Source organism: Candidatus Palauibacter sp. (assembly GCF_965213655.1).
GTDB lineage: Bacteria > Gemmatimonadota > Gemmatimonadetes > Palauibacterales > Palauibacteraceae > Palauibacter.
In genome coordinates, this window is the sequence record NZ_CBDBZT010000003.1 from 170,544 (window position 1) to 228,214 (window position 57,671).

The 57,671-nt window shown below is 68.0% G+C and carries 50 protein-coding genes and 1 pseudogene; 27 read left to right on the top strand and 24 right to left on the bottom strand.

Going from position 1 to position 57,671, the window contains the following annotated elements; translation table 11 throughout:
* Window positions 1–148 precede the first annotated feature (148 nt).
* The 9 genes from ACOOGH_RS02995 to truA all read right to left on the bottom strand — a co-directional run bounded on the left by ACOOGH_RS02995 (window position 149) and on the right by truA (window position 11,542).
* Window positions 149–1,624, bottom strand: a complete 1,476-nt coding sequence (locus ACOOGH_RS02995) for a bifunctional metallophosphatase/5'-nucleotidase (RefSeq protein WP_420447501.1) — start codon at window positions 1,622–1,624, stop codon at window positions 149–151.
* 92 nt (window positions 1,625–1,716) lie between these two features.
* Window positions 1,717–3,162: an amidophosphoribosyltransferase gene (gene purF, locus ACOOGH_RS03000; protein WP_420447502.1), complete on the bottom strand. Its 1,446-nt coding sequence runs from the start codon at window positions 3,160–3,162 to the stop codon at window positions 1,717–1,719.
* Window positions 3,159–5,465, bottom strand: a complete 2,307-nt coding sequence (gene purL / locus ACOOGH_RS03005) for a phosphoribosylformylglycinamidine synthase subunit PurL (protein ID WP_420447503.1) — start codon at window positions 5,463–5,465, stop codon at window positions 3,159–3,161. The genes purF and purL overlap by 4 nt, the downstream gene beginning before the upstream one ends.
* On the bottom strand, window positions 5,462–6,238 hold the full coding sequence (purQ, locus tag ACOOGH_RS03010; protein WP_420450051.1) for a phosphoribosylformylglycinamidine synthase subunit PurQ: 777 nt from the start codon (window positions 6,236–6,238) through the stop codon (window positions 5,462–5,464). Before purQ ends, purL begins: the two co-directional genes overlap by 4 nt.
* A 16-nt stretch (window positions 6,239–6,254) precedes the next feature.
* Complete coding sequence (purS, locus tag ACOOGH_RS03015; RefSeq protein WP_420447504.1) at window positions 6,255–6,512, bottom strand: phosphoribosylformylglycinamidine synthase subunit PurS; 258 nt, start codon at window positions 6,510–6,512, stop codon at window positions 6,255–6,257.
* Window positions 6,509–7,462, bottom strand: coding sequence for a phosphoribosylaminoimidazolesuccinocarboxamide synthase (locus ACOOGH_RS03020; protein WP_420447505.1), 954 nt, complete (start codon window positions 7,460–7,462; stop codon window positions 6,509–6,511). Before ACOOGH_RS03020 ends, purS begins: the two co-directional genes overlap by 4 nt.
* A 58-nt stretch (window positions 7,463–7,520) precedes the next feature.
* Window positions 7,521–8,951: an adenylosuccinate lyase gene (gene purB / locus ACOOGH_RS03025; RefSeq protein WP_420447506.1), complete on the bottom strand. Its 1,431-nt coding sequence runs from the start codon at window positions 8,949–8,951 to the stop codon at window positions 7,521–7,523.
* Between the two features lie 101 nt (window positions 8,952–9,052).
* Window positions 9,053–10,564: a trypsin-like peptidase domain-containing protein gene (locus tag ACOOGH_RS03030; protein ID WP_420447507.1), complete on the bottom strand. Its 1,512-nt coding sequence runs from the start codon at window positions 10,562–10,564 to the stop codon at window positions 9,053–9,055.
* A 153-nt stretch (window positions 10,565–10,717) separates the two neighbouring features.
* Window positions 10,718–11,542: a tRNA pseudouridine(38-40) synthase TruA gene (gene truA / locus ACOOGH_RS03035; RefSeq protein WP_420447508.1), complete on the bottom strand. Its 825-nt coding sequence runs from the start codon at window positions 11,540–11,542 to the stop codon at window positions 10,718–10,720.
* A gap of 64 nt (window positions 11,543–11,606) precedes the next feature.
* On the opposite strand from truA, the gene trpD reads away from it, so the two are divergent.
* From trpD to ACOOGH_RS03050, 3 genes are all read left to right on the top strand, one after another.
* A complete protein-coding gene (gene trpD, locus ACOOGH_RS03040; RefSeq protein ID WP_420447509.1) occupies window positions 11,607–12,620 on the top strand; it encodes an anthranilate phosphoribosyltransferase in 1,014 nt (337 codons plus the stop codon).
* A gap of 106 nt (window positions 12,621–12,726) precedes the next feature.
* Complete coding sequence (locus ACOOGH_RS03045) at window positions 12,727–13,482, top strand: hypothetical protein (RefSeq protein ID WP_420447510.1); 756 nt, start codon at window positions 12,727–12,729, stop codon at window positions 13,480–13,482.
* Window positions 13,483–13,692: 210 nt separating this feature from the next.
* A complete protein-coding gene (locus ACOOGH_RS03050; RefSeq protein ID WP_420447511.1) occupies window positions 13,693–14,073 on the top strand; it encodes a hypothetical protein in 381 nt (126 codons plus the stop codon).
* 61 nt (window positions 14,074–14,134) lie between these two features.
* Here the strand turns inward: ACOOGH_RS03050 and ACOOGH_RS03055 are convergent, their stop codons facing one another.
* The 4 genes from ACOOGH_RS03055 to ACOOGH_RS03070 all read right to left on the bottom strand — a co-directional run bounded on the left by ACOOGH_RS03055 (window position 14,135) and on the right by ACOOGH_RS03070 (window position 17,766).
* Window positions 14,135–15,295: a tyrosine-type recombinase/integrase gene (locus ACOOGH_RS03055; protein ID WP_420447512.1), complete on the bottom strand. Its 1,161-nt coding sequence runs from the start codon at window positions 15,293–15,295 to the stop codon at window positions 14,135–14,137.
* Window positions 15,296–15,619: 324 nt separating this feature from the next.
* Window positions 15,620–15,871, bottom strand: coding sequence for a hypothetical protein (locus ACOOGH_RS03060; protein ID WP_420447513.1), 252 nt, complete (start codon window positions 15,869–15,871; stop codon window positions 15,620–15,622).
* Window positions 15,868–16,266 (bottom strand): hypothetical protein, encoded by a 399-nt coding sequence (locus ACOOGH_RS03065; protein ID WP_420447514.1) that lies wholly within the window; start codon window positions 16,264–16,266, stop codon window positions 15,868–15,870. Before ACOOGH_RS03065 ends, ACOOGH_RS03060 begins: the two co-directional genes overlap by 4 nt.
* A 537-nt stretch (window positions 16,267–16,803) precedes the next feature.
* Entirely contained in the window at window positions 16,804–17,766 is a 963-nt protein-coding gene (locus ACOOGH_RS03070; protein WP_420447515.1) for a hypothetical protein, read from the bottom strand.
* 315 nt (window positions 17,767–18,081) lie between these two features.
* Here ACOOGH_RS03070 and ACOOGH_RS03075 point away from each other — a divergent pair, with 315 nt between their 5' ends.
* The 4 genes from ACOOGH_RS03075 (at window position 18,082) to ACOOGH_RS03090 (ending at window position 25,201) form a co-directional block, all read left to right on the top strand.
* On the top strand, window positions 18,082–18,897 hold the full coding sequence (locus tag ACOOGH_RS03075) for a choice-of-anchor B family protein (RefSeq protein ID WP_420450052.1): 816 nt from the start codon (window positions 18,082–18,084) through the stop codon (window positions 18,895–18,897).
* Between the two features lie 109 nt (window positions 18,898–19,006).
* Window positions 19,007–21,406, top strand: coding sequence for a fatty acid desaturase (locus ACOOGH_RS03080; RefSeq protein WP_420447516.1), 2,400 nt, complete (start codon window positions 19,007–19,009; stop codon window positions 21,404–21,406).
* A 210-nt stretch (window positions 21,407–21,616) separates the two neighbouring features.
* A complete protein-coding gene (locus ACOOGH_RS03085) occupies window positions 21,617–22,441 on the top strand; it encodes a polyprenyl synthetase family protein (RefSeq protein ID WP_420447517.1) in 825 nt (274 codons plus the stop codon).
* Between the two features lie 81 nt (window positions 22,442–22,522).
* A complete protein-coding gene (locus tag ACOOGH_RS03090) occupies window positions 22,523–25,201 on the top strand; it encodes an efflux RND transporter permease subunit (RefSeq protein ID WP_420447518.1) in 2,679 nt (892 codons plus the stop codon).
* A 311-nt stretch (window positions 25,202–25,512) separates the two neighbouring features.
* On the opposite strand, the gene ACOOGH_RS03095 is transcribed toward ACOOGH_RS03090, so the two are convergent.
* The gene (locus ACOOGH_RS03095) at window positions 25,513–25,950 is read right to left on the bottom strand and encodes a hypothetical protein (RefSeq protein ID WP_420447519.1); all 438 of its coding nucleotides are present in this window, start codon (window positions 25,948–25,950) and stop codon (window positions 25,513–25,515) included.
* A 114-nt stretch (window positions 25,951–26,064) separates the two neighbouring features.
* Here ACOOGH_RS03095 and ACOOGH_RS03100 point away from each other — a divergent pair.
* From ACOOGH_RS03100 to ACOOGH_RS03110, 3 genes and pseudogenes are all read left to right on the top strand, one after another.
* A pseudogene (locus tag ACOOGH_RS03100) lies at window positions 26,065–27,244 on the top strand (IS3 family transposase).
* Window positions 27,245–27,968: 724 nt separating this feature from the next.
* The gene (locus ACOOGH_RS03105; RefSeq protein WP_420447520.1) at window positions 27,969–28,130 is read left to right on the top strand and encodes a DUF2188 domain-containing protein; all 162 of its coding nucleotides are present in this window, start codon (window positions 27,969–27,971) and stop codon (window positions 28,128–28,130) included.
* Between the two features lie 132 nt (window positions 28,131–28,262).
* Complete coding sequence (locus tag ACOOGH_RS03110; RefSeq protein ID WP_420447521.1) at window positions 28,263–29,021, top strand: DUF2442 domain-containing protein; 759 nt, start codon at window positions 28,263–28,265, stop codon at window positions 29,019–29,021.
* A 37-nt stretch (window positions 29,022–29,058) separates the two neighbouring features.
* Here ACOOGH_RS03110 and ACOOGH_RS03115 read toward each other — a convergent pair whose 3' ends face one another.
* Entirely contained in the window at window positions 29,059–29,979 is a 921-nt protein-coding gene (locus ACOOGH_RS03115) for a hypothetical protein (RefSeq protein WP_420447522.1), read from the bottom strand.
* 125 nt (window positions 29,980–30,104) lie between these two features.
* Between ACOOGH_RS03115 and ACOOGH_RS03120 the strand changes: the two genes are divergently transcribed.
* The 5 genes from ACOOGH_RS03120 (at window position 30,105) to ACOOGH_RS03140 (ending at window position 35,774) form a co-directional block, all read left to right on the top strand.
* On the top strand, window positions 30,105–31,337 hold the full coding sequence (locus ACOOGH_RS03120; RefSeq protein WP_420438216.1) for an IS256 family transposase: 1,233 nt from the start codon (window positions 30,105–30,107) through the stop codon (window positions 31,335–31,337).
* A gap of 81 nt (window positions 31,338–31,418) precedes the next feature.
* Window positions 31,419–31,913: a hypothetical protein gene (locus ACOOGH_RS03125; protein WP_420447523.1), complete on the top strand. Its 495-nt coding sequence runs from the start codon at window positions 31,419–31,421 to the stop codon at window positions 31,911–31,913.
* A complete protein-coding gene (locus ACOOGH_RS03130; RefSeq protein ID WP_420447524.1) occupies window positions 31,816–32,946 on the top strand; it encodes an amidase in 1,131 nt (376 codons plus the stop codon). Before ACOOGH_RS03125 ends, ACOOGH_RS03130 begins: the two co-directional genes overlap by 98 nt.
* Window positions 32,947–33,000: 54 nt before the next feature.
* The gene (locus tag ACOOGH_RS03135) at window positions 33,001–34,740 is read left to right on the top strand and encodes an amidase family protein (RefSeq protein ID WP_420447525.1); all 1,740 of its coding nucleotides are present in this window, start codon (window positions 33,001–33,003) and stop codon (window positions 34,738–34,740) included.
* On the top strand, window positions 34,737–35,774 hold the full coding sequence (locus ACOOGH_RS03140; protein ID WP_420447526.1) for a threonine aldolase family protein: 1,038 nt from the start codon (window positions 34,737–34,739) through the stop codon (window positions 35,772–35,774). Before ACOOGH_RS03135 ends, ACOOGH_RS03140 begins: the two co-directional genes overlap by 4 nt.
* Before the next feature lie 52 nt (window positions 35,775–35,826).
* Here the strand turns inward: ACOOGH_RS03140 and ACOOGH_RS03145 are convergent, their stop codons facing one another.
* Window positions 35,827–36,942: an AI-2E family transporter gene (locus ACOOGH_RS03145; RefSeq protein WP_420447527.1), complete on the bottom strand. Its 1,116-nt coding sequence runs from the start codon at window positions 36,940–36,942 to the stop codon at window positions 35,827–35,829.
* Window positions 36,943–37,111: 169 nt separating this feature from the next.
* Here ACOOGH_RS03145 and ACOOGH_RS03150 point away from each other — a divergent pair, with 169 nt between their 5' ends.
* From ACOOGH_RS03150 to ACOOGH_RS03185, 8 genes are read left to right on the top strand one after another with little or no spacing between them, the layout of a single operon-like run.
* A complete protein-coding gene (locus ACOOGH_RS03150) occupies window positions 37,112–37,537 on the top strand; it encodes a cobalamin B12-binding domain-containing protein (RefSeq protein ID WP_420450053.1) in 426 nt (141 codons plus the stop codon).
* Between the two features lie 9 nt (window positions 37,538–37,546).
* A complete protein-coding gene (locus tag ACOOGH_RS03155) occupies window positions 37,547–39,166 on the top strand; it encodes an acyl-CoA carboxylase subunit beta (protein WP_420447528.1) in 1,620 nt (539 codons plus the stop codon).
* On the top strand, window positions 39,163–40,689 hold the full coding sequence (locus tag ACOOGH_RS03160) for an acyclic terpene utilization AtuA family protein (protein ID WP_420447529.1): 1,527 nt from the start codon (window positions 39,163–39,165) through the stop codon (window positions 40,687–40,689). The genes ACOOGH_RS03155 and ACOOGH_RS03160 overlap by 4 nt, the downstream gene beginning before the upstream one ends.
* A gap of 11 nt (window positions 40,690–40,700) precedes the next feature.
* Window positions 40,701–41,042 carry an AtuA-related protein gene (locus ACOOGH_RS03165; RefSeq protein ID WP_420447530.1) on the top strand — a complete coding sequence of 114 codons (342 nt, stop codon included), beginning with the start codon at window positions 40,701–40,703 and terminating at the stop codon, window positions 41,040–41,042.
* Between the two features lie 27 nt (window positions 41,043–41,069).
* A complete protein-coding gene (locus ACOOGH_RS03170) occupies window positions 41,070–41,849 on the top strand; it encodes an enoyl-CoA hydratase/isomerase family protein (RefSeq protein ID WP_420447531.1) in 780 nt (259 codons plus the stop codon).
* A 54-nt stretch (window positions 41,850–41,903) separates the two neighbouring features.
* A complete protein-coding gene (locus tag ACOOGH_RS03175; protein WP_420447532.1) occupies window positions 41,904–42,575 on the top strand; it encodes a hypothetical protein in 672 nt (223 codons plus the stop codon).
* Between the two features lie 6 nt (window positions 42,576–42,581).
* Window positions 42,582–42,767 (top strand): hypothetical protein, encoded by a 186-nt coding sequence (locus ACOOGH_RS03180; protein ID WP_420447533.1) that lies wholly within the window; start codon window positions 42,582–42,584, stop codon window positions 42,765–42,767.
* Between the two features lie 32 nt (window positions 42,768–42,799).
* Entirely contained in the window at window positions 42,800–44,158 is a 1,359-nt protein-coding gene (locus ACOOGH_RS03185) for a RecQ family ATP-dependent DNA helicase (protein ID WP_420447534.1), read from the top strand.
* Here the strand turns inward: ACOOGH_RS03185 and ACOOGH_RS03190 are convergent.
* From ACOOGH_RS03190 to ACOOGH_RS03200, 3 genes are all read right to left on the bottom strand, one after another.
* Window positions 44,109–46,262: a carboxypeptidase regulatory-like domain-containing protein gene (locus tag ACOOGH_RS03190; RefSeq protein WP_420447535.1), complete on the bottom strand. Its 2,154-nt coding sequence runs from the start codon at window positions 46,260–46,262 to the stop codon at window positions 44,109–44,111. The two genes, ACOOGH_RS03185 and ACOOGH_RS03190, sit on opposite strands and share 50 nt — an antisense overlap.
* A gap of 263 nt (window positions 46,263–46,525) precedes the next feature.
* Window positions 46,526–47,299, bottom strand: a complete 774-nt coding sequence (locus tag ACOOGH_RS03195) for an anti-sigma factor family protein (RefSeq protein WP_420447536.1) — start codon at window positions 47,297–47,299, stop codon at window positions 46,526–46,528.
* 68 nt (window positions 47,300–47,367) lie between these two features.
* Window positions 47,368–47,883, bottom strand: a complete 516-nt coding sequence (locus ACOOGH_RS03200) for a sigma-70 family RNA polymerase sigma factor (RefSeq protein WP_420447537.1) — start codon at window positions 47,881–47,883, stop codon at window positions 47,368–47,370.
* Window positions 47,884–48,078: 195 nt separating this feature from the next.
* Here ACOOGH_RS03200 and ACOOGH_RS03205 point away from each other — a divergent pair, with 195 nt between their 5' ends.
* The 4 genes from ACOOGH_RS03205 to rpmA all read left to right on the top strand — a co-directional run bounded on the left by ACOOGH_RS03205 (window position 48,079) and on the right by rpmA (window position 51,942).
* Window positions 48,079–49,305, top strand: a complete 1,227-nt coding sequence (locus ACOOGH_RS03205) for an acyl-CoA dehydrogenase family protein (protein ID WP_420447538.1) — start codon at window positions 48,079–48,081, stop codon at window positions 49,303–49,305.
* Window positions 49,306–49,488: 183 nt separating this feature from the next.
* Window positions 49,489–51,030 carry an Rne/Rng family ribonuclease gene (locus ACOOGH_RS03210; RefSeq protein WP_420447539.1) on the top strand — a complete coding sequence of 514 codons (1,542 nt, stop codon included), beginning with the start codon at window positions 49,489–49,491 and terminating at the stop codon, window positions 51,028–51,030.
* 115 nt (window positions 51,031–51,145) lie between these two features.
* Entirely contained in the window at window positions 51,146–51,685 is a 540-nt protein-coding gene (gene rplU, locus ACOOGH_RS03215; protein WP_420447540.1) for a 50S ribosomal protein L21, read from the top strand.
* Entirely contained in the window at window positions 51,685–51,942 is a 258-nt protein-coding gene (rpmA, locus tag ACOOGH_RS03220) for a 50S ribosomal protein L27 (protein WP_420447541.1), read from the top strand. The genes rplU and rpmA overlap by 1 nt, the downstream gene beginning before the upstream one ends.
* Before the next feature lie 84 nt (window positions 51,943–52,026).
* On the opposite strand, the gene ACOOGH_RS03225 is transcribed toward rpmA, so the two are convergent.
* The 5 genes from ACOOGH_RS03225 to ACOOGH_RS03245 all read right to left on the bottom strand — a co-directional run bounded on the left by ACOOGH_RS03225 (window position 52,027) and on the right by ACOOGH_RS03245 (window position 57,550).
* The gene (locus ACOOGH_RS03225; protein WP_420447542.1) at window positions 52,027–52,806 is read right to left on the bottom strand and encodes an enoyl-CoA hydratase/isomerase family protein; all 780 of its coding nucleotides are present in this window, start codon (window positions 52,804–52,806) and stop codon (window positions 52,027–52,029) included.
* 45 nt (window positions 52,807–52,851) lie between these two features.
* A complete protein-coding gene (locus ACOOGH_RS03230) occupies window positions 52,852–54,555 on the bottom strand; it encodes an amidohydrolase (RefSeq protein WP_420447543.1) in 1,704 nt (567 codons plus the stop codon).
* A 74-nt stretch (window positions 54,556–54,629) separates the two neighbouring features.
* On the bottom strand, window positions 54,630–56,348 hold the full coding sequence (locus ACOOGH_RS03235; RefSeq protein WP_420447544.1) for an amidohydrolase: 1,719 nt from the start codon (window positions 56,346–56,348) through the stop codon (window positions 54,630–54,632).
* Between the two features lie 49 nt (window positions 56,349–56,397).
* Window positions 56,398–56,925 carry a cupin domain-containing protein gene (locus tag ACOOGH_RS03240; RefSeq protein ID WP_420447545.1) on the bottom strand — a complete coding sequence of 176 codons (528 nt, stop codon included), beginning with the start codon at window positions 56,923–56,925 and terminating at the stop codon, window positions 56,398–56,400.
* Window positions 56,926–57,247: 322 nt separating this feature from the next.
* Window positions 57,248–57,550, bottom strand: a complete 303-nt coding sequence (locus ACOOGH_RS03245; protein WP_420447546.1) for a hypothetical protein — start codon at window positions 57,548–57,550, stop codon at window positions 57,248–57,250.
* Between the last annotated feature and the right edge of the window lie 121 nt (window positions 57,551–57,671).

A 57,671-nucleotide genomic window follows, 5' to 3' on the forward strand; every position in this document is an offset into this window, starting at 1 on the left:
GCACTCCGAAAAATCACTGATAAATGTAACGGCGTCCGGCGGTTCGCGTAACGGGCATGGAACGCCGAACGGGCATTCTATTCGTACCTCAGCGTTTGGTTCCGTCCGCCGCCGCCCCTCCAGACAGGATCGGCGGACTGCTCCCGACTCAGTACGTGCGAAATTCGATCCAGCGGGAGTCGCGAGGGATGCGGAGGGGTTGAGGCTGTGCCTCCAGGAAGGCGATGAGCGCCGCCAGATCGGCGACCTCCATGGGCTCAACCGACTCGGCTTCGGCGAACATCGTGTAGCCGCCTCCACCGCCCGAAATAAAGTCGTTGACCGCGACCTCGTACCGCCCCTCCGGCTGCAGCGGAGATCCATCGTCGAACGTCACTTCCAGAATCCGCTCGCCGTACGAAGCGTCGGGATCGTAGCGGACCGTGATGCCGCTCGCGTGCAGGTCGACGTCCCCGTCGCGCACGGAGTGTTCGAGCGCCCGCAGCAGGAGCGCCCCCGACATCGTGTGGCGGACCAGCATGTTGTTGAAGGGCTGGAGCTCGAAGAGGTCGGTGTAGCTGACGGGCCCCGCCGGCAGGGAGCGGCGGATGCCTCCGTTGTTCATGAGGGCGACCTGGGCGCCGCTCGCCTGTCGCTGCGCGTCCGCCACGATCCGCCCCAGCGGAAAATCGCCGTCCCGGGGGGCGGGGAGCGGCTCGGGGAGGTTCACGACGATGCGGTCGACGATGTCCGCGATCTCGGCGCGGTAGGACGCGACGAGCCGCTCGACAGCCGGATCCGGCGCGATCTCGTCGGCCCACGCCTGTCGAATTCCGAGGCGCCGCGCACTGACGACGCCAGCCGCGCTCCGGTCGATGCGCCCGAGCCCGTATGCGGTCGTGTTGGCGAACGACTGGATGACGGGCACGCCGCGGACCTCGGTCTCCAGGCGCGAGTGCGTATGTCCCGTGACCGCGTAGTCGAAGCGTTCCGTCGTCGCGGCCAGCGCCTCCAGGGCCGGGCCCCGGCACGCGCCGGCCGCCGCATCCTCCCCCGCACCGACGTCGCAGAAGGCGCCTTCGTGCATGACCGCGACGACGAAGTCCGTGCCGGCCGCACGCACGACCGGGATGTAGCGGTCGAGCGCCTCGGCAATCGGCCGGAAGTCGAAGTCGGCGACAAGCGAGGGGCGGGCGACAATCGGCGTGGAGGGCGTCGTCATGCCGATGAATCCGACGCGGACGCCGTCTCTCTCGACGATCGTCCACGGCTCGACCCACTCGGGGTGCCGGTCGGTGCCCTTCAGGTAGATATTCGCGCCGAGCATGGCGAAGTCGGCGTCGGCCACGCGCTCGATGAGGATGTCGACGCCCCAGTCGAACTCGTGGTTTCCGATCGAGACGGCGTCGTAGCCGATCCCGTTCATGGCCTCGATGGTCGACTGTCCGTCGGTGAGGTTCGAAATCGGCGTCCCTTGCATGATGTCGCCGCCGGAGGCGACGAAGAGCGGACAGTCGGGGTGCGCGGCCCTCTCCTGCGCCACGTAGGCGGCCAGCGCCGCCGATCCGCCGACGGGACGCCCCTCGGACCAGCTCTGCACCGCCGGGAGCAGGCGCCCGTGCGTGTCGTTGGTTGAGAAGATCACGGCGCAGACGTCGGTGCGCGGGGCGCTGGAGGCGCAACTCCAGAGTGCAGCCGCCGAGACGGCCAAGAGAAGAGCGGTCGGACGGCGCGCCATCAGGTGGCCCGGACGGCCTGCAGACGCTCCATGTCCACGAGTGGCGCGGCGTAGTTCCCCGTCCAGCAGGCGTCGCAGAAGGGGCCGTGCTCCGCGACGGCGTCGCGCATTCCCTCCATGCTGAGGTAGCCGAGCGAGTCGACCCCCAGGTGCTGCCGTATCTCCTCGACCGTGTGGCTCGAGCCGATGAGTTCCTCGCGCGTGGGCATGTCGATCCCGTAGTAGCAGGGGGACTTCACCGGCGGCGAGGCGACCCGGAAATGCACCTCCCGCGCGCCGGCGTCCTGCAGGAGCCGGACCAGGCCCCGGCTCGTCGTGCCGCGCACCAGCGAGTCGTCCACCACCGCGATGCGTTTCCCGTCCACGAGTTCCTTCACCGGGTTGTACTTCACGCGCACCTTGAAGTCGCGTCCCGTCTGGGTGGGATGGATGAAGGTGCGGCCCACGTAATGGTTGCGGATGAGGGCGAGTTCGAACGGCAGGCCGCTCACCTCCGAGTATCCCAGCGCGGCGGAGTTGGACGAGTCCGGCACCGCGAACACGCAGTCGGCCTCCGCCGGGTGCTCGTGCGCGAGTTGGCGACCGAAGGCCCGCCGCGCCTCGTCCACGCTGCACCCCCACACGCGCGAGTCCGGCCGCGCAAAATACACGAGTTCGAAAAGGCAGGCGCTCGGCTCCTCGGGAGGCAGGGGACGAAGCGATTCCACATGGCCGTCCCGGACCTTCAGCACTTCGCCCGGGCGGACGTCGCGGACGTAGGCGGCTCCGATGATGTCGAGCGCGCACGTCTCCGACGCGAAGACGACGGCTTCCCCGAGGCGTCCCATCACCATCGGCCGGAAGCCCCGCGCATCCCGCGTCGCGTACACGGTGTCGCCGATGCAGAGGAGGATGGAGAAGGCGCCGACCACCTGTGAGAGGGCGTCGTCGATCTTTCCGTCAAGATCGCGGCGTCGCGAACGGGCGATGAGATGGACGATGACCTCGGAGTCGGAGTCCGTCTGGAAGATCGATCCATCGCGGGCCAGAGACCTCTTGAGCTGGCCCGCGTTCGTGATGTTGCCGTTGTGCGCGAGCGCGAAGGGCTGGTCCTCGTACTGGACGAGGAGCGGTTGCGCGTTACGCAGGCTGGAGCCTCCCGCCGTGGAATAGCGCACGTGCCCGATCGAGAGCGATCCGTCGAGCCCGCCGAGCACGTTGTCATCGAAGACATCCGCCACGAGCCCCATCCCCTTGTGGACCCGTGACTTGCCGGAGCTGTCGACCGTGACGATGCCGGCGGATTCCTGGCCGCGGTGTTGAAGCGCGTACAGGGACAGGAAGGCGAGTTCGGCGGCGGCCCCAGAGCCGCTGACCGCCACGATGCCGCACTCCTCCCGAGGCTTGTCCAGCTCGAACGCTCCTGAGGCCGCGTCCGGGGGGCCGTTTGTGGGGAGCTTCCTCATGACGTAAGCCCTGCCTCCTCGCTCATGCGGCGCGGGATCGCCTCCTCGTAGATGCGCGCCAGCTCCGTGACTGCCGGAGCGAGCGCGTGGCCGGCGCCGGTCATGTGGCACGGGCTATCGGGCCCGTTCACGGAGCCGATACGCGCCACGGGCACGCCGTGGCGCCGCCCGTGCGCGGTGAGCCGCTCGCCTTCGCCGGGCCGGCACGTCAGCACGACGCGCGAGTGCGACTCGCCGAACCAGCGCGCCGCCTCCGACACGTCGGACCCGGCGGGCGCCCGGTCGAGATCGGCCGTGTAGCCGAGCGGCCCGCCCGCCGCCCGCACCGCGCACTCCGCAAGCGCGACCGCAAGCCCGCCGTCGGAGCAGTCGTGCGCCGATACGAATGCCCCGTCCGCCGCCGCCTCGACGAGGAAATCGATCAGGGCCGACGCTTCCTCCAGGTCCACGGCCGGCGGCAATCCCGCGACGAGGCCGTGACAGGCCGCCAGATACTCGGACCCTCCGACCTCGTCGCGGGTCTCGCCGGCCACCCAAATCTCGTCACCGTCGCGCCGGAAAGCCGAGGGGACACGCCGCTCGAGGTCCTCGATGACGCCCAGCATCCCGATGACCGGTGTGGGATAGACGGGCTGGCCGCCCGTCTCATTGTAGAGCGACACGTTGCCGCCCGTCACCGGTGTCCCGAGCGCGCGGCACGCCTCGCCCATCCCGCCGACGGCCCCCGCGAGCTGAAAGTACACCTCCGGCCGCAGCGGACTCCCGAAGTTGAGGCAGTTCGTCACCGCGAGCGGGCGCGCCCCCGAGCAGGCCACGTTTCGCGCCGCCTCCGCGACCGCGGCCCGCCCGCCCGTCCGCGGATCGAGCCAGGTGTGCCGTCCGTTCCCGTCCGTAGACGCGGCCAGCGCCCGCCCCTCCGCGGGCAGCCGCAGCACGGCCGCGTCGGAGCCCGGCCCCTCGAGGGTGTTCGTCTGCACTGTCGTGTCGTACTGCTCATGGATCCAGCGCCGCGATGCGATCGAAGGCGAGTCGAGCAGCGTCCGCAGCGCCTCCTCCACCTCCGCGCCGGAGTCGAAGGAAGCGTAAGGGCCGAGGTCGACCCTCCGAGCTTCGGCCGTGGCCGGACTCATGACGCCCTCGCGCACGTACGTAGGACAATCGTCCACCAGCGGCTTCACCGGGATCTCGACGCGCACGACGCCGTCTTCGCGCACACGGAACATCCCGTCGTCCGTCACCCGTCCGATCGTCGCCGCCTGCAGGTCCCAGCGCTCGAGCACCTCGCGCACTGCCTCCTCGTGCTCGGGCTTCGCGACGAGGAGCATCCGCTCCTGCGACTCCGAGAGCAGCATCTCGTACGGCGTCATCCCCTTCTCGCGGACAGGGAGGTACGCCACGTCGATGTCGATGCCCGAGCCCGAGCGGGCCGCCATCTCCGTCCCGCTCGACGTCAATCCGGCCGCCCCCATGTCCTGGATGCCGACCAGGAGGTCGCGCTCGATGAGTTCGAGGCTCGCCTCGAGGAGGAGTTTCTCGGTGAACGGGTCCCCCACCTGCACCTGCGGCCGGCTGTCGATCGCCTCCTCGTCGAGTTCCTCCGACGCAAACGTCGCCCCGTGGATCCCGTCCCGCCCCGTGCGGGCGCCGACCGCCATCACCGGATTCCCGACGCCCTCCGCCTCCCCCCGGATGAGGCGCTCGAGCGGCAGGACGCCGATGCACATCACGTTGATGAGCGGGTTTCTCTCGTACGCCGGGTCGAAGATCGCCTCGCCTCCCACCGTGGGGACGCCGACGCAGTTCCCGTAGTCGCCGACCCCGCGCACGACCCCGTCGAAGAGGTAGCGCGACTGCGGCGAGTCGAGCGACCCGAAGTGGAGGCTGTCGAAGATGGCGATCGGCCGCGCGCCCATCGTGAACACGTCCCGCAGGATCCCGCCCGATCCCGTCGCCGCGCCCTGGTAGGGTTCGACGGCCGATGGGTGATTGTGGGACTCGATCTTGAACGCGACGCCCCAGCCGCCGCCCACGTCGATGACCCCGGCGTTCTCTCCCGGGCCCTGAACGACGGCGGCGCTCTCGGTCGGCAGTGTGCGGAGCAGGGGCCGCGAGTTCTTGTACCCGCAGTGCTCTGACCACATGGCGCTGAACACGCCGAGTTCCGTGAAGGTCGGTTCCCGCCCCATGAAACCGAGGATCTGTTCCCACTCCTCGGGACTCAGCCCGTGCTCAGCCACGAGCGCGGCGCTCATGACGGGGTCGCCCGGACGGGCTTCCACGCGTTCGAGCGAGGTCCGGGTCATGACGACACCCCGGCCCCCGCCACCGCGCCGGCCGCGAATTTCCGGGTCTCCGGCGGCGCATCGTCCTTTCGCCGGCCGCTCCCCCGGGAGACGGCCGCGAGCAGCGACTGGAACACGCCGAGTCCGTCGGTGTTGCCGAGGACCGAGAGTGAATGTCGCTCCGGGTGCGGCATGAGCCCCAGGATGTTCCCCGCAGCGTTCGTGATCCCCGCGATGTTGCGCGCCGAGCCGTTGGGGTTCGCGGCGTCCGTCGCGTCCCCGCGCCGGTCGACATAGCGGAACACCACCAGCTTCTCCGCCTCGAGTTCATCGAGCGTCGGGGCTTCCGCGACGAACTGGCCTTCGCCGTGCGCGATCGGGATGTGAAGCAGGTCGCCCTCGGAATAAGCCGATGTGAACGGCGTCGCTGCGTTCTCCACGCGGAGCCCGACGTCATGGCAGCGAAAGCGCAGGTTCCGGTTCCGGACCAAAGCCCCCGGCAGGAGATGCGCCTCGCACAGCACCTGGAATCCATTGCAGATCCCGAGCGTGAGCCCTCCGGCGCGCGCGAAGTCGATCACCTCGCGCATGATCGGGCTGAAGCGGGCGATCGCCCCCGCCCTGAGGTAGTCCCCGTAGGAGAAGCCGCCCGGCAGCACCACGACGTCGACGCCCTCGAGGTCCGTCGACTTGTGCCACAGATAGGTGGCGCGCTCTCCCAGCCCCTCCGTCACCGCCCGGTACACGTCCGCATCGCAGTTCGAGCCTGGGAACCGCACGATCCCCACCTTCATCCCCGCCTCCATCGGTTCACCCCTCCCGTACGCGCACGACGTAGTTTTCGATGATCGGGTTTGCGATCAGTTGTTCGCACATTTTCTCGGTGGAGGCCTTGGCGGCATCCGGCCCGTCGGCTTCGACCTCGAGACGGATCAGTCTCCCTGCACGCACCGAGTGGACCCCCTCGTACCCGAGGTTCCCGAGCGCCCGGCGGATCGTCTCCCCCGCCGGGTCGAGGATCCCCTCGCGCGGCGTGACCCGGACATCCACCGACCAGACCCGGCTCATGAGGGCGCCCCGTAGAGTTCGTGGCCGGCGATGCGCCGGAAGGCCTCGAGATAGCGCTCCGAGGTCGTGCGGATGACCTCCTCTGGAAGCGCCGGCGCCGGCGGCGTCTTGTCCCATTCCCCGGCTCCGACGATCTCCTGCAGGTGGTCGCGAACCGGCTGCTTGTCGAGCGAAGGCTGGCCGCCTCCGATCCGGTATGAGTCGGCTGGCCAGAAGCGGGACGAGTCGGGCGTCATCACCTCGTCGATGAGGATGATTCGCCCGTCCGCGCCGCGGCCGAACTCGTATTTCGTGTCGGCGAGGATGATGCCGCGCTCGCGGAGCGTGTCGCGACCCGCGGCGTAGAGCGCGAGGCTGATGTCGCGCAGTTCCGTCGCGAGCTCCGTCCCCACGATGTCGCACATCTGGTCGAAGGTGATGTTCTCGTCGTGGAGTCCCTCTTCCGCCTTCGTGGAGGGCGAGAAGATCGGCTCCGGGTATTCCTCCGACTCCCGCAAACCCTCCGGGAGAGGTTCGCCCGCGAGCGTCCCGTGGCGGCTGTACTCCTTCCACGCGGAGCCGGAGATGAAGCCGCGTACGATGCACTCGACGGGCAGGGGCTGCGCCTTCTCGACCAGCATGGCGCGATGTCCCAGGCTGTCCGCGATGCCGGCGAGTTCGGGCGCCGCCTCGGCGATGGCCGTGGGGGCGCTGGCGACGCGGTGGTTGCTCACGATGTCCGTCGTTCGGTCGAACCAGAACGCGGAGAGCTGGGTGAGCACGGCCCCCTTGTGGGGGATCGGATTCGGAATCACGCAGTCGAAGGCGCTGATGCGGTCGCTGGCGACCATCAGGATCCGGTCGTCCAGATCGTACATCGAGCGCACCTTCCCCTTGCGGAGAAGCGGCAGCGGCAAGTCGATCTCATGGAGCGCGGCCGGCGGGTTCCCGCCGAGCGTGGTCTGTGTCATGACGTCCTTTCGAGTGTCGCTGGTTCGGGTCCGGCCGCGTTCCCGCGGGAACGCCGCATCATACGCGGACCTCCTCGGCGGGCCGCGGCGCGTCCGCGGCCTCGAACAACGGGTCGACCCTGGTGTCCAGGAAGCGCTCCACCTGGTGGGCGCAGCGGCCGACGAGCCGGTGCGGGTCGGCCAGGGCGTGGAGTTCCTCCATGCCGAGCCCGAAGGCTGCGTCGGCGGCGATGCGCGCGAAGAAGTCGTTGTCCTCCGCGCCGTCGTCGAGCCGTTCGCGCGCGGCCAGCGCGTGTCCCCGCACCCGTTCGTGCAGGTCCTGCCGGTCGCCGCCTCCCCGCACGCCCGCGATAAGGATCTCCTCGGTGACCATGAAGGGCAGGGCCCGGCCCAACCGGCGCGCCACGACGGCCGGGTGTACGACGAGTCCCGCGCTCACGTTACGCGCGAGGATGAGGAGCGCATCAGCCGACAGATAGCCCTCGGGTAGCGAGATGCGCCGGTTCGCCGAATCGTCGAGCGTGCGCTCGAACCACTGCACGGAAGCGGTCCACGAGGCGTCGAGTTCCAGCGTGCAGAGATGGCGCGCCAGCGCGCAGATCCGCTCGCTGCGCATCGGGTTGCGCTTGTAGGGCATCGCCGACGAACCGATCTGGTGCTTACCGAACGGCTCTTCGATCTCCCCGAAGGCCTGCAGGATCCGGATGTCGTGGCCGAAGCGCGCCGTGGAAGCGCCAATCCCGGCGAGCGCCGCGAGCGCCCGGTGGTCGACCTTCCGCGGGTACGTCTGGCCGATCACGTCGTACGTGCCGGCGAAGCCGAAGCGCTCGGCGAGGCGCTCGTTGAGGCGATCCACCTTCGTCCCGTCCCCGTCGAACAGTTCGAGGAACGTCGCCTCCGTCCCTGTCGTCCCCCGCGCGCCCCGGAAGCGGAGTTCCGCCCGCACCGCTTCGATCTGCTCGAGGTCGAAGAGGAGGTCCTGGAGCCAGAGGCAGGCCCGCTTCCCGATCGTCACGGGCTGGGCCGGCTGCAGGTGCGTGTAGCCGAGCGTGGGCTCGGCGGCCTGCTCACGGGCGAATGCCGCGAGGTCTTCGATCGTCCCCAGCAGCCGGTCGCGCACGATGTCGAGCCCCTGACGGTGCTGGATGAGTCCGTGGTTGTCGCCCACGAAAGCGCTCGTCGCGCCGAGGTGGATGTACTTTCGGGCCTCCGGCGCGACCTCGCCGAAGTGATGTACGTGCGCCATCACATCGTGCCGGAGGTCGCGCTCGATGATGGCGATCCGGTCGAGGTCGATCTGCTCTCGCGCCGCGTGCATCGCCACGATGGCATCGTTGGGAATCTCGACGCCGAGCGCGCGTTCCTCCTCGGCGAGCGCAATCCACAGGTCGCGCCAGACGAGCGCCTGCATGCGAGGGGAGAAGATCGCCGCCATCTCGCTCGAGGCGTAGCGGTCGATGAGAGGATGTGGGTAGTGACGTTCCGGCATCAGGGGCGTAGTCCGGATCCAGCGGCCCACCCGGGGCGACCTCGGTCGCCGTAAGGTCGCAGTCTAGCCTCTCGGCGTTCCCCGCAAAAGTCCCGGACGCGTCAGCGGACGCGGAAGGGCTGGAGGTAGCCGATCTCCGTTCCGCGCGCGATGTAGAGTTGCACCGAGCCGTCGCGGGACCGCGCGTAGTACTCGAAGAGTTCACCTGCGTCCTCGGCGGAGCGCACCTCGTTGCGGTTGATGCTGAGGATGACGTCGCCCTCGCGGAGCCTCGTCCCGCGGGCCTCTTCGCCGACCGAGGCGATAAGCGCGCCGGCGTCGACCCGCAGGTTGAGTTCCTGCTGGATCTGCGGGGTGACGGTGATCAGGCGAAGGCCCGCGAGCACCTCGATCCGTTCCGCCCGCCCCGTGGGAACTTCGTCGAGCCGGAACCGGGTTCGGAGTTCGCGCCCGTCGCGCCGGAAGGTCACGTCCACGGTCGAGCCGACGCCGGAGTCCACGAGCCCAACCTGCCAGTCGAGGTCGTGATTGATGACGCGCCCGTTCAGGGTCACGATCTCATCCCCGGCCCGGAGACCGGCTCCGGCCGCAGGTGTGTCCTCGAGCACCTCCACCACCAGCGGGCGGCCGAAGACGGATTCCGGATCCTGCCGGTCCGTGAGCACCTGCATGCCGGCCCACGGCCGCCGCACCCGCCCGAACTCGAGGAGTTCCGCCGCGACGACGAGCGCCCGGTCGATGGGGATCGCGAAGCCCAGCCCCTCCGACCCACCGGAGCGCGAGAAGATCGAACTGTTCACGCCGATGACTTGGCCGTCCGCGTTGGCCAGCGGCCCGCCCGAGTTCCCGGGATTGATCGAGGCGTCCGTCTGGATCATGTCGGCGTACAGGACCTCCTGTCCGGTGGAGGACTGAATGTCCCGGCCGACGCCGCTCACGACGCCTGATGTTACGGTCGCTTCCGTGTTGCGCAGGGCGTAACCCGACGGGTTTCCGAGCGCGACCGCGGGTTCTCCGATGAGGAGACTCGAGGAGGCGCCGAGCGGAGCGGCTGGTACCCGACCCGCAGGAATCCGGACCACCGCGAGGTCGGTGAGTTCGTCGGAGCCGATGAGTTCGGCCTCGAAGCGCTGTCCGTCGCGGTCCACGACCTCGATGCGATCCGCCCCGCTTACGACGTGCGCGTTCGTGACGATCGTTCCCGCGTCATCGATGGCGAAGCCCGATCCCAGGCCGGACTCGATCCGGGAGCGGCCGCCCCGGTTGAAGAAGCGATTGAACATGTCCTGCGTCTGTACTGTCCGCTCCGTCCGGAGGCTCACGACGGAGGGAAGCACCCGGGCCGCGGCGATGACCGTGGGTGTCCGCCTGGCTCCGGAAACGTCGGCCAGCGACTGCGCCGCAGTCGAGGTCGGAGTACTCGGCCCCCCGGCCAGCGACGTCCGCGCGAACGGATTGGGCGCCGGCCGGCTCTCCTCGACGGTCGGGGTCCCATCTCCAAGCGTGGTTACCAGCGCCCCGACGCCGAGACCGGCGAAGATGAGCACGGTCGCCGCGACAAGCACCCGCCCCAGTGCGGCAATGACCATCCTGATCTGATTCCCTGACCTCATCGCCTCAAATGCCTTGCCAAGTCGTTCGCCTCGGTTGCCTCGACCTGCTCGCGGGTTACGCCTCCGGTCGGAGGTTGCCGTATACGCCACCCACGGAGTCAGGCACACTCGCTGCTACACACGATAGTGATACGGTCGAGAACACCGAAGGGTTCACTGGCGCTCCCTGGGTGCAGAGTCGGGAAGCCACGGGATCCCCGGGCCGGCGTTCCAGCGCTTCTCGTAGCGGACGCCCGTCAGGTACAGGCCCTCGGGCGGGGCGGGGAAGACCGCCCGCGTGCCCGCCTCGCCCGCAAGCAGGCGCTCGAAGTCCGCCCGCGGTCTGCGCCCTGCGGCGATCTCCACCGATGTCCCCACCAGATAACGCACCATGTGGTGCAGAAACCGGTCGGCCACGATCTCGAAGAAAAGAAAGGGAGGGGAGTCGAAGAGCCACGCGGCGCGGTGCACCCGGCAGCGAGTCCCGCGCTCGGGCTGTCCCGAACGGGCGAACCGTTCGAACGGCCGTTCTCCCGGGATCACAGCGGCGAGCCCGGCAAGCGCGTCGAGATCGAGCGGCCAGCGCGGACGCCAGCATCGATGACGCAGTAACGGCCGACTGCGCCCCCCTTCCACGACCGCGTACCGGTAGCGCCGCGCCTCGGCGTCGAAGCGTGGATGAAAATCAGGCCCCGCGGCCTGCACGTTGCGGACGGCAATATCGTCCGGAAAGGTAGCTCCCAGAGCGCGGGCCGCTTCCTCCGGGCTCCAGGCGCGGGGTGCCCCGAACGCGATCTCCTGGGCCGTCGCGTGAACCCCCGCGTCCGTGCGTCCCGCGAGGTCGATTCGGACAGGCCGATCGAAGAGGTTCCCGAGCGCCTCCTCCACCTCGCGCTGGACGGTGCGCACGCCGGGCTGTAGTTGGGATCCATGGAACGAGGTCCCATCGTACTCGATCGTGGCCCGGAAACGGGTGAGCGAAGCCGTGGAGTCTGACATCCGCGAAGACTAGCGACTTCCGGCCGACAAGGGGAAACCAGGCAGAAGCCAGGGGGCAATCCAGGTGAACGATACCATCCGGCGCGTACTCTCCGGAGAGACGCTCGATGCGGCTGCCGCCGAGGCCGCCTTCGATCGCTTCATGAGCGGCGACGCTACGCCGGCCGAGATGGCCGCACTCCTCACGGCGCTCAGGATGCGCGGGGAGACGCCCGCCGAAGTCGCCGGAGGGGTCCGCGCGCTGCGCAAGGCGATGATTCCGCTGTCCCTCGACGACGACCGCATCATCGACACCTGCGGAACGGGCGGAGGGACGCTGACCACGTTCAACATCTCGACGGCGGCCGCCATCGTCGCCGCGGCCGGCGGCGTTCGCATCGCCAAACACGGCAACCGGTCGTTCACCTCCAAGTGCGGCAGCGCCGATGTGCTCGAGACCCTCGGCGTGCCCATTCAGCTCTCGCCCGAGGACGAGAAGCGGATGTTCGAGGAGACGGGGTTCGTGTTCATGTTCGCGCCGGACCACCATCCCGCCATGCGGCATGTGGGGCCTGTGCGGTCGGCGCTCGGCGTCACCACGATCATGAATCTGCTCGGTCCGCTGGCGAACCCGGCGGGCGTGCGGCGCCAGGTGGTCGGCGTGGCGCACCCGGACCTGCAGCGCCTCGTCGCCGATACCCTCCTCGAACTCGGCCACGAACGCGCGCTGGTCGTCCACGGCGAGCCGGGCATGGACGAGTTGAGTCCGCTTGGGCCAACCCGCGTGTTCCAGGTGGAGGCCGGGACTCTCTCCGAGTTTGAGGTCGCGCCCTCCGACTTCGACTGGCCGGACTACGCCGCGCGCGATCTCGCGGGGCACGAGCCGGCCAGGAACGCCGAACGCGTGCGCCGGGTACTCTCCGGTATGGAAGGCGGCGCCGGCCGCGCCGCCGTCGCGCTCAACGCAGCGGCGGCTTTCTGGGTGGCCGGCATCGTCGACTCGTTGGCCGGCGGTGTCGCCGCCGCGGAGCAGTCGATTGACTCCGGGGCAGCGAAGGGCCGACTGGAGGTCCTGCAATCGTTTCGGGCGACGGCGTGAATTGAGCGCACGGTCGATCCGGGGCGACGCCAAGGGTCGCTGTTCGACCAATAGAGGAGGATCGGCCAGGTGATTTCCCCGCGCCTCCTGGAAAAGACATATAGACATGATCCGGATCCTCGCGGATACATCCCGGGATGCGGAGCGCATAAATCAGGCGATCGGCGGCGGCGGTCACGTGGTGGAGGTCCCGAGCGAATTCACCACGGTTGACTCGGATCTTGCCTGCCTGATCGTCGGTTGCCGCAAACGGCTCCTTGGAGACCGTCTCGACCTCCTCGGGGAGGTCGAACGAAAGCTGCCATGGGTTCCCGTCATTCTGGTGACGGAACGCGATGTCGGTATCGCCCGTTTGCTGATCAGCGTACGCGTCTCCGCGCTTGTCTGGTTCGCCGACGTACGGACGCAACTCCGGTCGCGAATTCAGACCACCTCCAATACGGGTCCACTCCTGCACCTGGCGGAGACCGTCCGGCAGTCCGTGTTGCCGCCGGCCTTCCGCCGGGCATTGGCCCACAGCTTGCGCCGGGCCGCAAGAGACCCCGTCCGTAACGTGAGCGAGTTGGCCGATGCGGTCGGGTGCTCACCGGTCACGCTGTTCCAGGAGTTTCGTAGGAGATCCAGAGGACGCACGACGTTCAACCGGTTCCTCGGTGCTCTGGTGATCCTGCGGGCCCATCAGCTCCGAGACTCCGGTTTGAACTGGAAAACGATCAGCGCGCTGCTCGGCTTTGATCGCGGTACGCTGAACCGGAAGTCGAAGACCTGGCCGGGCCGCACGCTCAGCGAACTCGAGCGGATGACTGCCGACGAGCTTTTCCCGGCGTTCGTGGCGGAACAACTCGCGCCCCTGCTGCGATAATCGATTACGCCCCCAAGTGACCTGAGTTGCTACGGATTCACCCGTTTGCGTGCTTCCGCGCCAGCGAGTGCCGTCCGAGCTTTATCTGCGATACGGAGGGCGTCCGACCCGGGCGTTCGACGGTGGCCGGGCACGCAGCGGCGGGGAGCGATGTCCCTGCGGCGAGGAGGGATGAATGGGGTCTGGGCAGCCCGGAAAGCATGCAGTGCGATGATCCGGATTCTTGCGGATACACCCGGGGACTCGGAGCGGATAAATCAGGCCATCGGCGGTACCGGCCAGGTGCTGGATACGGCGAGGGGCCTCACGGCGGGCGATCACGACACCGACTGCCTGATCGTCGCCTGCCGCAGACCGTTCCTGCCGGAGCGGATCGACCTCCTGGCGGAAATCGAACTGACGCTGCCGTGGGTTCCCGTCATCCTCGTGACGGACCGCGATGCCGGCGTCGCTCGTCTCCTGAGCAACGTGCGGGTCTCTGCCCTCGTCTGGTTCGCCGACGTGGAGACCCAACTCGAGTCGCGGATCGAAGCCGCGTGCGCGACGACGATGCTGGCCCAGCATGTGTTATCCCGTGCGGATCTGTTGTAGTCATTGAAGTTGCGGGATTCCGGGGGCGAATTCCTGCTGTTTGATTCCCGCCGACTGGATTTCAGCCCTGTGGCCTGCGGCGGCTCCGGATGGCCTGCCTGAGTTGCGCCTCGTCCGGCTGCTGGTAACAGCGGAGCACGGTCTTGGCCGCCTTCCAGCCTCCGAGTTCGCAGAGCACCTTGAGCGGCAGGTCCATGAGGTCGCTGGCAAACTTCCGCCTCAGTGAGTGCCAGCCCCTGCCGCGCTTGGGCTCAAGCCCGGCGAGCCGCTCCGCCCGCTGCCACCAGTTGCGGGCTTGCGGGAAGCTCAGGCATTCCGAGGGATTCTTGGTCGCGGGCAAGACCGGCGCGTCCCCGCTCGCTGGGTTGCGCCTTCGCGCCTCCTCGAAGACTGCGGTGGCTTCGGGCGTCAAGGGCGTCCGGTGCTCGTAGCCCGTCTTCTCGTGCTTGGCGCGCCACCGCACCGTTTCGCCGTCGAGGTCGATGTCAGCCCACCTGAGGTTGCGAATCGCGCCGATCCGGTGCCCGGTTTCGTGCGCTAGCACGAGGGCGACGTGGAAGCGCCAATCGACCCGCCGCGACACTTGCAGAAGTGCTTGGTACTCCTCCTCCGTGAGAACGACCCGTGTGGGGTTCTTCTCGACGGGCTTCCTGAGACCCTTGAGCGGGTTCCCGTCGAGGAGCAGGCGGCCCTGCTCGTCCCTCGACCGCGACGCCCAGTTCAGGACCGCCATGAGGAACGTCAGGTCCCATTCGATCATCCGGTTGCCCACGGGCTTGCCACTGGGACCGACCGTGCCCGCCCGGCGCTCCCGGATGAACCTGTCCCAGTCTCGCTGGGATAGGGTATCGGGCCTTCGGTCTCTGCCGAAGAACTTGAGGAACATCGCCATCGCGCCTCTGTCGGATCGCTGGGACGGCGGCCTCTTGGTGGGCGTCACCTCCTCACCGTAGATGTCAAAAAGCCGTTCCAAGGTGAGCGGCTCCGGCTCGGCTTCCGCCTTGCCGTTGGGCGCGTCGATGAACCCGGCGGCGAACTGATCCGCCTGCTTCTTCGCGCGCGCCCAGTCTCGGTGCTTGAGGGACCGGGTGCGCCTGCGCCCGTTCTCTCGCCACTCGATCTGGAAGATGCCGGTCTTCGGGTCAGGGAAGATCCTGACCCGGTTGCGGCCCCATTCTCCGGCGCCGTAGGAGCGCCGACTTCGTTTCGTGCGTGCCATCATTCGATTCCTCCGATGATGGACCGCACGATCTGCGTGTTTGAAACCTCGCCTCGCGCGGGCGCGTCGTCCAGAGTTGGCGGCCCGGACCGCTTTCGCGGCGGGCGCGCCACGGGGCCGTTGGTTTCTGCGGGTTACCGTGGAGCCATCCCCCGGTCCCCCAAACGACATTCCGTGCGCCTTCATGGACGCCGGCCTCGCCCGACATGGTCCGTCCCCGGACCGCCCCAAGGCCGGACGCTGGAGCTGCGCGATCCGTGTGGGCGTCACGGCCGCACCCTCGCGGTCCTCGAAGCCGATGTCCGGCTGCCGAGGTTCGCGGACGACTCAGCCCTGTGCCGCCTCCATGATCTCGGCCACATAGTCATCCAGCCGGGCCATGACCTCGATCGTGTCCGCCTGGCTCTCCGCGTTCGCGAGCTCCTTGGCCAGATCGAGCAGTAGGCGGCGAACCGCAACCGGGTCGCCCGCCTCCATCAGCGGCGCATCCGCAGCGTTGGGCTCCTCAGCCGTTGGGACCTCCGGTTCCGGTGGCGTCTCGGGCTTGGGCGCGGCGGCCCTTGCCAGCCGCGCCTTCACCTGGAGGGGGTACTTTGCGTGGAACTGTCGGGCCGAGAGTTCCGCGACGGGGGGTCGATCTCGCGGGCACCGGCGAACAGGTCCGCGTTCGAGACATCGGGGTCCACTTCGAGCGTCCGCTCCACGAACTCCATGACGGCGGCACCATCGCCGGGTGCCGCGGGCGCGGGGTCGGGCTCGGGGTTCGCGTTCGGTTGCCGTGCGGGCCGCTCTTGCGGCGCGATCCGCCGGGTCGCCGGCAGCCGATACTTGGCGTGAAACTGTTGCAGCGTGAGTTCCTCTACCGACTCGTCGATCTCGCGGGCACCAGCGAACAGGGCGGCGTTCTTCACGCCGGAGTCCGCCCTCAGTTCGCGTTCCACGTGCTGCATGACGGCATCATGCAAGCTGCCCATGTCCGTTACCCTTTCCTGTGGCAAGTCCGCGCCCGACGGAGGCGGACGAGCCGTGAGTCGCAATTGTGCTCAGTTTGAGAATACTCGACGCGTGGTCGGGCAGGGTCAATGTTCGCTGGCGTTTGCGAGGTGCTCCGCCCGCCACCTGAATACCGCTGGTGATCGACTACGTACACCTGCCCGCCGTCCGGGGTTTGCCGACTTCAGCCCCGAAGAGCGCCGCACGCGCCGGAGGCACGGCGGCGCTCATGTCAGCCTTCCCGCAGGGATAATTCCGAGGGTAGCGACCCCAGAAGGGGGCGGGGGCGGGGGTGCGCAAGCAAACCCCGCCCCGCGCCCGAACCGGGCACCTGTGCCCCTGGGGTCGCTACCCTCCACGCCCCAAGCGGCTCCTTCGGCACGGCCGACCGCGCGGCGAAGCTGCAAGACCTTGCCGCGCCATCGGATATGCAGGCCGGTCGGTGCGCATCACGGGAGCGCCAAAATGTGCATCGACCCCCATTGTCTCTTGCACACCTCCGGTACGGCCCAAAGACATCATCTCTCCCAGTAGAATCGAGCCCCCGCCAGCCGATCCGTCATCCATGTGTCGACACGCTCCGTCAGCCCTCGGCCCGCACGCCCGCGTGCCCGATTCTCAAGGGCGATGGCGCGCTTCAAGGCGGCCTGCAAGCCGCCGTATTCGTCGAGGACCCGGACATCCCCCCCGAGGATTGCCTGCTCGATACGGGCGAGGTCGCGCCGGGTCTCCTCGTCGATTTCGGACGGGCGCGGATACCGCGACCAGTTGGTCAGCACCCTGCTCGTCCTACCATACTCCTTCCATCTCCGGGCGACCGCCACCACTTCGATCTTGAGGCCCAGGTCCCAAAGCGCCTTCCAGAGATCGCCATGCTTCGCGCCCCACGAACGGAGCGCCGTCGCGGTCTCGTGGCCCGGCTCGGCGTAGACGAAGACGGCGCGCTCCGCGTCCAGCGCGATGGGAAGCCCGAGCGGGAAGAAGCGCCGGAGGCCCCCGAGCGCGCCCCGGTAGACGCGTTGGGGAAGAAGCCCCCGCTCGATCCCGAGCGCTTCGAAGGCGGCGACCCTCTCGGCCTCGGTCGGCAGCCAGGGCACGCCGGGATGTTCGAGCACGTAGTCGAGCGCGAGCAAGCGGCGCATCATCACTTCCGGCGACGTGATCCGGCGGCGGCGGTGGTCCCCGGCACCAAGCGCCTTGTAGATCCTGCGTCCGTGGATCCGGCAGATCCGACCGATGCCGTTGATGCCGGGTGGCTTCTCCTCGACGGCCACGCCCTGGGCGACGAGCTTGCGGACGGCGCGACCGACCTTTTCGTGGTGGCACCCGAGGAAGCTCGTCCACTGAGCCCGCGTGAACACGCCGCCGTGGAAGCAGGCCAAGCCGATCCACTCGGCGCGGCGGCCGGCCCAGCCAAAAGGCTCCAGCGCCTTCGCACGTTCGCTCAGACCGCTCCGCTCGCTACCGGATTGAACTGCCACTTCGGCCTCTCCATGCCAGAAACCGTGTGCAAACGTTCGCTGGCAAGTCAACCCGAAGGAAGCGTTACAATGCCTCGCGAAGTCTCCGGATGTCTCGGAATGTATCCGGGCCATCGGTCACGGCCCCCAGCGGCTGTTCCAATGCCGCCTGCTGGTCCTCCCCCGGGTGCCCACGGCCTCAGGAGAAGGACCCACGCACCGACCGCAGGACCTCCTCCATCTTCTCGATCCCGAGGAGGCGTTCGGGTCATCAGTAATGTGCGAGGTGATGGCTGCCGGCACGACTGGCTGTCAGGGCCGTAGAGTCACGGCCGCATTCAACGGCGGCACGAGTTCGAGGAGACGGCCGTGTACGACGGCGTGTTCAGCTCGCACAACATCGTGATCAACGAGGAGACCGGCTTCGCGCACGCCGTCGGCAGCAGCGGCGGCGGCGAGGCGTGCGGCGGCGGTCTGCACATGATCGACATCCGCGATCCGGCGAACCCCCGCTTCGCCGGCTGCTTCGCGGACCCCGACATCGGCGGCTTCCTCGGCGGCGGCTACACGCACGACGCCCAGTGCGTGATCTACGACGGACCCGACGAGGACTACGTCGGCCGGGAGATCTGCTTCCACGCGTCGATCGATGCGCTCGGGATCTCCGACATCACCGACAAGGAGAATCCCGTCGCGCTCGCGAGCGCCGGCTACCCCGGCGCCGTCGCCGCCCACCAGGGATGGCTCACCGAGGACCACCGCTACTTTTTCCTCGGCGACGAACTCGACGAGGAGGGGGGTACCGTCTCCAATACGCGGACGCTCGTGTGGGACGTGGTGGAACTCGACGACCCGGTGCTGGCGACCGAGTATTTCGCCGAGACGCGCTCGATCGACCACAACCAGTACGTGCGGGGCGACTTCCTCTACCAGTCGAACCTTCTGGGCGGCTTGAGGATCCTCGACATCCGGGACCCTGAAAACCCTGTCGAGGTGGCCTTCTTCGACACCGTCCCCACGGACGACGACGCGACGGCCTTCGGCGGCACGTGGAGCAACTATCCGTACTTCGAGAGCGGCGTGATCGCGATCTCGAGCTGGAACGAGGGCCTCTTCCTGCTCAGAAAGCGCGAACGCGTCCTCGTTCCGTAATGATGCCGTTACGTGGGCTGCGGTTTGACCGGCGGAGGAGCGCCGAATAGGTGTAGACTGGAAGCGGGCGTCTACCGGCAGCGAATCACCACGTCGGAGGATATCCAGGATGGAAGCACACAGTTCCGACGCGACCATCGCCATGGGCAGTCGCGTCGTCGAGCCTTCGGTCTCGAACGCGCTGCCGCACTTCGCTCCCCTCGCGATCTTCCCGCTCGTCGTCTGCGCCGCCGTGTACGGCGGCTGGTGGCTTGCGGGTCCGCTGGTCTTCTTCACGCTTGCGGACCGCTTCGACAGGTTGTTCGGCCTGGAAGAGCGGAACATGGATCCGGCCACGACCCACGAAAGCCAGCTGTTCCTGTACAAGCTCTCGCTCTGGCTGTGGGGCGTGTTCTGGCCGGTGACGTTCGTATTCTCGCTCTGGCAGGTGTTGGTCTCCGGTCATCTGGCCCTGTGGGAAGTCGGGTGCATGGCCGCCATTCTCACGCTCGTGGGCCAGACGGTCTTCATCGTGGGCCACGAACTGGTCCACCGGCGCGTTCTCTGGGAGCGTCGGCTCGGCGAGTTCCTGCTGGCTTCCTCGTCCTACCCGCACTACGCGACCGAACACGTCTACATCCATCATCCCCGCGTGTGTACGCCCTTGGACCCCGGGTCCGCGCCGAAGGGCGTTGGCTTCTGGCAGTACCTGCTCCCGGAGATCCGGAACAACCTCCTGGGCGCCTGGCGGTTCGAACTGCGCCGACTGAGGCGCCGCCATCTGCCGCCGTGGCACCACACGAATGCGTTCTGGCGCTACACCGTGCAAATCGTCTTCTGGTACGGCCTTCTCGTCTGGTGGGGCGGCCCCTGGGCCCTGCTGATCTACCTCATCCTGTGCGGCAGCGTCGTCTTCTCGATGAAGGTCAGCAACTACGTGCAGCACTATGGACTAAGACGCATCCGCATGCCCACGGGCAGGTACGAGCCGGTGAAACCGAGGCACGCCTGGAGCGCCGCATACAAGTTCACCAACTGGCTGTACTACAACATGCAGCGGCACGCGGACCATCACACGTCCAACCGGCGCTATCCGCTCCTGCAGCATCATGGCGAGGAAGTCTCGCCGCAGCTGCCGGGCAGCTACATCCAGATGAACTCTCTCGCCATGTTCCCGAAGCGGTGGTTCGAGACCATCCATCCGCTGCTCGATCGACAGCGCGCGCAGTTCTATCCCGAGATCGACGACTGGAGCGCCTACGACAGCCGGGCGTTCGCGGAGCGCCCGGACGCGTTCGATGCCATCACGGAGATCCATGCCTCCGCCCCGCGGCTGGCCGAGTGGATCAACCGCTCCCCGGCCCTGCTGGACAGGTTGCGGGATCGGGAATTCACGGATCTGGAGCTGCCGGACGGAATCGGGCCGGATCCCGAGTTCGAGGCCATCGCGCGCTGCGGGCTGGCGCGCCTTTACTGGACGCACGAACTGGACCTCCCCGAGATGAAGGCCCAGCTCGACGACATCCACGTGCAGGACGCCGGCGAGGCGGTCGAGGCGGCGCTGGAGTGGTCGAACGGAAAGGTCTTCCAGATCGCCGTGCACGTGATGCGTGGCAGCCTGTCGATCGCCGAGGCGGGCACGACGCTGTCTCGCGTCGCCCAAGCCTCCATCGCCACGGTGCTGGCCGCGGTGGAGGAGGACTTCGCCGACCGGGGTCGGCCGCGCGCCAGCGGCGGAGTGGCGGTCGTTGTTCCGGGGCTCCTGACGAACGGCGAGGCGATGCCGGGGGAGGTGCTCGATGTCCGGTTCGTGTACGAAGGCGGACCGGCCAAGTACCACGAGGCGCTGTGCCGCCGCTTCCGGAAGGCGCTCCGTGCGCTGTCGCGCAACAACCTGCTGCTCGCCCCCCTCCCGCGCGGCGCGCTGGACGAGTTCCATTCCTTCGACGCGTTCGCGGAAAACCTCCGGAACCCCGGTTCAGGCGCCGAGCTTCTGGCCCTCGCCCGGGCGCGCTGCGCGTTCGTGTCCGGCGACGCGGCGGTCGGGGAACGCGTCGAGCAGGCGCTGCGGGATGCGTTGGGCCAGGAAGCCGCCCGCGAGCTGTTGCTGGCCGAGTTGCGCGACGCCGGAGAGCGCGGCGTCGAACCGGATCTCACGTCGATTGCCGGGATGCGCGGCGGTCTTGGAGACATCGAGCGCGCCGCCCTATACCTACATGTGACTCCCAACGGTCATGCGCCGGAGCTGCCGGAATACGACGCGGGCGCCGCTTTCCGGGCGGCAAGCAGGCGCGGGTTGATCGCCGAGGGTGACGCCGAGCGGCTGGCGGCGGCGGCAGGACTGTGGCGGAATCTCGATGGCTCGCTACGGCTTATCGCCGCAGATGAGTTCGCGCCCGACACGGCGACTTCCACCGTGAAGGCCGCGATTGCCGAAGCCTGCGGGCTGGACGATTTCGATACGCTGCCCGCGACGATTCGCGATACAGCGTCCCGCACTGCCGCCCACATCGACGCGCTTTGCACATGAACCAAGCCGCCCTGAAGCAACGCGTAGCTGAGGATCGACGGATCTCGACGTTCCGCGACGCCCCGCGCACATGGCCCGGCTCGTCAGGCTGGCCCGGCAGGCTGGCCCGGCAGGAGTCGACAGGCGTTGCATAGCCAGGGACCTCATGCCCCAACCGGCGTGCTCGCGAGCGCGGACGAACGAGAGGGGGAGGCGGGCGGCCCGTTCGCGTTGGACGGGTTCCTGGCGGCGAGCCGGAAGCGCGTCGATTCCAGCCTCGACGCCGTGCTGCCAGCGGCGACGCAGCACCCCGCAGACCTTCACCGGGCCATGCGTCACGCCGTGTTCCCGGGAGGTAAGCGCCTGCGTCCGGCGCTGACACTCGGCGCTGCCGTAGCGGCGGGAGTGGATCCCGAAGAGGCCATGCCCGTTGCGAGCGCGGTGGAACTGGTTCACGCCTGCTCGCTCGCGCTCGATGACCTGCCGTCCCAGGACGACAACGCCGTGCGCCGGGGACAGCCGGCGGTGCACGTCGCCTTCGACCCCGCTACGGCCGTGCTGGCCGCCAGCGCCCTCCTGGCCGAGGCGTTTGCGCAATGCACGCGGCTGTCCGACCCATCGGCAAGTGTCGCTGTAGGGGCGTGTCTGACTCGCACCATCGGACCCCAGGGTGTGATCGGCGGACAAATCGATGACCTTGCATTCACCCCCGCCGAGACAAGCCTGGAGCACATCGAGTTCATCCATTTGCGCAAGACCGCCGCGCTCTTCCGCTTTTCGGTCTGGGGCGGCGGTGTCGCCGGGGGACTTGTGGGCGAGCAGCTTGGCCGCCTGGACCCTTTTGGACGCGCCTACGGCCTTGCCTTCCAGGTGGTGGACGACATGCTTGATGAGGATCTGGGTGAGTGCTCGATCCTGCATGTGCTTTCGCGGAAACAGGCGCGTGGTCGCATCCACCAGTTGCTGGACGAGGCGGTACGCCAAATCGAGCCGTTCGGGCCGGACGGCTGGGTCCTGGCGGGTCTGGTGCGTCGCCTGTACGGGTTGCTGCCATAACCGTCACGAAGGCCCGGGACTACCTGACCTTCCGCTCGTCGGCCCCGCGAGCCTCCTTCCTGAAATCCACGGGTAGCTAGCGTGCGCCGCGGCGCCGGACGCGGCCCGGTCGCCTGGATGGCGGCGAACGACACGGCGGCCACCGCCGTGATGCTGTTTCTGCTGTTCGGCGGCCTGTACGCAGCCTTCGGGCTCGTGCAGGAGGTGATCCCCGACTCCTCGCTGGATCGCGTTCAGGTCATCGTGCCCTACCCGGGCGCCACCGCGGAGGAAGTCGAGGAGTCCATTCTGCGTCCGATCGAGGAACAGATCCGGAGCGTGGACGGATTGGACCGCGTGGCGGCGACCGCCTCCGCCGGGCTCGGCCTGGTGATGGCCGAATTCAAGGTGGGGACAGACATAAGCCGCGCGGTCAACAACGTGAGGGCCGCGGTGGACCGCATCCCGTTCCCCGCCGCCGTGGAGCGGCCCGAAGTGCGGGAGCTGACCAGCCGTCAGAGCGTGATGCGCCTGATCGTGCACGGCGACGTCCCGGAGCGCGCGCTCAAGGAGATGGCGACCGAGGTCGAAGAGGGAATCTCGGCCCTTCCCGAGGTGTCGCTCGCCGGCACGAGCGGGATTCGTCCATACGAAGTATCGATCGAGCTTCCCCAGTCGACCCTTCGCTCGCTGGGCCTTACCCTCGAGGACATCGCGGGGACGGTGCAGCAGGGGTCGCTGGAGTTCTCGGCCGGCCGGATATCCAGTCCGGAGGAGGAGTTCTCCGTCCGAACCGTGGGACGGAACTACGACCAGGTCGACTTCGAGGACATCGTCGTGCTGAGCCGCACGGACGGGACGCTGGTGCGGCTAGGCGACATCGCCACGGTGCGCGACGGCTTTGCGGACACAGATCTCTCCATTCGCTACAACGGACGCCCCGCGGCCCGCGTCGAAGTGTACCGCACGTCCGACGAACACTTGCTCGACATCGGCGAGGCGGTGCGGGCCTGGGTGGCCGAGGTCCGGCCAGATCTGCCCGCCGGCGTGGACCTCGAAATCTGGAGCGACGACTCCTCCCTGGTGGGCGGTCGGCTGCGGCTGATGGTGAAGAACGGGCTGTTCGGGCTCCTGCTGGTCTTCCTCGCCCTGGCACTGTTTCTGGAGATCCGGCTTGCGCTATGGGTTTCCGTGGGTCTGGCCGTCTCGTTCACGGGGACGTTCCTCGTGATGGGCTTCGCGGGCATGTCGATCAACATGTTCTCCATGATGGGCCTCATCCTCGCCATGGGGATCGTCGTGGATGATGCGATCGTCGTGGGGGAAAGCGTCTACTCGGAGCGGGAGAAGGGCACCGGCGGGCTGACGGCGGCGATACGGGGCACAAAGCAGGTCAGCGGCCCCGTCATCTTCTCGGTCCTCACGACGATCGTTGCGTTCTCGACCCTCCTGACGGTCCCGGGCGCCCAGGGAAAACTGGTCCGCGTCGTCCCCATCGTCGTCATCTGCGTCCTGTTTATTTCGCTCCTCGAGTCGCTACTGGTCCTTCCGAACCATCTCGCCCATCTCCCCGCCCCCGGCCAGCCGGCTCGCCACCGAACCGCTGAACTCCTGAGCGGGATCCGGGGACGCGTGGACCGCCTGCTGAAGCGTATCGCCGACGGACCCTTCGACCGCGGCTTGCGTCTGGCCACGGAGCAGCCGCTCGTCGTGCTCGCCTCGGCCGCAGGTCTGCTCGCCATCGCGTCGACCCTCGTCGTCTCCGGCATCGTCCCGAACCGATTCAACGTCCCCCTGGAAGGCGACATCGTCTCCACGGATCTGGAGCTGCCCACGGGGGCGCCGACAGAGCTGACGGGCGGGGTGGCGGACCGCGTGGAAGCGGCTGGTCATCGGGCCGTGGCCCGCATTGCCGCGGAGCGGGGAACCGCATCGAGCGCTCTCCCGCTCGAGGTCAATGTTGCCGTCACGCTAGGGCAGCGGGCCGAACTCTTCGATCCACTGTCCGGCGACGCGTTTCGTCCCCCTCGCAGTCACGTCGCCACGGTCCAGTTCAAGCTCATCGACTGGGAACGCCACGACATCGCGGCGTCCGCGTTCCAGCGCGCATGGCGGGAGGAGATGGGCACGATCCCCGAGGCGAAGGCGGTGTCGATGACGAGCAGCATCGCCGGTGGCGACCTCCCCGTCCACTACGATCTCTCCCATCCCGATCCGGATCGGCTACGTGCGATCGCCGAGGAGGTGGCCGCGGAAGTCGGCGCCGTCGATGGCGTCTTCGACGTTCGGAGCAATTTGGATGAAGGATCCGACGAGTTGCGGCTGCAACTCGAGCCGATGGGCCGATCGCTCCAGTTGACGGTCGCCGACTTCGCCGGCCAGGTACGAGCCGCGTTCTTCGGCGTCGAAGCGGTCAGGGTCCCCCGGGGTCGCGAGGACGTGCGGGTCTACGTGCGGCTCCCGGAAGAGGAGCGGAATTCCGCCGTAGATGTCGAGAGGTATATGGTGCGGACGCCGGGGGGCGGCGATGTGGCACTGGGCCAGATCGCCTCGGCTTACGTCGCGCGGCCCGCATCCGCCATCCACCGGCTGGACGGACGCCGGGCCGTTACAGTCACGGCGGACGTCGACGCGGTGACCACGACCGGCCGTCAGGTGGATGACCGCCTCGAGCGTGACCTCCTCGCGCCGCTTGAAGCGCGGGATACGGACTTCACCTACGCATTCGGCGGAGAGCGCAAACAGCAGGACACCGTCAATGCCGCGCTGGCGGATTGCTAACGGCCAACATCACGGCAGGAGATCACGTAAGTCGAACCAGGACTGCACGATCTGCAACTCCTGCTGTCGGCCTAAATCAGATACTACCGTGTCGAGATAGCAGGAAAAACGGGGTCCGATGGCGGGAATCTGGACTTCTCCGTTAGCCCCGTTGCGTGGCATCCCACATGGGGGCTCCCCAGTTGGTCCATGTCCGGCGAACTCTGGCAGGCCTCCTCTCTCGATCCTCTGGTCAAACCCTTGCGGCTCGCCGCAAAGTGCGCATGTTTCTGAGAGGCCATCGCAACCGTGGCAACTACGGGGAAGCGCCTTCAGAGCGCGAGTTGCGAGAGGCCTTGGATGGCTAGCCGAAGAAGAGTCTTGACCAATTCAGCCAACCGGCGCACGCATTCGTCGATCCCGTGCGTGACGATTCCTTGTGCATCCCTGTTTGCTAAGCCCTTGACCGTGGCAACTAACCGGTTAAGGAGCGCCCGAAGTCCATCCTTGCGGGCGCTGACGCCATGAGTCCAGTTGAGGTGCGACATGACCGCGGCTGGGGCACCGGCAGCCTTGGCCTTGGCCTCCGCCAGCGTGGGGTACTCGTCAGCTCGAACGTACACGCCGGCATTCCCGGCCACTCCAGAGTCGTCCTTGAGCCACAAGACATATGTCTTCAACGCTTCATCAAAGCCGATACACCCCAACTCCTCTTCGTGGCCGCCCAAGTGCTGAATTAGGCGGTCTCCCGACCAGAGTATGGCACTCATTTTCAACACCTCCCCCAACTTCGTGACCTCAGGCCACGCTGGCGCTCACCGACGACTGGAGTTGCCCCGCTTTGACGGACACCTATCCATTGGGGTCAAGCAAGGAGGTGTCCTATGGCGGGCCGGCAGGGGCGGTATCCGTCCGAGTACAGGGAGCGGCTGGTGGAACTGGCGAGGAGCGGGCGTAGCGCCGCGTCACTCGCCCGGGAGTTCGATCCGTCGGAGCAGACGATCCGGAACTGGGTCCGGCGGGCGGACGTGGACGAGGGGTTCCGTAGCGACGGGCTGACGACGGAGGCGCGCAACGAACTGCGGCGCCTGGAGCGTGAGAACAAGCGGCTCAGGATGGAGCGGGACATCCTAAAAAAAGCCGCGGCCTGACCACCGCTGCGCGGCGGTGCCCCGCGCAGGAGAGCGGATCGATCCCCGGCGGGGGTACGCGTTCATGAAGGCGCACCGGGCCGAGTTTCCGCTTCGGGCCATGTGCCGGGTGCTGGGTCTCTCCCCCAGCGGCTACTACGACTGGCTCAAGCGTCCTGCCTCGGACCGCGCGCGGCGGGACGCGCAACTCGAGGCGCGGATCGGGGCGATCTGGACCGGGAGCGGCGAGACGTACGGCCGTCCGCGGATCCACGCGACGCTCAGGGCCGAGGGCGAGCGGGTGGGCCAGAAGCGCGTGGGGCGGCTGATGAGGGGCTTGGGGATCGAGGGCGCGACCAGGCGGCGCTTCAAGACGGCGACGACGAAGAGGGACACCGAGGCCCGGCCCGCGCCGGACCTGGTGAGGCGGGACTTCTCGGCCTCCGGGCCCGACGAGCTGTGGGTGGCCGACATCACGTATGTGCCCACTTGGGCGGGCTGGCTGTACCTGGCCGTTGTGCTCGACGTCTGGAGCCGTCGCGTCGTCGGCTGGGCCATGGCGACGCACATGCGGACCGAACTCGTCGAGGCCGCGCTGTCGATGGCCCTCGCGCGCCGTCGTCCCCGGGGGCGCATCGTCCATCACTCCGACAGGGGCTCGCAGTACACCTCGCTCGCCTTCGGGGAGCGCTGTCGCGAGTCGGGCATCGCCCAGTCCATGGGCTCGGCGGGCGATGCGTACGACAACGCCATGTGCGAGTCGTTCTTCGCGACGCTCGAGTGCGAGCTGATCTGGAAGCGCTCCTTCCGCACGGCGGACGAGGCGCGACGGGAGGTCTTCGGCTTCATCGAGGGCTTCTACAACACCCGGCGGCTGCACTCCGCACTCGGCTACGAGTCGCCGGCAGACTACGAGAGGAACCATGCGGCCTGAGGCGCACCGGCGGCGCGCACGGACGTCCTCTCCCGAGCGCCTGAGAGAGGCCGAAAGGAGAAGAGCCCGAGACGATCAACCACAGAAACTAACCGTCCGTGAAAGCGGGACAGCTCCAGTTCTGGTATTTGATGAACTTGGCCCAAAGCTGGTGAGTTGAGGGTTGCGTTAAGCGTGAAAGCGCAAGAAAAACAAGGAGTTGTGAGAACTGAAATTTATTTGACGGGTACTTGATGGAATGCAGGAATAAACCAGGATTCGGCGATTCGGTAAACGACCCAGGTGCCTTGGTTGTAGGAGCTGGGGAAGACTTGGTTTGGGATCCTTCGTTGGTGGAACAAACCTCGCGGCCCATCCACGAAGGTACGGTAATCACCCGACACCCGGCCTCGCCGAGATCAGCGGTGCAAGCTGCGGTCTTCACCTCCTTCTTGGCTGACTTCTTCCGGCTCCGGGGCTTCCGGCTCCCCTTCTTGAAGAGCTGATACGGCGTCCGTCCCTTCATCGCTGCCGCGCACCTGCCCAGCCCGAGGTGCACCCGAGTCAAACGAGCGAGCCAGCACGTCGGCGTGGCGACCCTTGGCGTACCTGCCGGCTCCGGAGTTCTTCCGGCTCCGTGTCGCCTGGATCGAATCGCCCCAAGACAGCAGTGCCTTTACCGGACACATATGGCTAATTACACTAGCGATATGTCCGGTCATCCCGGGTGAAGGAAGTGCAAACCATGGCGAGGAAGCGTAACCAGCACGTTGTCCCTGCGAAGGATGGATGGGCAGTCAAGCCCGCGGGTAGCCCGAAGGCAGCTAAGGTGTTCGAGACGCAACGGGATGGACACATATGGCCGGGACTTCCTACCCACCGACGGGATGAGGCTGTCGCCGGATGAGTGACGCGAGACCGTTCAGCCACATCGCTTTCTATCGGGACGGTGGAGGACTGCTTGCCGGACGACGAGTTTCGCGCCTTGGCGAGACAGCGGTCCGCCGCCGGTCGCGCTGGACCGTCTCCGAGCCTGGTCGTGGCTCTGGCGAGTGAGCTGCTGGGCCAGGACCGGCTACGGCTTCCGAACTGGGTGGATACGGACACACGCTACCTGGTGGTGCTGGATGTGCCGGAGCAGGCGGTGCTTCGTCTCGCCTCGACGCTTCGGCTCCACAAGCCGGATCGGCGGCTGCAGGTGTGTCGGGATCCTTCCGTCGTGAAGCGTCTGGTCATCGCGCTCAAGCGACCGGCCGCGTGGGAGGGCATCCTTGACGCGTATGTCCTCGAGGACTCTCTGGTGGTGGTCCTAGGGGACATGAGCGTGTGGCAGTTCCCGGTCGGAAGGCTTCCCAAGGTCAGGCGGTTCGAGCCGGCCGTCGTCCGCCGGTTCGAGATCGATTCAGCCGGTTCCTTCCTGCATTGGCCCGATCGGGATGTGCACATGGGTCCATCTCAGATGTTGCAGGCTGTGGATCCCGTGCATCTCGCCGAGGTGGAGATCCGTCGGTATGAGATGGAGAACGTGTCGCAGGCCCTCCGTGAAATGAGGCATGACCGGCAGTTGAAGCAGACGGAGATCCCGGGGCTGTCGGAGAGGCACGTTCGGCGGTTGGAGAAGGAGGAGATACGCCTCACGGTCGAGGCGGCGGGAGAGTTCGCGCGTGCGTTGGGACTGACGTTGTCCGAGTTCATGGACGAACTGAGTGGGCGGATAACGGGTCTACGAGAGACTGTGGGGTCGAATCGGCCGCGCGATCATGTGGTCGAGCGGAGGAGTGCCGCTCAGCACTCTTGATCCAGGGCACGGTGCGACACGGTGTGTCGCCCATGGATCACAGGGCAGAGGTGAGTGCGCGCAGCTCCGCTGACACGTCGATGTGATGTCTAGGTTCGACGGGGTCGCCAAGCGTGGAAACCGCGAAGCGGTATTCGGATTGGCTCGCGAGAGATGTCCTCTTGGTGAACCACGCACGTGGGCCGCCGTGGAGGTCGAGCCAGTCGTCTTGGGAAGCGATGTAGCCCGAATTGTCCTCGTAGTGAACCGGACCGTGGCAGACGTGCACAATGGTGTCAATCTGGCCCGAGGAGTCCGGCCATCGGGTCGGATTGTAACTGCTATGTCCATAGCAAAACTCATCGAACTTCCCGAGCGTCACGTCGGTCGCCTTGTCAAGGTTCAGCGCGAAATCGATGCCGAGCCACATGGCGAAGGCCTCGGGATCACGAATCTTGGTTGCCGCTGTGTAGCCGTACTTCTCGGCGAAGTGATCCTTCAAGCGGTGCACTTCACGGTCCCGTTGGTAGTGAGACGCGCAATAGATCCAAGGTTCGCGTGACGCTGCGAAAGAAATGCTCGCGTTTGTCACCGCCCCAGTCGACAAAACCGTTTCGGCCCACTGGATGCTGTCCTTAGTGAGAGTCCCGTCGTGGGCGTCGCCGATACCGGGTGCCAAGTCTGTCTGCTCACGGTAGTAGGCAGGCGTCGCCAGTTGGAGCCTCGCCGTCCGAAACGGCGTATAGGCGGGCTCCGAGAAAACCGCGACGTTTCCGACGGTCGACGCACCCTGCGGGCGGTAGTCGAGGCGGCGAACGAGAATCAGGTGCAGCGCCTTGGCTGCCCGGTCCTGCACGCTTGCTGCGTCAGTGAAGAGTGGAGTCGGCGAGGCTGCGCGGCTCGCAGTCACTCGTTGGCGAAAGGCAGCCTCCATCGTCTGATTGGCGGCTTGGATGGCATCGGATCCGACGCGGCACACAACGAGTCGACTGCCTCGGTGGGTCGAAACGGATGGGCTGTGAGACTCCATCGCTGACCTCAAAGGGAGTGTGCTGATTTCTGTGTAAATGGCCATGGAGTAGACTCTGGAAGCGGGAGGAGACCATGGCGAGGAAGAAGGATGCGACGGAGCGGGAGGTAGACGAGCTTCTCGACAGCCTGCTGGAGGGCCGCAGCCCGGAAGAGATCATGGGCGGAGGCGGTCTTCTGGAGGCGCTGACGAAGCGGGTGGTGGAGCGGGCGCTGGAGGGAGAGCTCACCGACCACCTGGGCTACGAGAAGCACGCGAGAGAGGGCCGCAACGGCGGCAACTCGCGCAACGGCCGTACGCGGAAGCGAGTGAAGACGGACACGTCGGAGTTCGAGATCGAGGTGCCTCGGGACCGTGATTCGACGTTCGACCCGAAGTTCGTCAGGAAGGGCCAGCGTCGGCTGGGCGGGTTCGACGAGAAGGTGATCGCGCTGTACGCGCGGGGCATGACGACGCGGGAGATCCAGGGTCACCTGAAGGAGCTGTACAAGGTGGAGGTCTCACCGTCGCTGATCTCGGCGGTGACCGACGCGGTCCTGGAGGACGTGAAGGCGTGGCAGGGCCGGCCGTTGGATACGGTGTACCCGATCGTGTATCTGGACGCGATCCACGTGAAGGTGCGTTCCCGGGGCCACGTCCGGACGCACGCGGTCTACCTTGCCCTGGCCCTGACGCTCGAGGGCAACAAGGAGCTGTTGGGGCTGTGGGTGGGCGAAGCGGAGGGGGCGAAGTTCTGGCTCTCGGTCCTCACCGAACTCAAGAACCGGGGGGTCGAGGACATCCTGATCGCAGCGATCGACGGCCTCAAGGGCTTTCCCGAGGCGATCGAGTCGGTGTTCCCGAAGACGCAGGTCCAGCTCTGCATCGTGCATCTGGTGCGCGGCTCGCTCCGGTTCGTCGCCTGGAAGGAGCGCAAGGCGGTCGCCAGGGACTTGCGGGCCATCTACAGGGCTCCGAGCCTGGAGGCGGCCGAGACGGCGCTGGAGGCCTTTTCTCAGCGCTGGGACGAGCGCTTCCCCATGATCAGCCGGAAGTGGCGGGCGAACTGGGCGAACCTGACCCCGTTCTTCGATTATCCGCCCGAGATCCGCAAGGTCATGTACACGACGAACGCGATCGAGGCCCTGAACGCGCAGCTCACGAAGGTGACGAGGAAGCGCGGCGCGTTCCCAACCCCGGAGGCGGTCAGGAAAGTGCTGTACCTTGCGATCGAGAGGGCGTCACAGCGCTGGACCCGGCCCGTTCAGGACTGGACCGGCGCCCTGAACCACCTGTCGATCGTGTTCGAGGGCCGAGTGCCCGTATGAGTGCGAGGGCCATTTACACAGAAAATCTGACAGTCCCTCCGCGTCGCCGGACTCGACTTCTCCGAGGACGAAATCGACCTCATGGTCGAGGAAGTGAACGGGATGCGGGAGCGGTACGCGCAACTCCGCACGATGGGTATGCCGAACTCGGTCGTCCCCGCGCTCCACTTCGAACCCGTGCTCCCCGGGACCTCGTACCCGGCGCCCTCGGCTTCGACCGTCTTCCGCTACACGCGGCCCCGGGGTCTCGAGCGGCCCGCGAACCTCGAGGAGCTTGCCTTCCGGCCCGTGACCGACCTGGCCGAACTCGTCCGCACGCGGCAGGTGACGTCGACCGAACTCACGGAGATGTACCTGAGCCGGCTGCGAGCGCACGGCGACACGCTGCTGGCCGTGATCGCCCTCACCGAGGACCTCGCCATGCGGCAGGCGGCGCGCGCCGACGCGGAGATCGCGCGCGGCTACTACCGGGGCCCGCTTGCACGGCATTCCCTGGGGAGCCAAGGACCTCCTCTCGGAGGACGAGGCGCGCACGACGTGGGGCGCGAAGCCCTACGAGGACCAGTACATCCCTGAGGACTCCACCGTGGGGCGCAAGCTCGAGGAAGCGGGGGCCGTGCTCGTGGCGAAGCTCACGCTGGGGGCGCTGGCGAGGGGAGACGTCTGGTACGGCGGACTGACGCGCAACCCGTGGAACCTCGAGCAGGGATCGAGCGGCTCCTCCGCCGGATCCACCGCTGCGGTCGTCGCCGGCCTCGTCCCCTTCGCGATCGGGAGCGAGACTCTGGGATCGATCGTCTCCCCCTCCACCCGCTGCGGCGCCTCCGGGCTCCGGCCCACCTTCGGGCGTGTGAGCCGGGCGGGGGCGATGGCCCTCTCGTGGTCGATGGACAAGCTGGGGCCGATCTGCCGCAGCGTGGAGGACTGCGCGATCGTACTCGATGCGATCCAGGGGTCGGACGACCAGGATCCGACGGCGCGAGACGTGGCCTTCGACTGGGATCCGGGCCGCCCGCTCTCCGACCTGCGCGTGGCCTACGTCCCTTCAGCCTTCGAGGAGGAGCGCGAGGACGCGGAGTGGAAAGCGTTCGACGAGGCGTCGCTCGAGGCCGTGCGGGGGCTCGGGATCGATCCGGTGCCGCTGGAACTCCCCGATGACCTCCCCTACGACGCGATGCGGATCATCCTCAGCGCGGAGCAGGGGGCGGCCTTCGACGACCTCATCCTGAGCGGGCGGGAAGACGAACTCGTACTGCAGGGGGCGAACGCGCGCCCCAACATCATGCGCATCGGGCGCATGATCCCGGCGGCCGAATACATCCAGGCCAACCGGCTGCGCACGATCGCCATGCACCGCTTCGCCCAGGTGATGGAGGGGATCGATGTCGTCGTCACCCCAAGCTTCGGCGGGTCGATGCTCCTGCTCACGAACCTCACGGGACACCCTCAGGCGGTGATCCCGAACGGGTTTCGGACGACGGATGGGACGCCGACGAGCATCTCCTTCGTCGGGAAGCTGTTCGGCGACGCTGAAACGCTGCGGTTTGCGAAGGCGGTACAGGACGCGACCGACCACCACCTGCGGTATCCGCCGGCATTCGCTTCGTGAACGGCGCGCCCCCGAGCGTGCCGCGCACCGTGATCCACCATGAGGGAGGTGAGGATGTTCGATGAAGGGCGCGTCTCCAGCCGTACGTCGGATACCGTGGGACTGGACCGCCGTGCGTTCATGGCCGCGGCCTCCGCGCTGGGACTGGGAGCCACCGCCCTCCCCGCCGCCCTGTGGGCGCGCACCGACGGGGGCCAGGAGGCGCTGACCAAGGCCGACATCTCCGCCGCCGCGCGGGTCGCCGGGCTCGAGTTCACGGACGAGGAACTCGATCTCATGGTGGAGGATCTGAACGGGACGCGGGAGAGCTACGACGAGTTGCGCACGGTCGAGATCCCTAACTCCGTCGTCCCCGCGCTCCACTTCGAGCCGGCGCTGCCGGGGGCTTCGTATCCCACGGAGTCCAGCGTCTTCCGTTACACGCGACCGCGGGGGCTCGCGCGTCCGGCAGACCTCGAAGCGCTCGCGTTCGCGCCCGTGACGGAGTTGGCCGAACTGGTCCGCTCCCGACAGGTGACGTCCACCGAACTCACGGAGATGTACCTGGGACGGCTGAAGGCGCACGGGGAGACGCTCGAGTGCCTGATCACGCTTACCGAGGAACTCGCCCTGCGGCAGGCGGCGCGCGCCGACGCGGAAATCGCGCGCGGCTACTACCGGGGGCCGCTGCACGGGATTCCGTGGGGGGCGAAAGATCTCCTCGCCGAGGATTCCTACCGCACGACGTGGGGCGCCAGGCCATACGAGGACCAGCACATCCCCGACGACTCCACCGTGGGTCGACGGCTCGAGGCGGCGGGGGCCGTGCTCGTGGCGAAGCTCACGCTGGGCGCGCTCGCGCAGGGAGACCGCTGGTACGGCGGACAGACGAAGAATCCGTGGAACCTGGAGCAGGGATCGAGCGGTTCGTCCGCCGGTTCCGCGTCGGCCGTGGTGGCGGGGCTCGTCGGGTTCACGATCGGGAGCGAGACGCTGGGTTCCATCGTTTCTCCCTCCACGCGCTGCGGCGCCTCGGGACTCCGGCCGACGTACGGGCGCGTGAGCCGGGCGGGGGCGATGGCCCTCTCGTGGTCGATGGACAAGCTGGGACCGATCTGCCGCAGCGTGGAGGACTGCGCGCTCGTCCTGCAGGCGATTCACGGCGCGGACGGGATGGATCCCACGGCGCGCGACGTGGCCTTCGACTGGGACCCGGGCCGGCCGCTCTCCGATCTCCGGGTGGCCTACGTGCCCTCGGCCTTCGAGGCGGAGCGCGAGGATGAGGAGTGGCAGGCGTTCGATGAGGCCTCGCTGGAGGTCGTGCGGGGGCTTGGAATCGATCCGGTCCCCCTCGAGCTCCCCGACGACATCCCGTACGGCGCAATGCGGATCATTCTGAGCGCGGAAGCGGGGGCCGCCTTCGACGAACTCACCCGGAGCGGGCGGGACGACCTCCTCGTGCGGCAGACGCGCGGCGCGTGGCCCAACACCTTCCGCAAGGCACGCATGATCCCCGCCGTGGAGTACATCCAGGCGAACCGGCTGCGCACGATCGCCATGCACCGCTTCGAGCGGGCGATGGAGGGGATCGACGTCGTGGTCACGCCGAGCTTCGGGGGATCGATGCTCCTGCTCACGAACCTCACGGGACATCCGCAGGCGGTGATCCCGAACGGGTATCGGTCGGAGGACGGGACGCCGACGAGCATCTCGTTCGTCGGCAAGCTGTTCGGGGACGCGGAGGCGCTGCGGCTCGCGCTGGCGGTGCAGGACGCGACGGAACATCACCTGCGGCGTCCGCCCGAGTTCGCGTGATCGACCTCCGCAGCGACACCGTGACGCGCCCGACCGAAGCGATGCGGGCGGCGATGGCGGCGGCTCCCGTGGGGGACGATTGCTACGGGGACGATCCGACCGTGCTCGAACTGGAGCGGCGGACGGCGGAGATGCTCGGCAAGGAAGCCGCCATGTACGTGCCCACCGGGACGATGAGCAATCAGCTCGCCTTGCGCGCGCACACGGAACCGGGCGACACCGTGCTCATCGGCCCCGGGGCGCACATCTGGTTCGGAGAGGGGGGCGCACCGTCGCCGATCTCCGGGGTCGTCATCAAGCCGCTTGAGGGCGAACGCGGCATGTTCGGCGCGGCGACGCTGCGGGCCGCGCTCAACCTCGACATGGGGACGGTGCGGGCGCGCATGCAGTCGCCCGTGCGGCTCGTCTGCGCCGAGAACACGCACAACGGTGCGGGCGGCGCGGTGTGGCCGCTGAATCTCCTGGGCGAGATGCTCGGAGCCGCGCGCGACGCTGGCCTCGCGACTCATCTCGACGGCGCCCGGCTCTGGAACGCGACTGCGGCCACCGGCATCCCCGAAGCCGAGTTCGCGGACGGCTTCGACACCGTGAACGTCTGCTTTTCGAAGGCGTTGGGCGCCCCGCTGGGTTCAGCTCTCGCCGGCCCCGCCGACCTCATCGAGCGCGCCCGGCGCTTCAAGCAGCTCTACGGCGGGGGCTTCCGGCAGGCCGGGATCGTGGCGGCTGGCGCCCTCCATGCGCTCCAACACCACCGCGAGCGGCTCACCGAAGACCACGCCCGGGCGAGAACCCTCGCCCGCGGGCTCAGCGGCATCCCCGGTCTGGAGGTCGACGTCGAGGCCGTGGAAACCAACATCGTCCGCTTCCGCACGACCGATGTCGACGCGCCTGTGTTCGCCGGGCGGTGCCGGGAGGAGGGAGTCCTGCTGAACGCCTACAGTCGTCAGCACCTCCGCGTCATCCCCCACCTTCACACGACGGACGACGATGTGGCGGGGGCACTGGAGATCTTCCGCCGGGTCGCCGCCGCCTGACGGACGCCGAAGGGCGTTTCCCGGGTGTCACCCGGGCGCTGTCCCGTCGGATTCAGGGCGTCTGCGCCTCGGCCGATCTCCCCATCGCCTGCGCGACCTCGGACTCGATGGCCGAGGTGATTTCGTCCGACCTCTCCGAGCCGAGCATGACGGCGATCCAGCGGGTCGACTCGTTCGTCCCCAGCACGATGCGGAACATCACGGTGAGCGGCACCGAGAGCAGCATCCCCACGGGTCCCAGGACCCAGCCCCAGAAGACGAGCGAAGCGAAGACGACGAGCGTCGACAGGCCCACGCTGTACCCCATGACCTTGGGCTCGATGAGGTTGCCCCAGACGACGTTGACGACGAGGAACCCGGACGCGGCGGCCACCGCGGTTCCGACGCCGACCGTGAGCCACGCGACCAGCACCGCCGGCACGGCGGCGATGAAGGAACCGATGTTGGGCACGTAGTTCAGCAGGAACGCGAGCACCCCCCACAGAATCGGGTAGTTGACGCCGAGAAGCGCCATGAGCGCCGCGATGCAGAGGCCGGTTCCGAGGCTGACGATCGTCTTCAGCACCACGTAGCGCCGGACCGCGGTGCCGACCTTCTCCCAGTTCTCCCGTGCCTCCGTCGCATCGGCCTCGCCGAACGCGATCCGCACCTTGGTGGGGAAGCTCGAGAGCTCGAGCAGCATGAAGACCATGGTGAGGATGATCAGGAACCCGTTGGCGAGGATGAACCCCAGGTTCTCGACCAGCTCCCGCATGAGGCCGAGCAGCCAGCTGGGCGAAACGAGTTCGTCGGCATCGAGCAGCGGAGACTGAAGCCCGAAACGCACGAGGAAGTCGCTGAGCGTGGCCTCCAGCGCCTCGACCTGCTCCGCGAAAAGAAGGTCGAGTTGCGCTTCCGTGCGTCCGAGTTCGACGACGGGGGTCGCGAGGAGCCCGCCCGCCATCGTCCCGAGGGAGAGGATGACGAGCACGAGGCCGAGGACCGCGACGGACTTGGGAATCCGGTGGTCCGTCATCCAGCGCAGAGGCGTGGAGCACAGGATGGTGAGAAAGAGCGCGAGCACGAAGGAGACGATTAGAGCGGAGGCGGCGCGCATCCCGGCCACGATGATGACGAAGGCCGCCAGGTTGAGGAGGATCCGGTGTACTCGTGTCGCGTCGTCGCGCATGGAACGAGGGTGCGGCGCGGAGCGTGTCGAAGCAACCCCGGGAGAGGCCGGATCGTCGTTGCAGTCTGCGCCTTTCCGCGGATACCTTCGACCGTTCCCTCGACACATCGAACAGACAGAGAACTTCCGGGCTGAACTCCCCGGAAAGAACTGCCGAGAGAAGCGCTTGATCGAACGGAAGATCCGCGTGCTCGTCGCCAAGCCGGGGCTCGACGGCCACGACCGGGGCGCGAAGGTGATGGCGGCCGCTCTCCAGGACGCCGGGATGGAGGTCATCTACACGGGACTCCACCAGACGCCCGAGATGATCGCCGCCACCGCGCTCCAGGAGGATGTGGATGTCGTCGCGCTCTCGATCCTGTCGGGGGCCCACATGACGCTCTTTCCGCGCGTGAAGGCGTTGCTGGATGAACAGGGGATGGATGAAGTGCTCGTCACCGGAGGGGGGATCATCCCCGCCGAGGACATGGAGGCGCTGGGCGAACTCGGCGTCGGCCGTCTCTTCGGTCCCGGAACGTCCACGTCCGACGCCGTCGCCTATATCCGCACCTGGTTCGAGGAGAACGGGCGCGAAGCCACCGGGGCGACAGGCTAGCCGCGCCCGGTGAACGAGAACGGCGACAGCCGGATGGGCGCGCTCGTCACTGAACTGCGCGAACTCGAAGCCCGGATCCAGCGCGGCGGCGGGGAAGCGCGCGTCACCCGGCAGCACGCGCAGGGGAAACTCACGGCCCGCGAGCGGGTCGACCTCCTGATCGACGAGGGCGGCGGCTTCCTCGAGATCGGCCTCCTCATCGCCCACGACCGGTACGACGGGAGGGCGCCCGCGGCCGGCGTGGTCACGGGCGTGGGCGAGGTGTGCGGGCGCGAGGTCGTTATCGTCGCGAACGACCAGACGGTGAAGGCCGGGAGCTGGTGGCCGGAGACGATCACGAAGATCCTGCGGGCGCAGGAGATCGCGATGCGCTGCCGCGTGCCGATCGTCTACCTCGTGGACTCGGCCGGCGTGAACCTGCCATACCAGGGCGGCGTCTTCCCGGGCAAGTACGGCGGGAGCCGGATCTTCTACTACAACTCGATCATGCGGCACTACCTCGAGGTGCCGCAGATCTCCGCCGTCATGGGCCAGTGCATCGCGGGCGGCGCCTATCTTCCGGCGCTCTCCGACGTGATCGTGATGGTCGACGGGACGAGTTTCATGGGCCTCGGCGGCCCGAACCTCGTGAAGGGGGCGACGGGCCAGGAGGTCGAGGCCGAGGAACTCGGGGGAGCGCTCATGCACAACCGCGTGAGCGGCGTGGCGCACTACCGCGTGGCGGACGACGAAGCCTGCATCGAGAAGATCCGGTCGCTCGTGGCCGGACTCCCGCCCGGCCTCCGGCCCGCCCCGGCAGTCGAACCGCAAGATGCGGCGCGCGCGCCGGAGGAAGTCTACGCGCTCCTTCCCGCCGACCACCGCCAGCCCTTCGAGATGGAGGCGCTCCTCGAGACGATCCTCGACGCGGGGGAAGACGGGCCCCTCGAGGAGTTTCAGGCCGACCACGCCCCCGAGATGCTCACGGGAACGGGCCATATCGACGGCTTCCGCGTGGGTGTGATCGCGAACCGCCGCGGCATGTTCCGTGGCGAGGCCGGCGAGCCCCCGAAGTTCGGCGGCATCGTGTACACGGAGAGCGCGGAGAAGGTGGCCTACTTCATGGACCTCTGCGACCGGCACGCCACGCCGCTCCTCTTCGTGCAGGACGTGAGCGGGTTCATGGTCGGGCCGGAGGCGGAGCAGTCCGGGATCATCCGGGCAGGGGCCCGCATGGTCGAGTCCATGGCCACGGCGCGCGTCCCCAAGCTCGTGCTCACGGTCAATCACGCGAGCGGGGCGGGGTACTACGCGATGGCCGCGCAGGGATTCGATCCCGACTTCATCTTCACGTGGCCGACGGGGCGCATGGCGGTGATGGAGGGGGAGGCCGCCGTGAGCGCCGCGTTCGGGCGCAAGCTGGAAGAGGCGGAGGGCGGGGAACTGGATGAGGAGACGGCGGCGGCGATCGAGCAGACGCGGGAGGACTACGAGGAGCAACTGGACGCGAAGTACGCCGCGGCACGGGGGTTCGTGGATGCGATCCTGACGCCGGAGGACACGCGGGCGGTGTTGTCGCTCGCGCTCCGCTGTTCCCTCGCGAATCCCGGGCCCCACCTCGGACCCTTCACCCTCCCCGACAGCCTGTGAGCGAGCGGCCCGGCGGTGCCCCGGAGGAGCGGCCCAAGGCCGCAATGACCGAGGCCATGGCGGAGCCCGCGACGGAAGCCCTGGCCGTCGAGGGGACTACGGCCGCCGTGGGGTTGGAGGAGCGGCCGCTCCCCGCCCGGATCGGGCGCAACGGCGGCCGCTCGGTGCGCGTCGCCTCCGGGCAGGGATTCTGGGGAGATTGGCAGGAAGCGCCCAAGCTGCAGGTGCGGCACGGCGCGATCGACTACCTGATGCTCGACTACCTGGCCGAGATCACGATGTCGATCTTGCAGAAGCAGCGGGACCGGGACCCGGACGCCGGTTACGCGCGCGACTTCGTTCCGCTGATGGACGACCTCATCCACGACCTCCTCGAGAGGGAGATCCGTGTGGTCTCCAACGCGGGCGGCGTGAACCCCGAGGGGTGCCGGGCCGAACTCGGCTTCGCCTTCGCGGACGAGTCGCTGCCGCGTCGGCCCCGGGTGGCCGTGATCACGGGCGACGATCTGATGGACTCGCTCGACGACCTCATCGCCGCGGGGCACGAACTCAGGCACATGGAGACGGGAGCTCCGCTCTCCACCGTCCGGGACCGGGTGGCCGCCGCGAACGCGTACCTTGGCGCCGAACCGATCATCGAAGCGCTGCGGCAGGAGGCGGACATCGTCGTGGCCGGGCGCTCGACGGACACCGCGCTTACCTACGCGCCGCTCATGCACGAGTTCTCCTGGGGGGCCGACGACTGGGACCGGCTCGCGCACGGGGTCGTCGCCGGACACATCAACGAGTGCGGCTGCCAGGCCTCGGGCGGGAACTCGCTCGTGGACTGGAGGGAGATCGACCTCACTCTTCCGGGCTACCCGATCATCGAAGCGGAAGAAAGCGGCGCCTTCGTGGTGACGAAGCATCCCGGGCTCGGCGGGCGCGTGACCTGGGCCACCGTGGCCGAGCAGCTCGTGTACGAACTCGGGGACCCGCGGGAGTACATCACGCCGGACGTGATCGCGGACTTCTCGACCATTCGCCTGCGCGATCTGGGGAAGGACCGGGTCCGGGTCGATAGCGTGGCCGGCCGGGCGCGCACCGACAAGCTCAAGGTCTCCATCGCGTACCATGACGGCTTCAAGGCGGTGGGCGCCCTGACCTACGCCTGGCCCGATGCGGTGGACAAGGCGCGGCGCGCGGACGAGATCCTGCGCGGCCGCCTGCGTCACCTGGGGCTCGAGTTCGACGAGATCCGAACGGAAATCGTCGGCGCGGGTGCGTGTCACGGACCGCTGGCCGGCGCCCCCTCGGACGACCTGCCCGAGGTCACGTTGCGGGTTGGCGTCCGCAGTCCTGACCGTCACGCGGTATCGCGCTTCAGCCGGGAAATCGCGCCGCTCATTCTCGCCGGGCCGCCCACCGTGACCGGCTTCGCCGGCGGCCGCCCGCGCGTGCAGGAGGTCGTTGCCTACTGGCCTGCGCTCATCGACCGCGGAGTCGTGGAGGCCAAGGTGAAAGTGGAGACGATGGAGTTGTGAAGGATGGAACCGTGAAAGTGCGTCTGAGGGAGATCGCCTTTGCCCGTTCTGGAGACAAGGGGGATACCGCCAACGTGGGCCTCATCGCCTTTCGGCCATCAATTTATCCTGTATTGGTCAAGGAAGTTACCGCGGATCGCGTAAAGTATCACTTCAAGGGGATCTGCGAGGGCGAAGTCGAGCGTTTCGAGCTTCCGAACCTGCGGGCGCTCAACTTCCTCCTTCACCGCTCCCTGGGTGGCGGCGGGACCGTGTCGCTCATGCTCGATGCCCAGGGCAAGACGTTCGCCACGGCCCTCCTGAGGATGGAGATCGACGTGCCGGACCATCTCCTCGACCGGGCGGCGGACTGAGGCACGCCGGGAGACGCTGAGAAGCTCATGTTCGAATACCTCGAGATAGAGATCGACGAACGGACCGGCGTGAACCGGATCCACCTCGACCGCGCGGAGCGCCGGAATGCGCTGAGCGGGGCGCTGGTCGCGGAACTGAAGGAGGCGCTCGCGCTCGCGGAGGCGGACGCCCGGGTGCGCGTGATCGGCCTCGGAGGTCGCGGCCCGGACTTCTGTGCGGGTGCCGACTTGGCAGAAGTGCAGGCTTCGGTCGAGGAAGGGGCCATGGCCAGCCTGCAGGAGGCGGAGGCGCTGGGCGAACTCTTCACGCTCCTGCGGAAGCTCTCGAAGCCGGTCGTCGCGACGGTGCACGGTCGCGCGCTCGCGGGCGGGTGCGGCCTTGCCACCGCATGCGATCTCGTGCTGGCGGCGGAGAGCGCCCGCTTCGGCTACCCGGAGGTGCGGCTCGGTTTCGTGCCGGCGATGGTGACGGCGGTCCTGCGACGGAACCTCGGTGAGAAGCGCGCCTTCGAGTTGATGGCGCTCGGGGACACGATCGACGCGGCGGAGGCGGCTCGGCTGGGTCTCGTGAACCGGGTCTGCGCGGACGCGGGATTCGAGGACGAGACCTCCGCTTTCCTGGCCGAACTCGCCGGTCGGAGCGCCTCCGCGCTCGCGCTCACCAAACGACTCCTGTACGGCACCGAGGGGCAGAGTTTCGAGGCGGCGATCGCCACCGGCGCCCGCGTGAACGCCATCGCACGCATGACCGACGACTGCCAGGCCGGCATCCGCGCCTTCCTGGACCGCAGCGCGAAGGGGCGCTGACGGCCCGGGCGCCACGGCAGACACGACGAAAGAGGAAACGACATGAGTAGTGGCATGAGCGATCTTCTCTGGCGCGTGGGCGCGCTCGCCTGCGGCGCGGTGGGCCTCTTCCTGCTTTCGACGGACGGGGCGGCGGACGGGGCGTCGCTCAGCCTCGCCATTCTCCTGCTCATCGCGGCGCTCGCCGCGTTGGGCGTGCTGTTCGGAGGCGGGGGGGACGGGTCGGCGGACGAAGATGGGCTGGACCTGAGCGCGCGGCTCGGGCTCGGCCTCCTGGGCGGACTCCTGGGGGCGGTGGTTTCCGCCGGGGCGCGCTCGATCGTGGCCGAAATCGGTTCCATCGGGGCGCTGAGCATGGGACTGACCTCCGGCTGGACCGGTGCGGCCTTCCTGTCGCACCTCGGGAGCGGGGCCGTCTGGGGTCTCATGCTCGGCGTTCTTTACGCCCGGCTTCCCGGCTCCTCGCCGACCTCGCGCGGCGCGTTTTTCAGCCTCGTGCCCACGTTCTACGTCATCGTCACGACCTATGCCGGCGACCCTGCCTTCGGCCTTGACCTGGAGGCTCTCCCTCTGGTGTCTGCTGGCGTGCTCTACGTTGTACGGGGTGTGGCCGCCGTGGTCTCCGTCCTCGCGGTCAACGCGGTGTGGGGGGCGATCGCCGGCGCGACTCTGGGGTGGGGCGAAGCGGGCGACGAGACGCCCGTCGCACGCCCGATCGACGCGTAGAGGCCCGTGGCAAGCCCTGCGACGGGCGGCCGCGACTGGTGGCTGCGGCTGCAGATCGGGCTCGGGCTGGCTGGGGGCGCCGTGTGGTTCATCGGCGCGCTCACGGAGCAGGATTTCGTGGCGGGCGCGGGGTGCGGCCTCCTTGTCGCAGCCATCGTGCTCCGGTTGGGACGAACGAAAGCCGACGGTTGATTCCGCGTTGATCGTGCGCTGCATCGAGGAGTGTGGGCACCAGCGAAACAACCGATGAGAGCATCCCGGCGGGCGGCGCTGCGGGCACCCTCCAGGAGGCGCGTGATCTCCTGAAGGCCCGGTTCGGCTACGACGACTTCCGGCCGGCCCAGTCGAGGGTGGTGGAAGCCGTGCTCAGCGGCACGGATACGCTCGCCGTCTTGCCCACCGGGTTCGGGAAGTCCGTCTGCTTCCAGATTCCGGCTCTCCTGCGCCCGCAGACGACGCTCGTCATTTCGCCGCTCATCTCGCTCATCGAGGATCAGGTCGGCGGCGCCGCGCGCCGGGGTATGCGGGTGCTCGGCTGGACGAGCGCCACGCCGCGGAACGAGGTGGATGAGGCGCTCGACCGCGCCCGCCACGGCGCGCTCGACCTCCTGTATCTCGCGCCCGAGCGCCTGGAGAACGAGGCCGTGTGCGACCGCCTGCGCGACGTGGGCGTGGGGGGCATCGCCGTGGATGAGGCGCACTGCGTTTCGCAGTGGGGGCACGACTTCCGCCCGTCGTACCTGCGGATCGGGCGTGCGAGGAAACGGATCGGCAACCCGCCGCTGACCGCCCTCACCGCCACCGCGACGTGGAGGACGCGGCGCGAAATCGAGCGCTTCCTGGGGATGAAGAGCGCCATTCGCATCTTCGTGCCCGCCAACCGGCCGAACCTGCGCTATTCCGTGGAGATGGCGCCCGACCTCAGTGAAGCCTACGGGCGCGTGCGGCGAGAGGTCACGGCGTGTGGCGGCTCGGCCGTCGTGTACGCCCGCACCCGGGGGCTGAGCGCAAGGCTGGCCATCGCGCTGTCTCGGGCCGGCGTCGCCAGCGCGCCCTACCACGCCCGGCTGCCGATCGAGCGGCGCCAGGAGACGCAACGGGCCTTCCTGGACGGGAGCATCCGCGTGGTGTGCGCCACGACCGCCTTCGGCATGGGGATCGACCACCCCAACGTTCGCCTCGTGGCGCACCTGGGCGCGCCGGGGTCGCTGGAGGAGTACGTCCAGGAAGCGGGTCGCGCCGGCCGCGACGGCGAACCGGCACGCTGCGTGATGGTCGCGGTGCGCGAGAAACGCCGCCGCCCCCTTCGGTTCGGCCGACGCGAGCGGCCCCGGCCGGGCAGCCCGCCGCCCGGCTCCGACCGGGCCGCTGCCGAGGCCGAACGTCGCGTCGCAATGCGAGCCTACGTCGCCACCGCCGCCTGCCGCCGGGCGGCCGTCGCCGCCTACTTCGGCGAACGCGCCCCGGCCTGTGACGGCTGCGACAACTGCGATCGCCGCCGGGCCGCCCCGGCGAGCCGTCCGCGACGCGGTCTCAGAACGACCACGACACGCCCAGGATGGCGATCACCGGGAGGGAAGTGATCGGAGCGGGGCGCGTCAGCGGTTGATCCGACGTCGTCTGATAGAAGATGGCGTCCCGGCGATCCAGCGCGTTGAGCACGCGCACATACGGGGCGATGACGATGGACGAACTGCCGATGGTCGCGACCATCCGTCGCGAGATTTCCGCGTCGAGCCGAAGATAGGAGTCCTCCGGCGCGCCCGAGAGCACCGGCACGGGATCGTCACCGCTCGGGGCGCTCTTTGCCTCGGGTCCCTGGGTCACGGATGCGAAGGACAGGCCGGCACCGTACGCGAGCCGAATCCCGATGTCGACCTCGCGGAAATCCGTCGAGAGCCCTCCGCTCAGGAGTTGCCGGCCCACGAAGGGGGTCTCTTCTTCCGGATCGGTCGTCCACACCCACGCGATCGAATAGCCGATCCAGCCTCGGACCGGCCCTTCCTTCGCCTGCACCCACAAGTCCCCGCCCGAGGAGTAGAGTTGATTGGCGTCGGGGAGGTCGTCGAAGGACTTGAGGTAACCCTCGACGCCCACATCGACGCCGTTCTCGAGCGAGTTCGCCAGTCCGACCACGACGTGCGAAGCTCCGGCGATACTGGACCCCGGCGTCGACAGCGAGATCCGGTCCGGATCGAGGGGAGGCAGGATGCGGCCGATCGTCGGGCCCGTGAGGTCTCCCGAGAGGATGGATTCGGGTCCGCGCACAACCTGGAAGAACCTTCCGGCGGAGAGGTGGATGTTCGCCGCTTCCGTAATGTGCCAGGTCACGGTGCCGCGCGGCGCGAACTTTGCGCGGCGGGAGGGGGCGAAGTAGCTGGCCCGGAATCCGCCCCTCACCTCGAGTTCCCGGGCCACCTCCCAGATGGCCTCGCCCCACCCGGCGACCACGTTGGCGCGCCGGACGGCATGGGACACGTCATGAGCCGTACTGCCGCCGAGTACCGTCCGCCGGTCCACCACCGTCTCGTACGAGTCGAACCCGCCACCGGCGGCCCAACGGATCGTGCGGCCTCCCGACTCGAACAGCGCCTCGGTCCGGGTTCGCACTGTGCGCGCGATCACATCCGCAAAGGAGACCTCGAAATCCAGTTCCTTGTCGCGCGGCAGCGGCAGGCCTGTGCCGAACCGTCCGTGAGCGCCCCTGACCGTGAACGTCCCATCGGCCAGCGGCAAGCGGTAGCTCGCGGAGCCCGCCAGATTGCCCCAGTAGGCCGACTCCACCGCCCCGGCGTTTTCCAGTCGCCCGATGTCGAGCAGCACGGACTCGCGGTTCCAGAACCCGGTGGCAGTGAGTGTCCCGGGCCCCAGGCGGTAGTCCATCCGGCCCAGGATGTCGCCGTAGCCGTAGGGCATTTCCTGCTCACTCGTGATGATCGGATAGCCGAGTCCGTGAAGCGCGCGGCCGCTGACGAGCACCCGCCCCGCCGGTCCGATCGGGCCCTCGGCCCGCAAGGTGCCGCCCAGGAGGTCCGCCGCCCCGGCGATGTGGAACCGCTCCCCGTCCCCCTCCCGAATCTTGAGGTCGAGGACGTAGGAGAGTCCCCCGTCGTAGCGGGCCGGCGTCCCGCCGATGTAGAGCGAGGCCTCATCGAGCACGCCATCGGGAAAGGCGTCGAGAAGCCCGCTGAGGTGGAACGGCGCGTAGACCGGCGCGCCATCGAGCAGCACGAGCTTCAGGTCCGACGCCGCCCCCCGCACATACAGAACACTTGTCGGATCCGACGGATCGATGCCGCCACCGTCCAGCGTCAGACCCGCCTCGGCCACGCCCGGCGATGAATCGAGCGCGCGGAGTTCCGTCTCTCCCTCCTCGCGGAACCCCTCGCGGGTGAGGCCGGGAGCGGACAGCCTCCATGCGGCGATGCGGGCGAACAGGCTCGGCATCGCGACGGGCCGCCGCTCCAGAGCCAGATCGAGCGGGACGTCATCGCCCGCGGAGACCAGGACGCTGGCGGCGAGCGGCGCGCGATCCAGCGCCCGCGCGACAAGAAAGATGGATCCCTCCGGAAGCCCTTCCGCCCGGTAGAAGCCGTCTTCGTCCGTGACCAGGTACCAGGAAAACGCGGGGAAGCGGACTTCCACCGAGGCGCCCGCGATCGGCGTCTGGGTTTCGGCGCGCAGCACACGGCCGAAGACAGCGCCGACGACGGGCGTGTCCTCCGAAGGGGGAGTCGGCGGGGGATCCTGAGCGAAGACCGGCGAAGTGACGAAGCAGGTCGAAATCGGGCCGAGGAGCAAAACGAATCGCCACCGATGAGAGACGGGCCCTGACCTTCGGTGCATGGGCTTCGTCATCCCGGGATCCACCCCTCGAGGCTCGTTCAGATCTTCAGGTCACCTTGGCAGCCACCCGTCGTCCACCACCGCAGCGTGTGTTACCTGCGCTGCTACCCGTCGGTGCCGAGAAAGATCTCCACGGGGCTCGCAGCCGCCGAATCCGTACGCCGCAACTCGCCATCCTCAAGGCGGACGACCTCGCTCTCATCGATAACTACAGAACCGATCAGGGCGTCCCGCGGCAAGGTCACGCGGATTTCATCCGCCGCCCCCTCGATCTCGATGACGCCCGGCTCCACATGGAAGCTCGCGTCGCGGGCCGCCACCGTGGCCGTCTCCTCGTCGGACAGTTCGACCGTCAAGCGCGTGCCTTCGCTGCCGCCGACGACCATGACGCGCACAACGCCGTCCCGCGGATTGACCGACACCCGGGATGGTCCGGCCTCCCCGGCGACCTGGGGAGCGCCCGCGATCCAGGTCGCGACAACATCGATGCCGCCGACGACCCAGGCCTTGACCGGCGATCCCGGCACCGCATAGGCACCCGCGGCGACCAGAAGCGTGATCCCCGCGGCCACCGCCACGGAGCGGCGGCTCAGCCTCGCCCAGCGTCGCGCCCGCGCGTTCGCCAGAGACACCGGCGCCCCGCGTGCGGCTTCCCTGAGCGCCGCCGGCATCGCGAGCCGCGATTCCGGCACCGCGAGCAGGTCGAGCGCCGCCGTCGCGCGCCGAGTCGCGAAGCGCATTTCATCGCTGCGCGCCGCGCACTCCGGGCACGCCGCCACATGCGCCTCGACGGGTGTTCGCTCTGCTGTGGTCAGCTCACCGTCGAGCAGAGCGAGCAGCGCTCCGTCTTCGACATGTGGCTGTTCACGCCTGGACATACTCAAACCTCACTATTTTCAGCGCAGATTTCCAGTCGCATCCCGACCGCTCACCCATCGTCCCCTCCTCACCGGCCCTGACCGGTCTCGTCCTCCACGATCCGCGGATCCAGCGCCTCCGTGAACCGGCGCAGGGCCCGCGCGAGCAGCGTCCCCACCGACCCCGGCGCGACCTTGATCACCTCGGCGATCTCGGCGTACCGGAACCCTTCCTCCCTCATCAACAGCAACTGACGGTCGCGTTCGGGCATCTCCGCCAGCGCGGCGCGCACCGCCGCGACCCGTTCAGCTCTCAAAACCGCCCGATCCGGCAACTCCGCCGGGTCGGGCGCGAGATCCGCCTGTTCGTAGCGCTCCGCCAGCAGCCGTCGCCGTCGCGCGCTCATACGAGCGTCGTCCCGCACCAGGTTCGTGGCTACCGTAAACAGCCAGCGCCGCACCTCCTCGTCCGGCAGGGTCTGGTCCAACAGCCGAACGAACGCCTCCTGTACGACGTCCGCCGCGAGGTCGGCGTCACCCACCAGCCGGTCCACGTACCGAAAGAGGGCCGCCCAGTGGTTCCTGTATGCCGCCTCGAAGTCCACGGTTCTCCCTTCCACACCGTTGCCGGTACGCGAAGAGCGCCGCGGGCTTGCACCCTTGCCATCCATAGGGTCAACGCCTGCCGGGGCCCTATCGTGACGCGTCCGGGGTCTGCCTGACGTTTCGGCGGGCAGCCCGCCCCCGGTACGTTAGGCGCGCGGCGTCCCTAAGTCAGCCTACACCGAACAGAGGAGCGGATGGGAGACGAGGGTTTCTATCTGGAAGACCACCATGAGATGATCCGCGAAATGGTGCGGGAGTTCGCCGAGGCGGAGATCGCTCCTGTCGCCGCTCGCTACGATGAGTCGGAGGATTTCCCCTGGGACACCGGCGCCCTCATGGCGGAACTGGGACTGTTCGGGATTCCCTTCGAGGAAGGACTGGGCGGCGCCGGCATGGACCTCCTCGCCGCGTCGATCGCCGTGGAGGAACTCGCCCGCGTGGACGCGAGCCATTCGATCATGATCGGGGCGCACACGAGTCTGGCCGCGACGCCGATCGACCGCTGGGGGACGGAAGCACAGAAGGAACGCTTCCTGCGGCCCCTCGCGAGCGGCCGGGTTCTCGGCGGATTCGGGCTCACGGAGCCGGGGTCGGGCTCCGATGCGGGCGCCATGCGGACAACGGCACGGAAGGCCGGCGACCGCTGGATCATCAACGGGAGCAAGACGTGGATCACCCACGGCGGCGTGGGCGAGGTGTTCGTCGTCGGCGCTCTCACGTCGCCCGACAAGGGCTCTCGGGGGGTTACGGCGTTCGTCCTCACCAAGGAAACGTGCGACCTGGAGGACGCGGCGCGCGTGGGCTTCGGCCACGCCGCGGATCTCGATCCGATGCCGGGGTTCAGCGCCGGACAGAAGCTGCGCAAACTGGGCTGGAACGCATCCGATACGCGCGAACTCACGCTCGAGGATGTGGAGGTCCCGGAAGAGAACGTGCTCGGCGAGGTGGACCAGGGTTTCCCCATCTTCCTCGATACCCTCGACGGAGGGCGGGTCGGGATTGCCGCCCACGCGATCGGGATCGCGCAGGGGGCGCTGGACGAGACCGTCCGCTACACCGGAGAGCGAAAGCAGTTCAAGAAGAAGATCCACGACTTTCAGGGCGTCCGCTTCATGCTTGCCGAGGCCCAGACGCGCATTCACGCTGCGCGGCTCATGATGCACCAGGCCGCGCGCCTCCGGATGGCGGGGAAGCCGCACAAGAAGGAGGCCGCCATGGCCAAGCTCTTCGCCTCGGAGACGGCGATGGACGTGACGACGATGGCCGTGCAGTTGCACGGCGGATACGGCTATTCGCGCGAGTATCCGGTGGAGCGCATGATGCGTGACGCGAAGATCACCGAGATCGGCGAGGGGACGAGCGAGATCCTCAAGATCGTGATTTCACGGGAGATGCTGCGCGAAGCGGGCTCCCTCGATTAGTTTGTGGGAGCAGCTTCAGCCTTGAGTCTCAGATTGTCAGCAAGAACCGGGTAGTAACGAAGAGATACACGAACCCCCGGGGCAGTGGCCGGCGGTTCGCAGCGAAGAAGCGAGTCTTACAGAATGTCAGCCCCCTGGTAGCACAATCGGGCACGGCGAACCCGTGCGCGCGTTGATGTAGACGTGCGCCGCGAGATCGTCGTAAACGCCACGACCCGCGAGAAACGGGTCGCGATCGTAGAAGACCACAAGCTCGTCGAACTGATGTACGAACGGCCCGACGAGCGACGCATGGCCGGTGATGTCTATCTCGGTGTGGTCGAGGCGATCGTGCCCGGACTTCAAGCCGCCTTCGTCAACATCGGCGCCGAGAAGTCCGCCTTCCTGCACGCCTCCGATCTACAGTCCGACGAAGATCCCGATGAAGAGGGGAACGGGGGCCGGGAACGAACCGGGGGACGTCGGGGGGGGCGCAACGGAAACGCTCCCCGCATCGAGGAAGCGATCCGCAAGGATCAGACGCTCCTCGTTCAGGTCGTCAAGGAGCCCATCGGCACGAAGGGCGCCCGCGTCACGGCGCAGATCTCCTTCCCGGGCCGTTTCCTCGTGTACATCCCGGACTCATCGCACGTCGGGGTCAGCCGCAAGATCGGCGACCGCGAGACGCGCGCCCGTCTGCGGCGCATGGTGCGCGATGTCCTCGGCGACGACGGCGGGGTCATTGTCCGGACCGTCGGAGAGGAGTTGACGAAGGAGGCCTGCGAGCGGGAACTCCAGTCGCTGCGGAAGACTTGGAAGAAGGCGCGGCGCCGGCAGAAGGGCATGAAGGCGCCCGCCCTCGTGTACCAGGACGCGCGGCTGACATCAGGCATCATCCGCGACCTGTTCAGCGACCGCATCGATCTGCTCACGGTGGATTCGGCGGAGTTGTACCACGAGATCCGCTCCTATCTGGGGCAGGTGGACCCGGATCTGCTCGAGCGCGTGAGCCAGTACGATGGGACGGCACCCATCTTCGACGAGTTCGGGATCGAAGAGGAGATCCGCCGGGCGTTCCGCCGTACCGTTTACCTGAAGTCCGGCGGCCACGTCGTGATCGAGCAGACCGAGGCCCTCGTCTCGATCGATGTGAACACGGGGCGCTACACCGGCCGCCGGGATCCGGCGAAGACCATCCTCAAGACGAACCTCGAGGCGGCGGGAGAGATCGCCCGCCAACTCCGCCTGCGCGACGTGGGCGGGATCATCGTCATCGACTTCATCGACATGAACGAGGAAGAGTCACGCAACAGGGTCGTGCAGCAGATGAAGACCCTTCTGGGACATGACCGCGCGCGCTCGAAGGTGTTCGGCATCTCCGAACTCGGCCTCCTGCAGCTCAGCCGCCAGCGCGTGAGCCCCAGCCTGCACCAAAGGATGATGGAGTCGTGTCCCTACTGCGAGGGTGCGGGGCGAATCCTGGCCTCCGAGACGGTCGTGCGCCGTCTCGAGCGGGCGCTGGACCGGGTCGCCGCGGCCGGCCGGGAGAGCGGGATCACGATCCTCACGCACCCGGTGATCGCCCTCCACCTGCTGGAGCGCGAGCGCGAATTCCTGGACCGGATGAGGAAGAGCGGCGGGATCAGGATCGAGTTGCGCGACAATCCCCTGCTCGGCCTCGACGAGTTCCGGCTCCTCGCCCACCCGGCCGACGCCGACGTCACGAAGAAGTACATCTCGAGCTAGCCATTGCCGGCCGTGGTGACGCGGCGGATCAGGCCCGATTTGTTTGACACATCCGCCCGCGCCGGGTAATCTCAGCGGCTCGCAATTCGTGGAATTTCAGCGGTGATCTGACGATATGTACGCGATTTTCAAGGCTCAGGGGAAGCAGTTCCGCGCGGTGGAAGACGCCGTGCTCCGCATCCCCTCTCTCCAGGCCGAGCCCGGAGATACGATCAAGTTCGATGACGTGCTGCTCGCCGAGCAGGACGGGGATGTCCATGTGGGAGCTCCGTGCGTGGCCGGCGCCTCGGTCGCGGCCGAGGTCGTGAGCCATGGGCGCGGCGACAAGATCATCGTCTACAAGATGAAGCGGCGGAAGGGATACCGGCGGAAGCAGGGTCACCGCCAGGGCTACACCGAGATCCGCATCCTCGGCATCGATGTGCCCGACGAGCCGCAGGAAGCGGAGGCGAAGCCGGCGGCCGCGGCGCCCGAACCCAAGTCGCCCCCCGAGCCCGAGGCCGTCGAGGCGGGGCCGGTGGACATCACGCCGGTCGCACGGAAGCTGGCCGAGGAGCACGGCCTCGACCTCGGCGCGATCGAGGGGACGGGCAAGGACGGCCGTATCCTCAAGGGCGATGTGGACAAGGCCATTGCGGCGAAGGAAGGCGACTGATGGCGCATAAGAAGGGTGTCGGCTCCAGCCGCAACGGACGCGATTCGAACCCGCAGTATCTTGGGGTCAAGAAGTACGGCGGCGAGCACGTCATCGCCGGCCATATCATCGTTCGGCAGCGGGGAACGGCCTTTCATCCGGGTCGCAACGTCGGCCGGGGAAAGGACGACACACTGTTCGCGCTCACCGAGGGACAGGTCGAATTCCACCGCCGACGAGGCCGCCGCTTCGTCAGCGTCGTGACGCCGGGGTCGTAGCCCGCCGCGCGCTCGCAGCCGCACCGCCACCGGCTGCAGCCGCGCCGGGCCGTCCCGGCGCCTTCAGACTCCCGCTGGACCCCCTCAGGAGCCCCTGAACTCGGGCTTCCGCTTCTCCAGGAAGGCGCCCACGCCTTCCGCCATGTCGTCCGTGGAGAAGAGGAGCGAGAACCAGCTGCGCTCGAACTTCAGCCCCTCATCCAGCGGCATGCGGCGCGCGGCGAGGATCGATTCCTTGGCGGCCTGAAGCGCGACCGGGCTGCGGCTCGCGATCTTCGAGGCGAGTTCCATCACATGCCCTTCGAGTTCCGCCGGGTCGACGGCGGCTTCCACGAGCCCGATCTGCTCGGCCTTCTCGCCTGAAATCAGCTCGCCGCTCATCACGAGCCGCATCGCCCATCCCTCGCCGACCAAGCGCGGGAGCCGCTGCGTGCCGCCCGCCCCGGGAATGAGTCCGAGGTTGATCTCCGGCTGGCCGAGGCGGGCCGAGGTCGAGGCCACCCGCATGTCGCACGACATGGCGAGTTCGCAGCCGCCGCCGAGGCAGAAGCCGTTGATCATCGCGATGATGGGTTTGGGGAAGGATTCGATCGCGCTGTACATGTCGCCGCGCGTCATGCTGCGGTACTGCTCGACCGGGCGCGCGTCCTTGAACTCCGAGATGTCGGCGCCCGCGATGAAGGAGCGATCGCCGGCTCCCGTGATGATGACGACGCGGACCTCGTCGTCGTCCGCGAGGCGGTCGAGCGCGCCGAAGATGGCGCAGCGCACGGCGCCGTTCAGCGCGTTGAGCTTCTCCGGCCGGTTGACCGTGAGTTTGGCGATATGTCCGTCGAGTTTCTCGACGAGAAGGACGTCACTCATGACGACTCCGCTGCTTCAGGTTGGCTGGTTTCGGCGGTCTCTGACTCATGCCTCGTGTGTTGTGCGGCCGCCGACGACGGTTCGGAGGACCTCGATCTCCTTGATTGCGTACGGGTCCGCCGTGTGGGGATCGTCGCCGAGGATGACGTAGTCCGCGAGTTTCCCCTCGGTGATCGAGCCCTTGATGTTCTCCTCGAAGGAGGCGTGGGCTCCGTTGATCGTGCAGATGCGGAGCGCCTCGGGGACGGAGATCTTCTGGCTCGGCCCCCACTCGCGCCCCTGCATGTCCGTGCGCGTGACCATGCTCTGGATCGCCATCAGCGCCTCGAACGGGCCCGGCGGGTAGTCGGACGCGCCCGCCACCGGGATGTCGTAGTCGAGGAACCTCCGGTGCGCGAACATCCATTCCATCTTCTCCGCCCCGTATTCCCCCCACTTGTTCCCGTGGAAGTGGACGTAGGTGTAGAAGGGCGTGGGGATGGCGCCGATGTCCTTGATCCTTTGCAGGAGTTCGTCGTCCACCAGCGAGCAGTGCTCGAGCCGGAACCGGGGGTCGGCCTGCGGCATCTCGCGCTGAACCCGCTCGTAGGCGTTGAGACACATGTCGATCGTCTTGTCGCCGTTAGCGTGGATCCCGATCTGGAACCCGGCGCGGACGGCATCGTCCACCGCCTGGTGGATATCCTCTTGACTCATGGTGCTGATGCCGTAGTCGTCGGGGCGCCCGACGTACGGGGTGCGCATCGCCATCGTGCGCTCCGAGGCCGAGCCGTCCGCGCTGTACTTGACGGCCCCGATGCGCAGGTTCTCGTCCCCGAAGCCGGTGCGGACGCCGGCCTGCTTGAGGGCGGCGAACAGGAGGCTGCCCCCGGAGGGGAAGTAGTACATGCGAAAGTGCAGGTCGCCGGTGTCGTACGCGTCCTGGAGCGCGGTCAGGCCCTGGCCGCTCCCGCCGGTCTCGTGGACCGACGTGATTCCGGCGGCCGACATCAGTTCTCCGATGAGGGCGACTCCGGCGGCGCGCTCATCGCGCGTGCTCCCGCTGGGGACGAGGCGCTGCAGCGGGCGGCGTGCGAGTGACGCCACCTTGCCCGTCAGTTCGCCGTTCTCTCGGTAGAAGTGCCCGCCGGGCGGGTCCGGGGTCTCGACCGTGATTCCGGCGAGTTCGAACGCCTTCGAGTTGTAGACGCTCGTGTGCCCGCCGCGGTGTGTGACCTGCACCGGGTGGTCGGGGACCGCCTCATCGATGTCGAGGCGGTTGAGGGGCCGGCCTTCCTCGATCTTCGTATCGTCGTACAGGAAGCCGACGACCCACTCGCCCGGCGGCGTGTTCTGCGCTCGCTCGCGGAGCGCGGACTTCATCCCCTCGATCGTGCGGATGTTCATGTCCACCTGCGTGAGATGGCGCATGCCGGCGGAGGAGGGGTGGTTGTGCGCGTCGATGAAGCCGGGGACGATGGCGCCGCCGCCCGCGTCGATGCGCTCGGTGCCGGGACCGATGAGGTTCGCGATGTCGGCGTTCGAGCCCACGGCGAGGAAGCGTCCGCTCTTCACGGCCAGCGCCTCCGCCTGCGGGTTCGCGTCGTCGACGGTGTAGATCCTCGCGTTCGTCACGACCTGGTCCGCGTGTCCTCCGTTGGCACCCGCGCCGGCCCCGCCTCCGCCCGGCTGGGCGCAGCCCGCGAGTGCGGCGCCTCCCGCCGCCAGTCCCGAGAGCGCCACGAATTCCCGGCGATTGACTTCGCTCATCCTCGTCTCCTTCGACTTGTCTCGTGCAGCCGGTCGCGCGTCCTCGGGCCAGGTGCCCCGATCCGCGCCGTCCCTCACGCCTCGTGAGTGGTGCGCCCGCCGACGACGGTGCGCAGAATCTCGATTTCCTTGATCGCGAAGGGATCGGCCGTGTGCGGATCCTCCGCGAGAATCACGAAGTCGCCCAGCTTGCCGGCCGTGATCGATCCCTTGATCCCCTCCTCGAACGCGGCGTGGGCCCCGTTGATTGTGCACACGCGGAGCGCCTCCTCGACCGTGATCTTCTGGCTCGGGCCCCACTCGCGCCCCTGCATGTCGGTGCGGGTGACCATGCTCTGGATGCCCATCAGCGCCTCGAACGGCCCGGGCGGATAATCGGAGGCGCCCGCCACCGGAATCCCGTAGTCGATGAACCGTCGGTGCGCGAACATCCACTCCATCTTCTCGGCGCCGTACTCGCCCCACTTGTTGCCGTGAAAGTGGACGTAGGTGTAAAAGGGCGTCGGGATCGCGCCCACGTCCCGGATCCGGCGCAGGAGGTCGTCGTTCACGAGCGAGCAGTGCTCGAGGCGGAAGCGGGGGTCGGCCTGCGGCATCTCGCGCTGCGCTCGCTCGAAGGCGTTGAGGCACATCTCGATCGCGAGGTCGCCGTTGGCGTGGATGCCGATCTGCCACCCGTTCCGCACCGCGTCGTCCACCGCCTCGTGGATCTCCTCCTGGTTCATGGTGAGGATCCCGTAGTCGTCGGGACGCCCAACGTAGGGCGTCGACATGGCCATCGTGCGCTCGGAGGCAGAGCCGTCGGCCCCGTACTTGATCCCGCCCACCTTCACCCACTCGTCCCCAAAACCGGTGCGGATGCCCGCCGTCTTGAGGGCGTCGAAGAGGCCGGAGGGGTCGCCGGCGTTGGGGAAGACGTAGGCGCGGAAGTGGAGTTCGCCCGCCTCATGGGCGTCCTGGTAGGAGACCAGGTCGTTGCCGGCCCCGGTCTCGTGCACGGAGGTGAGGCCTGCCGCGGCCATGCGCTCGCCGATGAGGCGGATGCTCTCCTGCCGCTCGACGCGAGTCGTGCCGGCGGGGATGAGGCTCTCGAGCGGATCCTTGGCGTGTTCCGCCACGCGCCCGGTGAGTTCGCCGTTCTCCCTGTAGTACCTGCCGCCGGGTGGGTCGGGCGTGTCGGCGGTGATCCCGGCGAGTTCGAACGCCCGCGAGTTGTAGACGCCGGTGTGGCCGCCCCGGTGGGTGACGGAGACGGGGTGGTTCGGGACCGCGTCATCGATGTCGGCCCGGGTCAGGGGACGGCCATCCTCGAGCTTCGTATCGTCGTACAGGAAGCCCTGCACCCACTGGCCCGGCGGGGTGTTCTGGGCCCGCTCGCCGAGCGCGCTCTTGATCGCGTCGATCGACCGCACGTCGAGGCTCACCTGCTTGAGGTGCTTCGTGCCGGAGTAGAAGGGGTGGTTGTGCGCGTCGATGAAGCCAGGGACGACGGTGTGGCCGGCGGCGTCGATGACGTCCGTGCCGGGGCCGATGAGGTTCGAGATGTCGGCGCTCGAGCCGACGGCGAGGAAGCGGCCGCTCTTGACCGCGAACGCCTCGGCCCGGGGCAGGTTGTCGTCGACCGTGTAGACCGTAGCGTCGCGGACGACGAGGTCGGCGTGGCCTCCGGCGGCGGTGCCAAACGGGGTGCCGGATCCGCCCACGGAGCCTCCCGTGCCGCAGCCGGCCATTGCCGCCCCGCCCGCCGCGAGGCCGGAGACCGCCATGAAGTCACGCCGCGTGATGTCGCTCATACCGTATCTCCTCGGAAGCTTCGGATCCCTGCGAAGCGAATGACGGTGGCTACTTTAGCTCGACGAGTTGGTCGGGGTCCACGCGCACGACGATGTAGGTGATCGTCTCGGTGATCTCGCTGAAGCCGTGTGGCGAACCCGCCGGGATGATGAGCATGTCGCCGGGGCCGATCTCCTGGCTCTCCCCGCCTGCGATCCCGCCCACGGAACTGGGGCCGGTCAGCGTTCGCACGGTGTTGCCGTCGGGGTCGAGGGCGCGCGCGTCGGAGAGTTCGCCTCCGGTCACCAGCGTGCCGCGGCCGGAGACGACGTAGTAGACCTCGGTCTGATTGTGGTGCTGGATCGCCCCCATCGAAGTGGTCGGCGGACGCTGCACGACGCCGACGCCGGCGTTGTGTCCGCCCGCATCGATGTGCCGGATCTGCTGGTCGCTGACCCGGCCCTCGGGCGCGTTCGCGATCGTGGCGAGAATGTCGGCTGCAGAGATGTACGTGGCCGGCGGATTGTCCGGCCGGTCAGCCGGAGCCGCGCTCCAGAGGACACCTGCCGCAAGGGCGGCGACGATCAGCTTCGACATGGTTCGGCTCCGGCGTTCCGATTGATGGAGAGATGAGACGGTCTGCGGATTCTAGACCGGCCCGCCGGTCCGGTCCACGGCTCCCGGCCCGTCTGACGTTCCCGCGGGAACGTCGGATCGCCTGAGGCCAGAATCACGGCAGGGAATCGTCTAACTATTTTCAGGGCTGCACGATCTGCGTTTTCTGCCGTGCTACTGGACCTTGCTGGATCGAGCCGCGAAAGCGGGAAAACCGTAACTGATTGGCGAGAATCCAACCGGCCCCACCCATCGGGACATACGCGTTTCAGCCGCGTTCACCCTTGCTCCCCGCTCGGGGGGGTCAGAAGTTGATGCTCACCTCATGGTTCTCGTCAGGTGGGAGCAACGTCACACCCGAAATCCCGGTATGGGCATATGCGGTGTCGGCGAGATGCTGGCCGAGGTCGCGGCCCGTCACGGTGAGTCGATAAAGGTCCGCCGCCTCGAACGATACCCGCACGACGTAGCCCAATCGAGTCGCCTGTTCAAGCGCGATGCGAGCCCGGCGCGGGTCGCTCGCAGCTGCCTCCTGCACCATGCCGAAGCTGAATCTGCGCCCGTCCCGGAAAGCATGCAGTACGCGCTTGGCTTCGTCGGTCACCATCCCCTCCCCATCCCCAGTGGTCCCCTGACCGCCTACGGCCGGCAGTCTGAAGCGTCGCGCGACGGGTTGGCTCCGTCCGCTCACGCCAAAGACCTGCTGACAGTATGGATGGGACGCGACA

Excerpts from the sequence above, each read along its gene's own strand:
- purF (WP_420447502.1), bottom strand. The coding sequence starts at position 3,162 with ATGAGGAAGCTCCCCACAAACGGCCCCCCGGACGCGGCCTCAGGAGCG.
- ACOOGH_RS03120 (WP_420438216.1), top strand. The coding sequence starts at position 30,105 with ATGGCGAGGAAGAAGGATGCGACGGAGCGGGAGGTAGACGAGCTTCTC.
- purQ (WP_420450051.1), bottom strand. The coding sequence starts at position 6,238 with ATGAAGGTGGGGATCGTGCGGTTCCCAGGCTCGAACTGCGATGCGGAC.
- ACOOGH_RS03125 (WP_420447523.1), top strand. The coding sequence starts at position 31,419 with ATGGTCGAGGAAGTGAACGGGATGCGGGAGCGGTACGCGCAACTCCGC.
- ACOOGH_RS03030 (WP_420447507.1), bottom strand. The coding sequence starts at position 10,564 with ATGAGGTCAGGGAATCAGATCAGGATGGTCATTGCCGCACTGGGGCGG.
- ACOOGH_RS03225 (WP_420447542.1), bottom strand. The coding sequence starts at position 52,806 with ATGAGTGACGTCCTTCTCGTCGAGAAACTCGACGGACATATCGCCAAA.
- ACOOGH_RS03145 (WP_420447527.1), bottom strand. The coding sequence starts at position 36,942 with ATGCGCGACGACGCGACACGAGTACACCGGATCCTCCTCAACCTGGCG.
- rplU (WP_420447540.1), top strand. The coding sequence starts at position 51,146 with ATGTACGCGATTTTCAAGGCTCAGGGGAAGCAGTTCCGCGCGGTGGAA.
- ACOOGH_RS03045 (WP_420447510.1), top strand. The coding sequence starts at position 12,727 with ATGATCCGGATCCTCGCGGATACATCCCGGGATGCGGAGCGCATAAAT.
- ACOOGH_RS03055 (WP_420447512.1), bottom strand. The coding sequence starts at position 15,295 with ATGATGGCACGCACGAAACGAAGTCGGCGCTCCTACGGCGCCGGAGAA.
- purS (WP_420447504.1), bottom strand. The coding sequence starts at position 6,512 with ATGAGCCGGGTCTGGTCGGTGGATGTCCGGGTCACGCCGCGCGAGGGG.
- ACOOGH_RS03020 (WP_420447505.1), bottom strand. The coding sequence starts at position 7,462 with ATGACACAGACCACGCTCGGCGGGAACCCGCCGGCCGCGCTCCATGAG.
- ACOOGH_RS03175 (WP_420447532.1), top strand. The coding sequence starts at position 41,904 with ATGAGCGATCTTCTCTGGCGCGTGGGCGCGCTCGCCTGCGGCGCGGTG.
- ACOOGH_RS03195 (WP_420447536.1), bottom strand. The coding sequence starts at position 47,299 with ATGTCCAGGCGTGAACAGCCACATGTCGAAGACGGAGCGCTGCTCGCT.
- ACOOGH_RS03230 (WP_420447543.1), bottom strand. The coding sequence starts at position 54,555 with ATGAGCGAAGTCAATCGCCGGGAATTCGTGGCGCTCTCGGGACTGGCG.
- ACOOGH_RS03235 (WP_420447544.1), bottom strand. The coding sequence starts at position 56,348 with ATGAGCGACATCACGCGGCGTGACTTCATGGCGGTCTCCGGCCTCGCG.
- ACOOGH_RS03065 (WP_420447514.1), bottom strand. The coding sequence starts at position 16,266 with ATGGGCAGCTTGCATGATGCCGTCATGCAGCACGTGGAACGCGAACTG.
- purB (WP_420447506.1), bottom strand. The coding sequence starts at position 8,951 with ATGCCGGAACGTCACTACCCACATCCTCTCATCGACCGCTACGCCTCG.
- ACOOGH_RS03050 (WP_420447511.1), top strand. The coding sequence starts at position 13,693 with ATGATCCGGATTCTTGCGGATACACCCGGGGACTCGGAGCGGATAAAT.
- ACOOGH_RS03095 (WP_420447519.1), bottom strand. The coding sequence starts at position 25,950 with ATGAGTGCCATACTCTGGTCGGGAGACCGCCTAATTCAGCACTTGGGC.
- ACOOGH_RS03245 (WP_420447546.1), bottom strand. The coding sequence starts at position 57,550 with ATGGTGACCGACGAAGCCAAGCGCGTACTGCATGCTTTCCGGGACGGG.
- rpmA (WP_420447541.1), top strand. The coding sequence starts at position 51,685 with ATGGCGCATAAGAAGGGTGTCGGCTCCAGCCGCAACGGACGCGATTCG.
- ACOOGH_RS03080 (WP_420447516.1), top strand. The coding sequence starts at position 19,007 with ATGGAAGCACACAGTTCCGACGCGACCATCGCCATGGGCAGTCGCGTC.
- ACOOGH_RS03205 (WP_420447538.1), top strand. The coding sequence starts at position 48,079 with ATGGGAGACGAGGGTTTCTATCTGGAAGACCACCATGAGATGATCCGC.
- truA (WP_420447508.1), bottom strand. The coding sequence starts at position 11,542 with ATGTCAGACTCCACGGCTTCGCTCACCCGTTTCCGGGCCACGATCGAG.
- ACOOGH_RS03170 (WP_420447531.1), top strand. The coding sequence starts at position 41,070 with ATGTTCGAATACCTCGAGATAGAGATCGACGAACGGACCGGCGTGAAC.
- ACOOGH_RS03105 (WP_420447520.1), top strand. The coding sequence starts at position 27,969 with ATGGCGAGGAAGCGTAACCAGCACGTTGTCCCTGCGAAGGATGGATGG.
- ACOOGH_RS03135 (WP_420447525.1), top strand. The coding sequence starts at position 33,001 with ATGTTCGATGAAGGGCGCGTCTCCAGCCGTACGTCGGATACCGTGGGA.
- purL (WP_420447503.1), bottom strand. The coding sequence starts at position 5,465 with ATGACCCGGACCTCGCTCGAACGCGTGGAAGCCCGTCCGGGCGACCCC.
- ACOOGH_RS03240 (WP_420447545.1), bottom strand. The coding sequence starts at position 56,925 with ATGTCGAAGCTGATCGTCGCCGCCCTTGCGGCAGGTGTCCTCTGGAGC.